Source organism: Acidiphilium rubrum (assembly GCF_900156265.1).
Taxonomy (GTDB): Bacteria; Pseudomonadota; Alphaproteobacteria; order Acetobacterales; family Acetobacteraceae; genus Acidiphilium; species Acidiphilium rubrum.
The window spans coordinates 1-57671 of sequence record NZ_FTNE01000015.1; the positions used below are offsets into that span (position 1 = coordinate 1).

General features: G+C 63.9%; 53 protein-coding genes (1 of these 53 running past the window's edge). 18 read left to right on the forward strand and 35 right to left on the reverse strand.

The features are described 5' to 3' along the window. Nucleotides 1–54: 54 nt before the first annotated feature. From BW994_RS11875 to BW994_RS11895, 5 genes are all read right to left on the reverse strand, one after another. Nucleotides 55–981 carry a transporter gene (locus BW994_RS11875; protein ID WP_076454604.1) on the reverse strand — a complete coding sequence of 309 codons (927 nt, stop codon included), beginning with the start codon at nucleotides 979–981 and terminating at the stop codon, nucleotides 55–57. A gap of 167 nt (nucleotides 982–1148) precedes the next feature. Beyond that, nucleotides 1149–2630: an ATP-binding cassette domain-containing protein gene (locus BW994_RS11880; RefSeq protein ID WP_029311623.1), complete on the reverse strand. Its 1482-nt coding sequence runs from the start codon at nucleotides 2628–2630 to the stop codon at nucleotides 1149–1151. A gap of 2 nt (nucleotides 2631–2632) precedes the next feature. Next, nucleotides 2633–3553, reverse strand: coding sequence for a branched-chain amino acid ABC transporter permease (locus tag BW994_RS11885; RefSeq protein ID WP_029311624.1), 921 nt, complete (start codon nucleotides 3551–3553; stop codon nucleotides 2633–2635). After that, nucleotides 3554–4429, reverse strand: a complete 876-nt coding sequence (locus BW994_RS11890; RefSeq protein ID WP_029311625.1) for a branched-chain amino acid ABC transporter permease — start codon at nucleotides 4427–4429, stop codon at nucleotides 3554–3556. 79 nt (nucleotides 4430–4508) lie between these two features. Further along, on the reverse strand, nucleotides 4509–5744 hold the full coding sequence (locus BW994_RS11895; RefSeq protein WP_029311626.1) for an ABC transporter substrate-binding protein: 1236 nt from the start codon (nucleotides 5742–5744) through the stop codon (nucleotides 4509–4511). Nucleotides 5745–6047: 303 nt separating this feature from the next. Here BW994_RS11895 and BW994_RS11900 point away from each other — a divergent pair, with 303 nt between their 5' ends. The 3 genes from BW994_RS11900 to BW994_RS11910 are packed head-to-tail and all read left to right on the forward strand — an operon-like array spanning nucleotide 6048 to nucleotide 8676. Next, the gene (locus tag BW994_RS11900) at nucleotides 6048–7454 is read left to right on the forward strand and encodes a type II and III secretion system protein family protein (protein ID WP_081849061.1); all 1407 of its coding nucleotides are present in this window, start codon (nucleotides 6048–6050) and stop codon (nucleotides 7452–7454) included. A 5-nt stretch (nucleotides 7455–7459) separates the two neighbouring features. Then, a complete protein-coding gene (locus tag BW994_RS11905; protein WP_051657308.1) occupies nucleotides 7460–7870 on the forward strand; it encodes a hypothetical protein in 411 nt (136 codons plus the stop codon). Beyond that, entirely contained in the window at nucleotides 7867–8676 is an 810-nt protein-coding gene (locus BW994_RS11910; RefSeq protein WP_076454606.1) for a tetratricopeptide repeat protein, read from the forward strand. Before BW994_RS11905 ends, BW994_RS11910 begins: the two co-directional genes overlap by 4 nt. Nucleotides 8677–8735: 59 nt before the next feature. On the opposite strand, the gene BW994_RS11915 is transcribed toward BW994_RS11910, so the two are convergent. From BW994_RS11915 to BW994_RS11945, 7 genes are read right to left on the reverse strand one after another with little or no spacing between them, the layout of a single operon-like run. After that, a complete protein-coding gene (locus BW994_RS11915) occupies nucleotides 8736–9695 on the reverse strand; it encodes a 2-hydroxyacid dehydrogenase (RefSeq protein ID WP_029311630.1) in 960 nt (319 codons plus the stop codon). After that, a complete protein-coding gene (locus BW994_RS11920) occupies nucleotides 9692–11311 on the reverse strand; it encodes an NTP transferase domain-containing protein (protein WP_029311631.1) in 1620 nt (539 codons plus the stop codon). The genes BW994_RS11915 and BW994_RS11920 overlap by 4 nt, the downstream gene beginning before the upstream one ends. Then, nucleotides 11308–11994 (reverse strand): XdhC family protein, encoded by a 687-nt coding sequence (locus tag BW994_RS11925; RefSeq protein ID WP_029311632.1) that lies wholly within the window; start codon nucleotides 11992–11994, stop codon nucleotides 11308–11310. The genes BW994_RS11920 and BW994_RS11925 overlap by 4 nt, the downstream gene beginning before the upstream one ends. Further along, nucleotides 11991–12314, reverse strand: a complete 324-nt coding sequence (locus BW994_RS11930; protein WP_029311633.1) for an XdhC family protein — start codon at nucleotides 12312–12314, stop codon at nucleotides 11991–11993. Before BW994_RS11930 ends, BW994_RS11925 begins: the two co-directional genes overlap by 4 nt. Then, nucleotides 12311–13525 (reverse strand): vWA domain-containing protein, encoded by a 1215-nt coding sequence (locus BW994_RS11935; RefSeq protein ID WP_029311634.1) that lies wholly within the window; start codon nucleotides 13523–13525, stop codon nucleotides 12311–12313. The genes BW994_RS11930 and BW994_RS11935 overlap by 4 nt, the downstream gene beginning before the upstream one ends. After that, complete coding sequence (locus tag BW994_RS11940; RefSeq protein WP_029311635.1) at nucleotides 13522–14424, reverse strand: AAA family ATPase; 903 nt, start codon at nucleotides 14422–14424, stop codon at nucleotides 13522–13524. Before BW994_RS11940 ends, BW994_RS11935 begins: the two co-directional genes overlap by 4 nt. After that, nucleotides 14421–15065, reverse strand: coding sequence for an SRPBCC family protein (locus BW994_RS11945; protein WP_029311636.1), 645 nt, complete (start codon nucleotides 15063–15065; stop codon nucleotides 14421–14423). The genes BW994_RS11940 and BW994_RS11945 overlap by 4 nt, the downstream gene beginning before the upstream one ends. A 92-nt stretch (nucleotides 15066–15157) precedes the next feature. Here BW994_RS11945 and BW994_RS11950 point away from each other — a divergent pair, with 92 nt between their 5' ends. Beyond that, nucleotides 15158–16447, forward strand: coding sequence for a sodium:proton antiporter (locus BW994_RS11950; RefSeq protein ID WP_245801567.1), 1290 nt, complete (start codon nucleotides 15158–15160; stop codon nucleotides 16445–16447). Here BW994_RS11950 and BW994_RS11955 read toward each other — a convergent pair. From BW994_RS11955 to BW994_RS12000, 10 genes are all read right to left on the reverse strand, one after another. Next, nucleotides 16440–16904, reverse strand: coding sequence for a DUF983 domain-containing protein (locus tag BW994_RS11955; protein ID WP_051657309.1), 465 nt, complete (start codon nucleotides 16902–16904; stop codon nucleotides 16440–16442). The two genes, BW994_RS11950 and BW994_RS11955, sit on opposite strands and share 8 nt — an antisense overlap. 19 nt (nucleotides 16905–16923) lie before the next feature. Continuing rightward, nucleotides 16924–18270 (reverse strand): sugar porter family MFS transporter, encoded by a 1347-nt coding sequence (locus tag BW994_RS11960; protein ID WP_029311639.1) that lies wholly within the window; start codon nucleotides 18268–18270, stop codon nucleotides 16924–16926. A gap of 58 nt (nucleotides 18271–18328) precedes the next feature. Beyond that, a complete protein-coding gene (eda, locus tag BW994_RS11965; RefSeq protein ID WP_029311640.1) occupies nucleotides 18329–18964 on the reverse strand; it encodes a bifunctional 4-hydroxy-2-oxoglutarate aldolase/2-dehydro-3-deoxy-phosphogluconate aldolase in 636 nt (211 codons plus the stop codon). Then, nucleotides 18961–20775 carry a phosphogluconate dehydratase gene (gene edd, locus BW994_RS11970; protein ID WP_029311641.1) on the reverse strand — a complete coding sequence of 605 codons (1815 nt, stop codon included), beginning with the start codon at nucleotides 20773–20775 and terminating at the stop codon, nucleotides 18961–18963. The genes eda and edd overlap by 4 nt, the downstream gene beginning before the upstream one ends. A gap of 27 nt (nucleotides 20776–20802) precedes the next feature. Beyond that, nucleotides 20803–22302: a glucose-6-phosphate dehydrogenase gene (zwf, locus tag BW994_RS11975; protein WP_029311642.1), complete on the reverse strand. Its 1500-nt coding sequence runs from the start codon at nucleotides 22300–22302 to the stop codon at nucleotides 20803–20805. 223 nt (nucleotides 22303–22525) lie between these two features. After that, nucleotides 22526–23299, reverse strand: a complete 774-nt coding sequence (locus tag BW994_RS11980) for an SDR family NAD(P)-dependent oxidoreductase (protein WP_029311643.1) — start codon at nucleotides 23297–23299, stop codon at nucleotides 22526–22528. A gap of 33 nt (nucleotides 23300–23332) precedes the next feature. After that, entirely contained in the window at nucleotides 23333–24430 is a 1098-nt protein-coding gene (locus tag BW994_RS11985; protein WP_029311644.1) for an ABC transporter ATP-binding protein, read from the reverse strand. Nucleotides 24431–24438: 8 nt separating this feature from the next. Beyond that, nucleotides 24439–25260, reverse strand: a complete 822-nt coding sequence (locus BW994_RS11990; RefSeq protein ID WP_029311645.1) for a carbohydrate ABC transporter permease — start codon at nucleotides 25258–25260, stop codon at nucleotides 24439–24441. Nucleotides 25261–25270: 10 nt separating this feature from the next. Further along, complete coding sequence (locus tag BW994_RS11995) at nucleotides 25271–26185, reverse strand: carbohydrate ABC transporter permease (RefSeq protein ID WP_051657316.1); 915 nt, start codon at nucleotides 26183–26185, stop codon at nucleotides 25271–25273. A gap of 63 nt (nucleotides 26186–26248) precedes the next feature. Next, nucleotides 26249–27562, reverse strand: a complete 1314-nt coding sequence (locus BW994_RS12000) for an ABC transporter substrate-binding protein (protein ID WP_029311647.1) — start codon at nucleotides 27560–27562, stop codon at nucleotides 26249–26251. 430 nt (nucleotides 27563–27992) lie between these two features. Between BW994_RS12000 and BW994_RS12005 the strand changes: the two genes are divergently transcribed. The 9 genes from BW994_RS12005 to BW994_RS12045 all read left to right on the forward strand — a co-directional run bounded on the left by BW994_RS12005 (nucleotide 27993) and on the right by BW994_RS12045 (nucleotide 37333). After that, the gene (locus tag BW994_RS12005; protein WP_081849066.1) at nucleotides 27993–28847 is read left to right on the forward strand and encodes a DeoR family transcriptional regulator; all 855 of its coding nucleotides are present in this window, start codon (nucleotides 27993–27995) and stop codon (nucleotides 28845–28847) included. A gap of 10 nt (nucleotides 28848–28857) precedes the next feature. Beyond that, nucleotides 28858–29805: a sugar kinase gene (locus BW994_RS12010; RefSeq protein ID WP_029311649.1), complete on the forward strand. Its 948-nt coding sequence runs from the start codon at nucleotides 28858–28860 to the stop codon at nucleotides 29803–29805. 22 nt (nucleotides 29806–29827) lie between these two features. After that, nucleotides 29828–31468 (forward strand): FGGY-family carbohydrate kinase, encoded by a 1641-nt coding sequence (locus BW994_RS12015; RefSeq protein ID WP_029311650.1) that lies wholly within the window; start codon nucleotides 29828–29830, stop codon nucleotides 31466–31468. Nucleotides 31469–31654: 186 nt separating this feature from the next. Then, on the forward strand, nucleotides 31655–32872 hold the full coding sequence (locus BW994_RS12020) for a phytanoyl-CoA dioxygenase family protein (RefSeq protein WP_139334099.1): 1218 nt from the start codon (nucleotides 31655–31657) through the stop codon (nucleotides 32870–32872). 7 nt (nucleotides 32873–32879) lie between these two features. Beyond that, entirely contained in the window at nucleotides 32880–33536 is a 657-nt protein-coding gene (locus BW994_RS12025; RefSeq protein WP_029311652.1) for a DUF1345 domain-containing protein, read from the forward strand. 5 nt (nucleotides 33537–33541) lie between these two features. Further along, nucleotides 33542–34099: a nucleotidyltransferase family protein gene (locus tag BW994_RS12030; RefSeq protein WP_029311653.1), complete on the forward strand. Its 558-nt coding sequence runs from the start codon at nucleotides 33542–33544 to the stop codon at nucleotides 34097–34099. A 59-nt stretch (nucleotides 34100–34158) separates the two neighbouring features. After that, nucleotides 34159–34809: a TadE/TadG family type IV pilus assembly protein gene (locus BW994_RS12035; protein WP_029311654.1), complete on the forward strand. Its 651-nt coding sequence runs from the start codon at nucleotides 34159–34161 to the stop codon at nucleotides 34807–34809. Further along, nucleotides 34803–35606 carry a TadE/TadG family type IV pilus assembly protein gene (locus BW994_RS12040; protein ID WP_029311655.1) on the forward strand — a complete coding sequence of 268 codons (804 nt, stop codon included), beginning with the start codon at nucleotides 34803–34805 and terminating at the stop codon, nucleotides 35604–35606. The genes BW994_RS12035 and BW994_RS12040 overlap by 7 nt, the downstream gene beginning before the upstream one ends. Next, nucleotides 35603–37333 carry a TadE/TadG family type IV pilus assembly protein gene (locus BW994_RS12045; protein ID WP_029311656.1) on the forward strand — a complete coding sequence of 577 codons (1731 nt, stop codon included), beginning with the start codon at nucleotides 35603–35605 and terminating at the stop codon, nucleotides 37331–37333. The genes BW994_RS12040 and BW994_RS12045 overlap by 4 nt, the downstream gene beginning before the upstream one ends. Here BW994_RS12045 and BW994_RS12050 read toward each other — a convergent pair whose 3' ends face one another. Next, on the reverse strand, nucleotides 37334–38062 hold the full coding sequence (locus tag BW994_RS12050) for an orotate phosphoribosyltransferase (RefSeq protein ID WP_029311657.1): 729 nt from the start codon (nucleotides 38060–38062) through the stop codon (nucleotides 37334–37336). A 138-nt stretch (nucleotides 38063–38200) separates the two neighbouring features. On the opposite strand from BW994_RS12050, the gene BW994_RS12055 reads away from it, so the two are divergent. The 3 genes from BW994_RS12055 (at nucleotide 38201) to BW994_RS12070 (ending at nucleotide 41050) form a co-directional block, all read left to right on the forward strand. After that, nucleotides 38201–39430, forward strand: a complete 1230-nt coding sequence (locus tag BW994_RS12055; protein ID WP_029311658.1) for an NADP-dependent isocitrate dehydrogenase — start codon at nucleotides 38201–38203, stop codon at nucleotides 39428–39430. A gap of 55 nt (nucleotides 39431–39485) precedes the next feature. After that, nucleotides 39486–40496, forward strand: coding sequence for an LLM class flavin-dependent oxidoreductase (locus BW994_RS12060; protein ID WP_076454608.1), 1011 nt, complete (start codon nucleotides 39486–39488; stop codon nucleotides 40494–40496). 458 nt (nucleotides 40497–40954) lie between these two features. Continuing rightward, complete coding sequence (locus BW994_RS12070) at nucleotides 40955–41050, forward strand: PEP-CTERM sorting domain-containing protein (RefSeq protein ID WP_245594098.1); 96 nt, start codon at nucleotides 40955–40957, stop codon at nucleotides 41048–41050. A gap of 54 nt (nucleotides 41051–41104) precedes the next feature. On the opposite strand, the gene BW994_RS12075 is transcribed toward BW994_RS12070, so the two are convergent. The 10 genes from BW994_RS12075 to panC all read right to left on the reverse strand — a co-directional run bounded on the left by BW994_RS12075 (nucleotide 41105) and on the right by panC (nucleotide 51659). Then, nucleotides 41105–42670 carry an efflux transporter outer membrane subunit gene (locus BW994_RS12075; RefSeq protein ID WP_029311661.1) on the reverse strand — a complete coding sequence of 522 codons (1566 nt, stop codon included), beginning with the start codon at nucleotides 42668–42670 and terminating at the stop codon, nucleotides 41105–41107. Then, nucleotides 42660–44225, reverse strand: a complete 1566-nt coding sequence (locus BW994_RS12080; RefSeq protein ID WP_029311662.1) for a DHA2 family efflux MFS transporter permease subunit — start codon at nucleotides 44223–44225, stop codon at nucleotides 42660–42662. Before BW994_RS12080 ends, BW994_RS12075 begins: the two co-directional genes overlap by 11 nt. Beyond that, the gene (locus tag BW994_RS12085) at nucleotides 44222–45268 is read right to left on the reverse strand and encodes an HlyD family secretion protein (RefSeq protein ID WP_029311663.1); all 1047 of its coding nucleotides are present in this window, start codon (nucleotides 45266–45268) and stop codon (nucleotides 44222–44224) included. The genes BW994_RS12080 and BW994_RS12085 overlap by 4 nt, the downstream gene beginning before the upstream one ends. Nucleotides 45269–45436: 168 nt before the next feature. Continuing rightward, nucleotides 45437–46000: a hypothetical protein gene (locus BW994_RS19685; protein ID WP_217696460.1), complete on the reverse strand. Its 564-nt coding sequence runs from the start codon at nucleotides 45998–46000 to the stop codon at nucleotides 45437–45439. A gap of 63 nt (nucleotides 46001–46063) precedes the next feature. Further along, nucleotides 46064–47014: a glycerophosphodiester phosphodiesterase family protein gene (locus BW994_RS12095; protein ID WP_076454614.1), complete on the reverse strand. Its 951-nt coding sequence runs from the start codon at nucleotides 47012–47014 to the stop codon at nucleotides 46064–46066. Continuing rightward, nucleotides 47011–48789, reverse strand: a complete 1779-nt coding sequence (locus BW994_RS12100) for an ABC transporter ATP-binding protein/permease (protein WP_029311666.1) — start codon at nucleotides 48787–48789, stop codon at nucleotides 47011–47013. Before BW994_RS12100 ends, BW994_RS12095 begins: the two co-directional genes overlap by 4 nt. Next, entirely contained in the window at nucleotides 48786–49277 is a 492-nt protein-coding gene (locus BW994_RS12105) for a DUF1499 domain-containing protein (RefSeq protein WP_245594099.1), read from the reverse strand. The genes BW994_RS12100 and BW994_RS12105 overlap by 4 nt, the downstream gene beginning before the upstream one ends. Then, complete coding sequence (locus BW994_RS12110; RefSeq protein WP_029311668.1) at nucleotides 49274–49567, reverse strand: DUF3253 domain-containing protein; 294 nt, start codon at nucleotides 49565–49567, stop codon at nucleotides 49274–49276. The genes BW994_RS12105 and BW994_RS12110 overlap by 4 nt, the downstream gene beginning before the upstream one ends. Before the next feature lie 200 nt (nucleotides 49568–49767). Beyond that, complete coding sequence (locus tag BW994_RS12115; protein ID WP_245594100.1) at nucleotides 49768–50688, reverse strand: EAL domain-containing protein; 921 nt, start codon at nucleotides 50686–50688, stop codon at nucleotides 49768–49770. A 134-nt stretch (nucleotides 50689–50822) separates the two neighbouring features. Beyond that, nucleotides 50823–51659 carry a pantoate--beta-alanine ligase gene (panC, locus tag BW994_RS12120; protein WP_029311670.1) on the reverse strand — a complete coding sequence of 279 codons (837 nt, stop codon included), beginning with the start codon at nucleotides 51657–51659 and terminating at the stop codon, nucleotides 50823–50825. A 256-nt stretch (nucleotides 51660–51915) separates the two neighbouring features. Here panC and cydD point away from each other — a divergent pair, with 256 nt between their 5' ends. Beyond that, the gene (gene cydD / locus BW994_RS12125) at nucleotides 51916–53601 is read left to right on the forward strand and encodes a thiol reductant ABC exporter subunit CydD (RefSeq protein ID WP_029311671.1); all 1686 of its coding nucleotides are present in this window, start codon (nucleotides 51916–51918) and stop codon (nucleotides 53599–53601) included. Further along, nucleotides 53601–55238: a thiol reductant ABC exporter subunit CydC gene (gene cydC / locus BW994_RS12130; protein ID WP_029311672.1), complete on the forward strand. Its 1638-nt coding sequence runs from the start codon at nucleotides 53601–53603 to the stop codon at nucleotides 55236–55238. Before cydD ends, cydC begins: the two co-directional genes overlap by 1 nt. A gap of 50 nt (nucleotides 55239–55288) precedes the next feature. Here the strand turns inward: cydC and BW994_RS12135 are convergent, their stop codons facing one another. Further along, a complete protein-coding gene (locus BW994_RS12135) occupies nucleotides 55289–56830 on the reverse strand; it encodes a S53 family peptidase (protein ID WP_051657310.1) in 1542 nt (513 codons plus the stop codon). A gap of 252 nt (nucleotides 56831–57082) precedes the next feature. After that, nucleotides 57083–57671, reverse strand: partial view of a S49 family peptidase gene (locus BW994_RS12140; RefSeq protein ID WP_245594101.1) — the 3' portion only. The gene runs 242 nt beyond the window's last position; the window shows 589 of its 831 coding nt (coding positions 243–831); its start codon lies beyond the right edge, outside the window; the stop codon is at nucleotides 57083–57085.

The window sequence follows — 57671 nt, forward strand, 5'->3', positions numbered from 1 at the left end:
GATCGCAATCAAACGGAATCCATGATCGCGATCCACCGGATTGCGTGATCGCGATCAAACGGAATCAGTGATCGCGATCCACCGGAACGCGCAGGTGAGCGAGACCTGTGCGGCGATGGTGGGGGCGAGGAAGGTGCCGGCATTGACGCCGATGGTGGTGACGTCGTTACGATTGCCGGTGTCGAAATTGCCGATCGGCGAGGAGAGATAGGCCTTGCCGCCGATTGTCTGTTCGAAGCTCAGACCGACGTAGCCGGCGGTCTGCGGATGGAAATAATAGGGCAGGTAGACGATGACCTGACCCGCCGCTTCGGTGTGGACGGTGGATTTGAACGGGCCGATCGGCGGACCATCGCTGTTGTTGCCGTAGAGATAGCCATCGAGCCAGACTTCGAAGTCGAGGCGTTTGCCCTTCGGTGCGCCGAACAGGCGGTGGCCGAAGCCGACTTCAAAATTGTTGACGACCGAATTGCTGCTGGCGTTCAACGAGACGTTGCGATTGTACGCACCGACGGCGGGGCTGAAGAAGTAGGTGAAATTCAGATAGGCATCCTGCGTCGGGTTGCTGTAGGGGTAGATGAAGGCCGATAGCTGCGGCTCGGCAAAGCCGCCGTTATTGGAGAGGCTTTGGCCGCCGACTTTGGTGTTACCGATGAAATTGACATCCGGCGCGATGATCTGCACGCCCCATTGGGCACCGAACACCTGCCCGAAGGAGTGGACGAAGCGCAGGATCGGCACGTCGGTGACGACGCTGGTGTTACCGACCTTGGTGCCGCCGGCGGTGTAGAAACTATTGCCGGTGGTGACCTCGTTATACATGATCGCGATATTGACGTTCGGCGGCGGCGTGATCAGGTCGTAGGGCAGCGGGCCGCCGGCTTGGGCCGGCATGACCGCTGCACTCAGCGCGAGCAGCGCGCCGGCGGCGCCGACTGTGCAGATGGCGCGGCTTGCCAGGTTTTTGCGGGTCGATGTCATTGGACGAAGTCTCCCTTGGTCTGGAAATTGTTACAGCTTTATTTTTTGCGATTGTGCGGCCAGAAACCCCATCAGATCAACATGCTGCGTCGTTGAACTGTAATTCTGCGTCTGTTTTATGTCGTGAAGTGTCGTTTCTGCCACATAGACCTGACGCTTTGAGTTCATCATAAATAACCGGCACCGGCTTCATCGGCGAAGCGGGTGGGACTGCCTTGCCAGACCATGCGGGCATGTTCGAGGACATACACGCGGTCGGCGTGCGGCAGGGCGAAGGTGACGTTCTGTTCGCCGAGCAGCACGGTGATGTCGGTGGTTTCGCGCAACCGTGTCAGTGCCTCCGATAACTGGCCGAGGATGACCGGCGCCAAGCCTAGTGTTGGTTCGTCAAGGATCAGTAAACGCGGCTTGAGCATCAGGGAGCGGGCGATTGCCAGCATTTGCTGTTCACCGCCCGACAGGGTGCGGGCGTGTTGTTCGCCGCGCGCCTTGAGGATGGGAAACAAATCGAACAGCCAGGCGAGGCGTTCGCTGCGTTCCTGGTCGGGCAGGCGCTGACCCGCGAGGGCGAGATTGTCGGCGACGCTCATGGCGCCGAACAATTCGCGGGTTTCCGGGCATTGCACGATGCCGCCGCGCGCGATGGCGGCGGGGGTTTCGCGGCCGCGCACGGCACCGTTCCAGGCGATCGCACCGCGAAACGGCACGAGGCCGGAAATGGCGTTGAACAGCGAGGTCTTGCCGGCACCGTTGAGCCCGACGACCGAGACGAATTCGCCTTCGTGGATGGTGAGCGAAACATCGTCGAGCGCCTGGGCCTTGCCATAGAACAGGCTGACGCCGCGCACATCGAGCAGCACCTTGCGCGCCGCGATGTCGGCCTCCGGGCGTTCGTGGGTTTCGATGCCGCCGCCGAGGTACACGCGGCGGACGGTTTCGTCGCGCATGACCGCGGCCGGGCCGCCTTCGGCGATTTTTTCGCCGAGATAGAGCGCGAGCACGCGATCGGCCAGGGCGGCGATGCTTTTCACATTATGGTCGACCAGCATGACCGCCCGGCCCTGGTCGCGGAACCGTGTGATCAGCGCCGCGAAATCATCGACCTCGCCGCGGGTGAGACCGGCGAAGGGTTCATCGATCAGCACCACCTGCGGGTCGCGCGCGATGGCTTTCGCAAGTTCCATCCGCCGCAGATCGGCGAACGGCAGCGTGGCGGGCATCCGATCGAGCACGGCCGCGAGCCCGCATTCGGCGGCGATGGCGCGGGCGCGATCGACCGCGCCGGAGGGCGGGCGGAGCCGGTCGATCCGGTCGGGCAGCAGGCCGAGCAGGATGTTTTCGAGCACGGTTTGCAGACGCAGCGGGCGGGAGTGCTGGAACACGATGCCGACGCCGGCGCGGGCGATCTCAAAAATGGGCTTGCCGGCGATATCCGTGCCATCAAGCAGGATCTTGCCGCTGGTGGGTTTCACCACGCCCATGATCATCTGCATGACGGTGGATTTGCCCGAGCCGTTCGGACCGATCAGGCCGAGAATCTCGCCGGGGTGGAGCGCGAAATCGAGCGATTTGACCGCGATCAACCCGCCGAAGCGCTTGTGGAGTTGGCTGACGACGAGGCGGGGCTCGGTGTTGCTGAGTTCGGACATGGTCAGGCCCCCCGGCGCGACGGCAGCAAGCCGAGCAGCCCGTCCGGCAGGATCACGATGACGATCAGGGCGATCAAAGCGACGACGAAGGTCGACAACTGGCCGATCGGGCGCAGCAACTCGCCGGCGACGATCAGGAAGATGGCGCCGATCGCGCCGCCGATGATGGTGCGCCGCCCGCCGAGCACGGCGGCGATGATGACGCGCACGCCGATCGAGACATCGACCACGGCACTGACCGAGGCGGTGCCGAGGTAAAACACCAGCAGCGCGCCGGCGAGGCCGGAGAACAGGGCGGAGATGGCAAAGGCCATGATCTTATGTTTGGTCGCGTTGAAGCCGAGCGCGGCGGCGGCAATTTTGTCCTGGCCGGCGGCTTGCAGGATCATGCCCAGCGAGGAGCGAGCGACGATGCTGAGCACCAGGCCGCTGATGATCATGAAAGCGAGCGCGTATTCATAATTGGGCCCGCTGTCGATCGAGAGCACGTCAGGCACCGAGAGGCCGATTTCACCGCCGGTGACGCCCGCGAAAATAACAATGGCCTGTTGCAGCAGCAGCACCGCGACCAGGGTGATCAGCCCGAGATAAGGGCCGCTGAGGCGGAGTGCCGGAATGGCAAGGGCGACGCCGCCGGCCACCGCGACGATCGCGCCGATCAGAATGGCGAGCGGCACCGGCGCGTGCAGCAGGGCGTTGGCCATGCCCGCCCCGTAGGCGCCGAGGCCGATCAGAAAGGTCGGCCCGAAATTGACCTCGCCGGCATAGCCGAACAGCAGATCCCACGACATCGCGAACACCGCGAAGTAAAAGGCCGTGGTCAGCACGCCGAGGATGTAGCCGTTGGCGCCAAGCGGCAGGGCGGCGAGGGCCAATAGTATGATGATGAGCGGCAGGGCGCGCCGCAGCGAGATTGTTCGCATCTAGCGCCGTCCCAGCAGCCCTTGCGGCCGCACGTAGAGAACGATGATCAGCAGGATCAGGGCCGGTACATCGCGCAATGACGGCGAGATGAGGTAGGCGGTGAGGGTTTCGATGTAGCCAACCACGTAGGCCGCCATCAGCGTGCCAGAGACCGAACCAAGGCCGCCGAGCACGACGATGGTGAAGGCGCTGCCGGTCAGATCGGGGATATAGTCCGACCCGGTGCCGAGGAAGCTGCCGAGCAACACGCCGGCGATGCCCGCGAGCACACCGTAGATCAGCCAAACGACAAGATAGATGGTACCGAGCTCGAAGCCGAGCAGGGTGAGCGCGCGCGGGTTGATGGAGGCGGCGAGTAGGCGTTTGCCGATTTTAGTGCGGTTGACCAGCAGCCAGAGGCACCCCATCACCGCCCAGGCGATGATCGCGATCAGGAGTTCGTTGATCGGGGTGCGCACGCCGAGGATATTGATGGTGCCGGCGATCAGCGGCTTGACGGTGACCGGGCTGTTGGTGAAGGCGTAGGCCAGCGCTTCCTGGATCATGACGCCCCAGAGCAGCGTGGCGGTGAGGACGAACAATTCACGCTCACGCGGCGGGATGGCGCGCGAACGCTCGATCGGGCGGACGACACCGCCATAGGTGAGCAGGGACGCGACGATGGCGGCGCCGAGCCCGGCGAGCGCGCCCCAATAGGCACCGTGGCCGAGCGAAGTGCCGACGTACCAGGCGATCATGGCGGCAACCACCAGCAGGCCGCCATGGGCGAGGTTGAGCACGCCGGAGACGCCGAAAATAAGGGTGAAGCCCAGCGCGCCCAGAGCATAGAGCGTGCTGATCGCGAAGCCATCGATCAGAATTTGCAGTGCAAGCACGTGGTCCGCCCCCGGTCAGTCATCATGGCGATCATGCAGTGCCGCCGGCCCTCTGACGGGCCGGCGAATGACGGGAGGATCAGGATTTGGCGGGTAGCTTCACAAAGGACGGAAACGCGGGCTTGGCATTGGCAAGGTTGAGCGGCCAGATGCATTTCTGCTCACCCTTCTGCCACTGAACCGCGACGCCGGTGACGTATTTCGGGCCGTATTTCAGCGCGTGGGTGAATTTGTCGGACGGGCCTTCGAACGCGATCTGGCCCTGGGTGCCGACCATGTCGGTCTTGGCCAGTTGGTCGACGATGGGCAGCGGCTTGGTCGATTTCGCCCGCTCGATCGCGTCTTTCAATGCATAGATCGCATCGAAGGTGGAATAGGCGGAATAGGCGGGCGAGATGCCGAATTTTTTCTGATAGGCATCGGTGAACGGCAGGGTTTTGGGCGTGATGGCCACCCCGGGCGCCGAGGTGTTGCCGGTAATGACGCCTTCGGTCGCGCCATTGGTGGCTTTCCAGAATACCGAGGAACCCGATTGCGCGTTGATGCCGGCCATCGCGATCGGCACTTTCTGCTCTGCCCATTGCACGGTGGGTTGCACGCCGACATGGGCCCAGCCATCGATGATGACGTTGGGGTGCAGGGCCTCGATTTTCTGATAGATCGGCGTGAAATCGGTCGTATTCGGGGCGAAGCGGATGTTGTCGAGCACTTTCAGGCCGGCGGTGGGCAGGCATTTGTCGTAGCCGGCGTCGAGCGGCTTGGTCCAGGCGGCGTCTTCGCTCATGACGACCGCGGTGGTCATGTGGAACTGATCGACCAGGGTCTGTTTCGAGGCGTCGCACACGGCGCGGGCAAGGTCGGCGGCGGGGAGATAGGCGTGGAAGATGTATTGCCGCGCTTTGTAGTCCGCGTGGACGTATTCGGACAATTCGTTGGCGGCGGCGCCGGTGATCATGTAGGGCTCGTGCAAGCGGGCGGCCCAGGGTTCGAGCGCGAGCGCCACTTCACTGACGAAGGTGCCGACGACCGCAACCGCGTGATCCTGCTTGACCATGCGCTGGAACGAGCGAATCGCATCGGTGGTGGAGAGATGATCGTCTTCGATGATCAGCTTGATCTGCCTGCCATCGACACCGCCGCTGGCGTTGATCTGATCGGCCGCGAGGGTGGCGCCATTGGCGATGGCCTTGCCCGGAATGGTGCCGAGTTCGGTGGTAATGCCGATGACGAGCGGTGTGGCCGCCTGCGCAACAGCGGTGGCGACCACCAATGATGCCGCGCTTGCCAGCAAGGCTGTGCATAGTTTTTTGGACATATTATGTCTCCCGTGTTCTTTTGGCGAGGATGGACGAAGCCCTCGTGCCCATTCATGCCATAGGTAGCGCAAACGGCAAGGGGGTATCGCGTGCTGTAACCCCGATCGCGTTCACGATGCTGCGGAATTTATCGGCGATCTCAATCAAATCTTAAGAACCGTCGGTTAAGGATGGTGATGCGGTGGATTGAGCAGGATCATTCCACGCCATGTTTAAGGGCAAAATGCTGTGGCAGTGATCGGGCAAAAATGGTCGGAGTCGCGCACGCGGGGCGAAATGGTCTTGGAGCCGGCGGCCGTGCGATGCTGAGGCGGTTGTTGCTGGCATCGGGCGCGGTTGCCGCGATGCTGGGCGGGGCGGCTCATGCCGAGCCGCAACATGAGCCCCCAATGGTTCGGACGGTGCGGACACCGGCGGCCGGGCAATTGGTGGTGACGCAGGGCAGCGGCCGGTTGGTCGGTCTGACCGGGGCGGCGAGCAACGTGTTCGTGGCCGACCCCAACGTGATCGCGGTGCGACCGGCGAGTGCGCGAAAGCTGTTCGTGTTCGGCAAGGCGCCGGGTTTCACCACGTTGACCGCGACGGACACCAGCGGCAAGACGATTGCACTGTATCATGTGGTCGTGACGCCCGATCGCTATCCGGCGGTGCGGGTGCGGGCGGAGGCGACGCAGGTTGCGCCGGGCGCCGCCGTGCGGGTGACCAGCGAGGCGAACGGGCTGGTGGTGCGGGGGACTGTGCCGACACCGGCGCAGGACTGGATGCTGATGAAGCGTGCCCAGCTTGCGGCCGGTACTGGGCAGACCGTGATCAACGAGACCGAGGTGCAGCAACCCCAACAGGTCGCACTCAAGGTGCGGATCGCGCAGATGTCGCGCACCGTTACCCAGCAGCTTGGCATCAACTGGCAGAGTGCAGCCGGTGGTGTGGCGATCGGTAAATTCCTGTTCGGGTTTTCGACGCTCGGGAGCCTGCTCGGTCCATCGAGTGCCGCGGCACCGGTCGGCGGGTCGTTCAATCTCCAATTTCCGCAGAACACCGTGCCGATCGATGGCGTGCTCGACGCGCTGAACACCGACAATCTGGCACACATACTGGCCGAGCCCACTCTTACCGCCCTGTCCGGCCAGACCGCCAGCTTCCTCGATGGCGGGTCGTTTCCGGTGCCGGTGCCAGGGCAGAACGGCACGGTCACCGTTGCCTATCAGAACTACGGCGTGCAGTTGAAGTTCAAACCGGTGGTGCTGAACAACGGCAGCATCATTCTCCATGTCGAGCCGACGGTCAGTTCGCCGACCACGCAGAGCTCGTTTCAAATTTCGGTCGCCGGCGAGGCGATCGTGGTGCCGTCGCTTTCGACCCAATCGGCTTCGACCACTGTGGTGATCGGCAGCGGTCAGACGCTGGCGATCGCCGGTCTGCTCGACAACAGCTCCAACCAGAGCGACAGCAGCCTGCCGGGCCTCGGCCAGGTCCCCGTGCTGGGGGCGGCATTCCGCAACGATAATTTCAACAAGCAGGAAGAAGAATTGGTCATCCTGGTCACACCCTATCTCGTCAAGCCGGTCGATGATGCAGCCAAATTCGAGACACCGGATAGTGGGTGGACCAGCCCCGATCAGGTTCAGCGCATCTTCCTGTTTCGCGACAACGGCACCGTCGCGCAGGAAACCCCCCTGCCCGGCGCCGCCGGCTTTGTGCTCCGGTGAGGCAAATGAACCCCATTCCCGCCATCACCGCTCTGATCGTTGCCGCGCTTGGCATGGGGCTGAGCGGCTGCAGCCAGTTCGAGCCGTTTCAACGCCAAGGCACCTGGCACGCAAATCGGGCGCCGATGCAGAACATCGCGATCGAACTCGCCAACCCGCGGGACCTGTATCGCGGCAGCAGCCGCCCGGTGTTGACCGGCAACATGGCTACCACCGCTATCGATTCCGTCACGAGCACAATTTCGAGCGCGTCATCGGGTGGCAGCACGGGCTCGACGACGTCGGGCAGCGGCAGCGCCGCAGGCGCGTCGAGCGGTGCTGCCGGGAGTTCCGGCGGTTCGGCCGGCATGGGCTCGGGCGGCATGGGTGGTGGCAGCACGGGCGGCGGCGGTATGTCGGGAGGAGCAATGCAATGATCGCGTCCATCAAAGCCCATCGTCGCAGAGTCGCGCTCAGACCCAGGTTGGCAGGTCGCATCGCCGCGGTTTCGCTGATCCTGGGCCCGCTGGCGGCCTGTTCGAGCGGCGCACCCCTGAGCGCGGCGCTGACCGGCAACCGAACGCTCAATATCGCCCGCACGGCGCTGGCCGGTGGTAATCCGCAGATGGCGCTGACGGTGACCAATGCCGTCCTGAAGTCCAATCCCGATGACAGCGAAGCACTGATCGATCGGGGTGACGCGTATTACCTCCTGAACGATTGCGTCAGCGCCACCGCCGATTTTCGCCACGCCCTGCGTATTTCGCCGCGGACCGCCACGGCCGAACTCGGCCTGGGGCGTTGCGCGCTGCCAACCGATCCGCGCACCGCCGCGACCGATTTTGGCAACGCCTCGCGCGATGCGCCGGGCGATGCGGTCGCGTTCAACGACCTGGGCATCGCGCGGGCCGACCAGAGTGAGTTCGGTGCGGCACAGGCGGCCTTTCGATCAGCGCTCGCGATCGACCCTTCGATGCAGGCGGCGTCGGTCAATCTTGGTATGAGCCTCGCGCTGGGCGGCAATCCCGCGCAGGCCGAGATCGTGCTCGGTCCGATCGCGCGCGGCGCCGGTGCCACGCCGCTGATCCGCGCGGACTATGCAACATCCCTCGCCCTTGCCGGCCATCCGAAGGCAGCGAACGGCATTCTCATGGCTGACATGCCGGCGGCCGAGGCCGAAGCGATGGTTGCGCAGATACTCAAGCTCCACGCGCTGCCGGCCGCGAAAGAGGCTGCAGGCTGAGCGGGCCGATGGGTTGGGCGAGGGTAGGTTCGCGCGAACCGCGCGATCGACACGCCGGATCAAACGACGCGATGCGCCGGCTCGTCGCCCACCAGTACGGCAGCGATACCATCGAGCGCCAACATCCCCATGGCCGCCCTTGTTTCATGCGTGGCGCTACCGAGGTGGGGCAGCAGGACCGCGTTTTCGAGGGTGAGATAGCCGGCGGGGACGGTGGGTTCGGCGGCGAAGACGTCGAGCCCGGCGGCGGCGACGTGCCGGGAGGTCAGGGCGGCGATCAAGGCATCGTCATCGATGGTCGAGCCGCGGCCGGTGTTGACCACGATGGCGCCGTGCTTGAGCTGGGCGATGCGGGCGGCGTTCAGCCAGTGCAGGGTTGCAGGGCCGCCGGGCAGGTGGATCGACAGCACATCGCACGCGCCCAGGAAGTCGACTTCGTCCGGATAATAGGTGGCACCTTGTTCCTGCGCGGCGGGCAGGTTGCGGCGGTTGTGGTAGATCACCCGCATCGAGAGGCCCTGCGCCATGCGCGCGAGGGCCTGACCGATGCGCCCCATGCCGAGAATGCCGATTGTACGGCCTTCCATGCTGGAGCCGAGCATGAAATCGGGGGTCCAGCCGCCCCAGGCGCGGGCGCGGATCAGACGTTCGCCTTCGCCGGCGCGGCGGGCGGCCATGAGCATCAGGGTCAGCGCGATCTCCGCAGTGGCGAAGGACAGCACGTCCGGCGTGTTCACCACGGCGAGGCCGCTGGCGCGTGCGGCTTGCAGGTCGATATGATCGGTGCCGACCGAGAAGGTGCCGATCACTCTCACGCCGACCGGGATCTGCGCGATCACGCTGGCGTCGATCCGGTCCGCCGGGGTGACGAGGACGGCATCGGCGTCGGGCAGGGCTGCCAGGAACGCCTCGGCATCGAACGGTCCGATCATGTCGAGATACTGGGCGTGGTATTCGGCGGTTGCCCGGCCGGCGACGGCCGGTGGCATTGTGCGGGTGATCACCAATCGTCGTTTCATGAGCCATCCTTCAGCGCTGCCAGCGCATCCTTGGTGTCGAAATCGCGCAATACCGCATCGTCGTCCATCGCTACTTCGGCGACGAGTTCGAGATTCTGCGCCAGGATCTGGCGGGCGCCGGCATCACCGTCGAGTGCGGCGATCGCTGCGAAGAAGCGCCGGTCCCAGAGCACCGGGTTGCCGCGCCGGCCGCGATGGGTCGGCACCACGATGGCGCGGCCTTCATCCGGATCGTATGCCGCGATCAGACGGTCGAGCGCCGTGGCATCGACCAGCGGCATGTCGCCCAGGCAGATCAGCGCCGCCGATACATCCTCGGTCAGGGCGGCGACGCCGGCTTTGAGGCTTTCCGCCATGCCCTCGGCGAAACGCGCGGCTTGGACGAAGCGGAGGGTGCGTCCCGCGAGGGCAGCTTGCACGAGATCGGCCTGGTGGCCGGTGATCACGATCACCTCATCGGCGCGGGAGGCCAAAGCGTGATCGACCGTCATGGCGAGCAGCGCGCGCCCGTCCGGCAGGGGGGCGAGCAATTTGTTGGCGGGGGCGGCGCGCGAGGAACGGCCGGCAGCGAGCACCACGACGGCGATGCGCGGCGCGGCAGATGGCGCGGGGCGTGCGGCGCGCGGCACCGGGCGTGGGGCGAATTCCTTGAGCAGGCCGCCGATGCCCATGCCGGCGATCGTCGCATGATCGATCGGGACGCCGGCGAACACGCGATCGAGCACAAAATCGATGCCGTTGAGTTTCGGGCTGCGGGCGCAGCCGGGCAGCACGATGGCGGGCATGGCGCCGATGCGACCGAAACAGAGCAGATTGCCCGGATCGACCGGCATGCCGAACCGCTCGATCACGCCGCCTGCGGCGACGATCGCGGCCGGGGCGACATCGGCGCGGTCGGTCACCGCCGAGGCGCCGGCGATCAGGATCAGATCGGCACCGGCGGCGCGCAACGCGGTGATGGCTTCGGTGATCGGCGCTGGTTCATGCGGCGTTTCGATCGGGTCGAGCAGGCGGCCGCTGCGGGCGAGCACGCGGCGGCGGGTCGCATCGATCGTGTTGCGGATGGCGGCATCCTTGAGTTGCGGCAGGCGGGACAGGATCAGGCCTGCGATCAGCGGCCGGAACGGCAGGATCGTGATGGCGGGCGTGTGTTCGAGCAGGACGGTGGCGCGGGCGAGCGTGGCGGCGGCGACGGCGAACGGGATGATCTTGAGGGTTGCCAGCATGTCGCCGGCGGCAACCGGCACGGCATCAGCCAGCGTGCCGAGGGTGATCGCTTCGTCGATGCCGTTCAGCGCATCGATCGTCGCGCGGTCGAGGCGCAGCAGCCCGGCGACGGCGGCGAAGGCATTCACCCGCCCGTGCACCGGCCCGGCGATCCGCAGCCCCGGGGCCTCGAGGCACGCGCCGAGCCGGGCGGCGGCAGCGGCTTCCGGCACATCGCCGGGATCGAGGCGCGCGACGATGATTTCATCATGCCCGGCCGCGCGCAGGGCGGCGATCAAGGCAGCGTCGAGAACCGCACCTTTGGCGATCAGGCGATCGCCGGTTTTGAGACTGTGCGCCAAAATGGCGCCGGTCAGCGCATCGCCCAGCGGTGCCGGTCCAAAAATCACGCTCTGGTCGGCTTGCCGCGCCGCGCCGCGACCATCTGGGCGATGACCGAGATGGCGATTTCGGGCGCGGTCACCGCGCCGATATCGAGCCCGACCGGGGCGCAGATGCGCGCTAGCGACGCCTCGGTTAGACCGGCTTCGCGTAGCCGGTCGAGCCGTGCGGCGTGGGTTTTCCGCGAGCCCAGCGAGCCGATGTAGAACGCATCGGTCGCGAGTGCGGCGATCAGGGCCGGATCGTCGAGTTTGGGGTCGTGCGTCAGGGTGATGATGGCGGTGCGCGCGTCCGGGCGCAGGGCTTGCAGGGCTTCGTCCGGCCAGTCCGTTCGGGTGACGACGCCGGGGAAGCGGTCGGCCGAGGCGAAAGCGCGGCGCGGATCGACCACGACGACATCGAACCCCATCGTGGCGGCGAGCGGCGCCAGGCTTTGCGCGATATGCACGGCGCCGACGATGATCGCGCGCGGGGCGGGGTTGCGGGATTCGATGAACCAATCCTCCGCGCCGATCGTGACCATGCCGGTCTTGTCGGCGGCGAGCATCGTGGCGGCTTCGAGTGCCAGCGCCTGCGGTGCGGCAGGGTCGGGCAGGATGAAGGCCGTACCATCGGGCAGGCGGGTTGCGAAAGCGACCGGGATGCGCTGGGTGGCGGCGGCCTGCAGGGCGTGGAGGTGCTCGGCTTTCACGCCAGTTTTTCCACGAACACCGAGACCTTGCCGCCACAGGCGAGGCCGACCTCCCAGGCGCGTTCGTCGGTGACGCCGAAATCGAGCACTTGGGGCGTGCCGGTCTCGATGCTGCGCTGCGCGGCCTCGGCCACCGCACCCTCGATGCAGCCACCGGAGACCGATCCGGCGATCCGGCCCGATTGCGTGACCGCCATCCGGCTGCCGGCGCGGCGGGGCGAACTCCCCCAGGTACTGGTGACGGTGGCGACCGCCACGGCCTCGCCCGCCGCCAGCCAGTCGGCGGCGATCGTCAGAATATCCTCGGAATCCATGGTCATGTCCGTCCTTCCCACAAAGCGGCCGCTTGCAGCCGGGGCGGTGCGGCGCTCGACAGCGCCGTGACCAGCCCCCGCAGGCTCGCGAGGTTATGCACCGGCCGAAACTCATCGACATAGGGCAGCATCGCCCGTGCGCCCTGCGATTTTGGCGCGAATCCATCGTAGCGCAACAGTGGGTTGAGCCAGATGACGCGGCGGGCCGAGCGATGCAGGCGCGCCATGTTCTCGGCCAAACCTACCGCGCCGTCACGGTCCAGCCCATCGGTGACCAGCAGCACGACAGCGCCTTGCGCCAGCACGCGGCGGGACCACAGGCAGTTGAATTCGCTCAGCGCCTCGCCGATCCGCGTGCCGCCCGACCAGTCCGGCACCAGGCTGGCGACCTGGGCGAAGGCGATTTCGGGGTCGCGGCGCGCGAGTTGACGGGTGATGTTGGTCAGGCGGGTGCCGAACAGGAACACCGTGACGCGGTCGCGATCGTTGGCGACGGCGTGCAGGAAATGCAGCAGGATCTGGGCGTAGCGCGCCATCGAGCCGGAAATGTCGCACAGCACGACCAGCGGCGGCGGTTTGGTGACCGGCACACGGCGGGTGATGTCAAAAATCTCGCCGGAGTGGCGCAACGCTTCGCGCATCGTGCGTTTCAGATCGACCCGGCTGCCGCGCGCGGCAACCCGGAAACGGCGGGTGCGCCGTTCATCGAGCGGCAGACTGAGCCGGCCGATCGCGGCCTTGGCTTCGGCAATTTCAGCCGCGCTCATCGCCTCGAAATCGAGGGTTTCCAACCGTTCCTGGCCGGAGGCGGTCAGGATGGCGTCGATCTGCCGGGGCTGGTCGGGTTCGGGCGGGCGGTCGCGCGGCTTGGCGGTGGCCATGGCTTCGGCGAGGCGGCGAGCACCGGGGGGTGCGCGTTCCTGCGAGGCGGCGCGCCCGTCCATTTGCGAGAGCAGCGCCTCGAACGTCGCGGCTTCGGGGTTGCGCCAGAACACCGAGAAGGCCTGGTCGAACAGGGCGGCGTGTTCGTGGCGGCGCAGCATGACGGCGCGCAGGGCCGCGTGCATCACGCGGCGGTCGGTGATGTCGACATGGGCGAGTGCCGTGGCGGCGGCGACCATTTCGCCGGGGCCGACCGGCAGGCCGGCGCGGCGCAGCAGGCGGGCGAAATGCATCACATTGGACGCCAGCACGCCGTTGGCGGCGGGGGCGTTCATGCGGCGCGGACTGCCTCCCCGGTCAGCCGGGCGGCGACCTCGCCGCGCACCTTGGCGATATCGTCCTGGTATTTCAGCAGGGCACCCAGCGTATCATCGACCGCGCCGGGGGCGAGTTCGGTTTCATCGAGGGCGGCGAGTGCCGAGGCCCAATCGATCGTTTCGGCCACACCGGGCAGTTTGAAGATGTCGGTGGTGCGGATGCTCTGCACGAAGGCGACCACCTGGGCCGAGAGCAGGGCGGGCACGCCGGGCGCGCGGGCGGCGAGGATGGCGCGTTCGCGCGCGGCATCGGGGTAGTCGACCCATTGGTAGAGGCAGCGGCGGCGGATCGCGTCGTGGACTTCGCGGGTGCGGTTGGAGGTGATGATCACGATGGGTTTGGTGGTCGCCGCGATGGTGCCGAGTTCGGGGATGGTGATCTGGAAATCGCCGAGGATTTCGAGCAGGAACGCCTCGAACGGTTCATCGGCGCGGTCGAGCTCGTCGATCAGCAGGACCGCCGGCGGCAAAGCGGGGTCGATCGCCGAGAGCAGCGGACGGCGGAGCAGGAAGTCCGGCGCATAGAGGTTCTGGCGCAGTGCCGTGCGGGACTCGCCCGACGTTTCGGCGAGGCGGATTTCCATCAGCTGGCGCGCGTGGTCCCATTCATAGGCGGCGGCGGCGAGATCGAGCCCCTCGTAGCATTGCAGGCGGACCAGGCGGCGACCGAGCTGGGCCGCGAGCACCTTGGCGATTTCGGTCTTGCCGGTGCCGGGTTCGCCTTCGAGGAACAGCGGTCGTTCCATTGCCAGCGCCAGATGCACGCTGGTCGCCAGCGCCCGGTCGGCGATGTAGTCGCCACGGGCGAGGAGAGCGGCGGTTTCGGCAACCGAGGTCGGCAAGGGGATTGCGGTCATCCGATGAATTTGGCGATGACGATGGCAACCACAACGATCGAAATGATCAGGGGTATCCAGATTCCGATCGGCAGGCCGGCGATGACCGGGTTGCTGCGGTCGTAGCCATCGGCGGCGGGGGCGTGGGCGTGGTCGTGATCGGCCATGGTATCCTCATGCGCAGGGTGGTGGGGCGCTGCCGCCGGCAGCGGGGCGGCGACGGCGGGGGCGACCAGTTCGGAGAACCGGGTGAAGAAGGTCTCGGCGTAGGATTTCGCGACCGAATCGATCAGGCGCGCGCCGAGTTGCGCCATTTTGCCGCCGATCTGGGCGTTGACCTGGTAGTGCAGCGCGGTGCCGCCGGGGGCATCGGAGAGTTGCACCTTTGCGCCGCCCTTGGCGAAACCGGCCACACCACCCTGCCCTTCGCCGGAAATCGTGTATGAGTTCGGCGGATCGAGGTCGGCCAGCGTGACCTTGCCGTTGAACCGCGAAGAGATCGGGCCGATCTTGGCACTGACCGTCGCGGTCATTTCAGTATCGGAGAGTTTATCGATGGTTTCGCAGCCCGGGATGCAGGCTTTCAGCACTGCCGGATCGTTCAACGCCTGCCACACCGTCTCGCGCGGTGCCGCGATCAGCCGTTCACCAGACATATCCATCAGAGGGACGCTCCTTCATCGAATTCGACTATCATCGCCGTGTGTAGTTTGACCGTCGCGGCGGCGCAAATCATCGGTGATATGCCCTGTGATTGCGTGAGCCGGCGGCCATGACCAGCCTGGCGGGTGCGATACCGTCGATGCTGCCGTTCATTGGCACGTTGCTCAGCTTTGCGCTGTTGCCGGGGCTGGCACCGCGGCTGTGGCACCGGCGGATGGTGTCGATCACCTTGTCGTGGGTGGTGCTCGGCCTGGTGCTGACAGCGGTGCGCGCGGGGCCGGTGGCGGCGCTGGGCGGGCTGTGGGTTGCGACGGTGGGTGATTTCCTGCCGTTCATTGCGATCCTGATGGCGCTGTACACGCTGGGCGGCGGCGTGCTGATCGCGGGCGGGCCATGGGGGCGGCCGGGCGGCAATGTGCTGCTACTGGCGATCGGCACCGTGCTCGCCGGGGTGATGGGGACGATCGGCGCGGCGCTGCTGCTGATCCACCCGCTGCTGGCCGCAAACGGCGCGCGGCGCGAGCGGCGGCATCTGGTACTCGCCTTCATTATTCTGGTGGCGAACGCGGGCGGGGCGCTCAGCCCGCTGGGCGACCCGCCGCTGTTGATCGGGTTTCTGCGCGGCGTGCCGTTTTTCTGGCCGACGCTGCATCTGGCGTGGCCGATGCTGGTGATCGCCGTACCGGTGCTAGCGCTGACCTATGGCATCGACCGGCGGCTGGCGGCGCGCGAACCGGTGGCCAAATCAGAGCGGTTGCACCTACGCGGCGGGTTGAACATTGCCCTGCTAATCCTGTTCGTGGGCGCGATCACGCTATCGGGGCTGGTGCCGGGGCCGATGCTGGCGGTCGGGCCGGCACGGTTGCCGGCGGCACAGGTGGCGCTGACGCTGCTCGCCGCGATCGTGACGCTGATTTCAGAACGCAGCACGGCGGCGAGCATTCGCGCGCGCAACCGCTTCGCCTGGGCGCCGATGGTAGAAATCGCGGTGCTGTTCTTTGCGATTTTCGCGACGATCCCGCCGGTGCTGCATCTGCTGCAAACGGCACCGCTCGGGCGAAATCCGGCGCTGTGGTTCTGGCTGGCGGGGCTGTGTTCGGCGTTTCTGGACAGCGCGCCGACGTATTTGATGTTTTTCCAGGCGGCGGGTGGCGATGCGGCGCGGCTGATTATCCCCCCTGCCCGGCTGCTGACGGCGATTTCGGCGGGATCGGTGTTTTTCGGTGCGGTGACTTATCTGGGCAATGCGCCGAATTTGATGATCCGGGCGATCGCGGCGCGGCGCGGGGTGCGGATGCCGGGGTTTTTCGGCTATTGCGCGGCGGCGGGGTTGGTGCTGGCGCCGCTGCTGATCGTGCAGACCATCCTGTTCTTTATCTGACCGCGGGGTTCGGGTCGTCCGGCCCGATTCCCGAGCGGATCAGGTCGAGCTTCATCATCATGGCGAGCACGATGCCCTTGATCGGGCGTTGCAAGGAGAGTTGCAGCACGATCGCCAGCGGGATGAACACGATCAGCGAGGTGGTGTAGCGCAGGCCGCCGTCGCGGTCCGCGATCAGCAGGCCGGCGCCGATGATCGCAAGGCCGATCACGATGGTGAGGTAGGGCGGCAGCGTGTCGCACGGCACCAGGCCGAGCGGGGCATCGCAATGCGGGCAGCGGGCGCGGATGACGAACCAGTTGGCGAAGGCCGAGGCCTGGCCGCAGGCGGGGCAGCGCATGGCGGCACCGCGCGCGAGCGCCCTGCCCCACCCGGGCATGGTGAAGGTCGGCACGCGGGACGGCGGACGGCGCGACCAGCGTTGCGCCGGCAGGGTGAGTTTCGGGGGGGCGGTCATGCGGTCTCTCCGATCGGGGTCAGGCCGTCAGGGCGGCTTCGCCATCCAGCGCCGCCTCGATATCCTCGAGGCTGCGGCCCTTGGTTTCGGGCACCAGGAACCAGGTGAAGATCAGGGTCGCCAGCGTCATGGCCGCGTAGATCAGGAAGGTCGGGCCACGGCCGAAACCGTGCACGAGGTCGAGAAAGGTGATCGAAACCAGCATGTTGAAGCTCCAGTTGGCGATCGTGGCGAGCGACATGCCGCGGCCGCGCACCGCCAATGGGAAAATTTCGGCGATCAGCAGCCAGAATACCGGACCGAGGCCGATTGCAAAAAAGGCGACATAGGCGGCGACCGAGGCGACCGTGACCCAGGCGAGGCCGCCGTGCAGCCCGGCCATGAAGCCGCCCGCGAGCACGATCAGCGTAACCAGCATGCCGGTCAGCCCGGTGAGCAGGAGGCGGCGGCGGCCGACCACATCGAGCAGGCGCATGGCGATCAGCGTCATGATGACATTGACCAGCCCGACGCCGGCGGTGGCCAGGATGGCGGCGGAGGCAGAGGGCAGGCCGGCTTTCTGGAAGATGGTGGGGGCGAAATAGATGACGGTGTTGATGCCGGTCACCTGCTGGAAAATGGCAAGGCCGATTCCGATGATCAGCGGGCGGCGGGCCTTGCTGGCGAACAAAGTGGCCCAGGGGGTGGTGTGCTGGCGGTGCGTGGCGGCATCGCGCTTGAGTTCGGCGACAGCGGCGGTGACATCGGTGCCGGCGCGGAGATAGCGCAGCGCCTTGGTTGCGTCATCATCGCGCCCCTTGCCGGCGAGCCAGGGCGGGCTTTCCGGCAGGGTCAGCATGCCGATGAACAGGACGATGCCGGGCAGCGCGCCGAGGCCCAGCATCCAGCGCCAGCCTTCGGTGCCATGCGAGAGCAGATAGCCGACGCCATACGAAAGCACGATGCCGAGGGTGATGTAGAACTGGTTGATGGTGACGACCGCGCCGCGTTTGTCGGGCGGAGCGATTTCGGACAGATACAGCGGCGTGACCATCGACGCGACACCGATGGCGCCACCGACCAGGACGCGGCCGGTCAACAGGATCGGCACGCTCCAGGCGACTGCCGAAACCAGCGCGCCGGCGACGAAAATGAGGGCGGTGACCAGCAGGACGATGCGCCGGCCGAACCGATCCGACAGCACGCCGGCAAAGGCCGCACCGACCGCGGCGGCGGCGAGGGCGATGGCGACGACGACGCCCTGCATGGTCGCATCGAGATGAAACACGTGGCGGATGAACAGCAGCGCACCGGAAATCACACCGGTGTCGTAGCCGAACAACAGGCCGCCGAGGCCGGCCACGACGGCAATCAGGGTAAACCGCATCGCTTCTCTCCCTTTGACCGTCCTTGCGCGACGATCAGGGGGAAATGGCCAGTAGCACTTACCGTTTCAATGCCGCCGCTTCGGCCGCGAGAGCTGTGATGCGCCGCCAGTCGCCATCGCGCATCGCATCCGCCGGGGTGAGCCAGGAGCCGCCGACGCAGACGACGTTGGCGAGCGCCAGGTAATCGCGCGCGTTACCGAGGGTGATGCCGCCGGTCGGGCAGAAGCGGACATCGGTGATCGGCGCGCCGATGGCTTTGAGCATGGGGATGCCACCGGCCGGTTCGGCGGGGAAGAATTTTTGCAGGAGGTAGCCGCCTTCGAGCAGATGGAGAACCTCGGTCGGGGTGGCGGCACCGGGCAAGAACGGCACTTTGCTGCGGGCGGCGGCTTCGAGCACCAGCGGGCTGGACCCCGGCGAGACGACGAACTGGGCGCCGATTTCATCGACCGCGCGGTATTGCGCGGCGGTGAGCACCGTGCCGGCACCGACCACCATGCCCGGCACTTCGGCCACCATCGCCGCCATGGCCGGCAGGCCCGCGCGGGTGCGCAGGGTGACTTCGACCACGCCGATGCCGCCTTCGAGCAGCGCGCGGGCGAGCGGGACGGCGTGGGCGACATCCTCGATGGTCAGGACCGGGATGACCGGCGAGATGGCGAGCAGTTCGGCGAGGCGTCCCTGATCGATCATGCGAACACACTCGCGCCGACATCGGCACCGCCCACGGCGGCGCGGAAGGCGCCGAACAATTCGCGGCCGATGCCGTGATGGTTAACCGCCAGATCGACCTCCGGCAGGGGGCGCGCGGCGAATTCGGCCTCATCGACCAGCACGCGCAGGACACCGGCGGTGCAATCGAGCCGGATCATGTCGCCGTCGCGGAGTTTGGCAAGCGGGCCGCCGCGCGCGCATTCCGGCGTCACATGGATGGCGGCGGGGATCTTGCCGGAGGCGCCGGACATCCGGCCGTCGGTGACCAGCCCGACCTTGAAGCCGAGATCCTGCAACACGCCGAGCGGCGGGGTGAGTTTGTGCAGCTCCGGCATGCCGTTCGCCATCGGGCCCTGGTGGGTGACGACGGCGATGAAATCGCGGTGCAGGTCACCGGCCTTGAAGGCGGCTTGCAGCTCCTCCTGGCTGCGGAACACCAGGGCGGGCGCTTCGACAATGCGATGCTCGGGCTTGACCGCCGAGATTTTGGCGACTGCCTCGCCGAGATTGCCGTGCATGATCTTCAGCCCGCCGTCGGCGCTGAACGGCGCTGTGGCATCGCGCAGGATGGCGGTGTCGGCACTGGCGGCGGGGGCGGGTTTCCAGCGCAGGACACCATCCTCGAGGCTGGGCTGGTCGCGATAGGCCGCCATGCCGTCACGGCTCCAGACCGTGCCGGCATCGCCGTGGAGCAGGCCGTGGTCGAGCAGTGAGCCGATCAGGACGGGCATGCCGCCGGCGGCCTGGAACTGGTTCACATCGGCCGGGCCGTTGGGGTAGATGCGCGTGAGCGAGGGCACCACGTCCGACAGATCGGAGAAATCATGCCAGTTGATGTGGATGCCCGCGGCGCGCGCCATGGCGACCAGGTGGATGGTGTGGTTGGTGGAGCCGCCGGTCGCGAGCAGGCCGACCATGCCATTGACCACGGCGCGTTCATCGATCATTTCGCCGGCCGGGGTGAATTCGTTGCCGCGCGCCGTGATTTCGAGAATACGCCGCGACGCCGCTTCGGTCAGCGCGTCGCGCAGCCTGGTGTTGGGGTTGACGAAGGAGGCGCCGGGCAGGTGCAGGCCCATGATTTCCATCAGCATCTGATTGGAATTGGCGGTGCCGTAGAAAGTGCAGGTGCCGGGGCTGTGGTAGGAGGCGGCTTCGGCTTCGAGCAGTTCGGCGCGGCCGATTTTGCCTTCGGCGGCCAACTGGCGGATGCGGGATTTTTCGGTGTTGGAAATGCCCGAGGGCATCGGGCCGGCGGGGACAAAAATCGACGGCAGATGGCCGAAGGTGAGCGCTGCGATGACCAGGCCGGGGACGATCTTGTCGCACACGCCGAGCAGCAGGGCGCCATCGAACACATCATGCGAGAGGGCGATAGCGGTCGCCATGGCGATGACATCGCGCGAGAACAGTGAGAGTTCCATGCCCTCGCGCCCCTGGGTGACGCCGTCGCACATCGCGGGCACGCCGCCGGCGACCTGGGCGATGCCGCCGGCCGCGCGCACGGCGGTTTTAATGATGTCGGGGAAGCGCTCGAACGGTTGATGGGCCGAGAGCATGTCGTTGAAGGAGGTGACGATGCCGATATTGGGTTTGTCGTCGCGCTTCAGATCGGCCTGATCGGCGGGCGAGCAACCGGCGACGGCGTGGGCGAGGTTGGCGCAGCCGACAGCGCTGCGGTGGACGCCGCGCTTGGCCGCAGCTTCGATACGCGCGAGATAGGCGGATCGGCCGGGGTGGCTACGCTCGCGGATGCGGTCGGTCACGCGGGCAATTTTATCATTCAGCATGGCTGAGGCTCGCTTTCTAACATCATGTCAGTCGCCGGGAAAATCGCCGGCCTGTTCGTCGAACCATGTGCGATTGTCGCGCACGATCATGGCGATCGCCTCGGAAGGACCCCAGGTGCCGGCGGTGTAAAGTTTTGGCCGTTCGCCGGAGTTTTTCCAGGCATCGAGAATGCTTTCGGTCCATTCCCAGGCAGCTTCGACCTCGTCGCGGCGCATGAACAGGGTGGCGTTGCCGCGCACCACATCCATCAGCAGACGCTCATAGGCATCGGGCAGATGGCCTTTGAAGGTTTCGGCGAAGCTGAGGTTGAGCGGGGCGTTGCGCAGGCGCAGGCCGCCAGGGCCGGGTTCCTTGGTCCAGAGATGCAGGCGGATGTGTTCGTTCGGCTGCACGCGGATGACGAGGCGGTTGGGCTGGGCGTGATCGGAGCCGGTCGGGAAAATCCAGTACGGCACGGGTTTGAACTGGATGACGATTTCCGAGACTTTTTCCGGCAGGCGCTTGCCGCTGCGCAGATAGAACGGCACGCCGGCCCAGCGCCAGTTTTTCACCTCGACCTTGAGGGCGGCGAAGGTTTCGGTGGTCGAGCCGGGGACGATGTCTTTTTCATCGGCATAGGCTTTGACCGGTCCGCCGTTGATGGCGCCGGCGCGATACTGGCCGCGCACGGTCTTGGTCGAGATTTCATTTTGTGTGATGGGGGCGAGGGATTTCAGGACCTTGATCTTTTCATCGCGCACCGCCTCGCGATCGAGCGTGGAGGGCGGCTCGATCGCGACAAGGCAGAGCAGCTGCATCAGATGATTCTGGATCATGTCGCGCATGGCACCGGTGTGGTCGTAGTAACCGCCGCGCTCTTCGACGCCGACGGTTTCGGACACCGTGATCTGCACGTGGTCGATACCGTTGTGGTTCCAGACCGGCTCGAACAGCGAATTGGCAAAGCGCAGGACCAGCAGGTTCTGCACGGTCTCCTTGCCGAGATAATGATCGATCCGGAAAATATTGCGCTCTTCGAACACCGCACCGACCCGGTCGTTGATTTCGCGGGCGGAGGCGAGATCGTGCCCGATCGGCTTTTCGAGCACGATGCGGGTTTCCGGCGTTTGCAGCTTGTGGGCGTGGATGTTGTCGGCGATGGTGCCGTAGAGTTCCGGCGATGTCGCGAGGTAGAAAACACGGATGGCGCGCGGTTCGTGGTTGAGCAATTTGGCGAGATCGGGCCAGCCGCGGGCGGCCGTGGCATCGCACGAGATGAAATAGAGCCGGTCGAGAAAGCGCTTCAGGACTGTCTTGTCGAGCGCATCCGGCCCGACGAATTCCTCGAGGCTTTTTTGGACCAGTGTCTGGAACGCCTTGCGCGTCATTTCCGCGCGGGCGGAGCCGATGATGCGAGAGGTTTCCGGCAACTGCCCGTCAAGATCGCGGTGGTAGAGGGCGGGGAGCAACTTCCGTTTTGCGAGATCGCCGGTGCCGCCGAAGACGATGTAGTCGAACGGCTCGATGATCGGCTGGGAGAAATTCATGGATCAAACCTATCCGAAACTGTGACCATGATTATAGGGCGGCGGAAGGGGTAACTCAACTCGGGCGGGCAAAGGAGGCAGGAAGGTCTTCTTTTTTTTGAACAAAAAAGAAGCAAAAAAAACTTTGCTAATCTGGGCCGGTGCCCGTGAAACCGCCCGTGCCCCAGGGTCGGAAAGTTTTTTGCTTCTTTTTCTCAAAAAAGAAGTCCTTCCTCGCTATCCTTCACCAGACGCAATAACCGCCATCAGCCAGCACGATCGACCCCGTCATCAGGCTCGACGCCTCCGAGGCGAGGAACAGCACGACCGAGGCGATTTCATGGGTCTGACCGACCCGGTGCATCGGCGTCATATCGAGCCAGATGCGGTTGAGGTCTTCGTCTTCCATGCCGAAGCGGGTCAGCGGCGTGTCGATATAGGTGGGCGCGACGGCATTGACGCGCACGCCGCGGTCGGCCCACTCGCCGGCCAGCGAGCGGGTGAGGTGATGCACGGCGGCTTTTGAGGCGTTGTAGAAACTCTGCTTCTGCGGCTTGTTGGAAATGAAGCCCGACATCGAGCCGATGTTGACGACAACCCCGCTTTTGCGCGCGAGCATGGCTTTGCCAAACGCGCGTGCGCAGTAGAACGTGCCGTTCAGATTGACGTTGATCACGTCGAGCCAATGCTCGTCGGTGGTGTCTTCGGCGGCGGTGCCGGAGCGGGCGATGCCGGCGTTGTTGACCAGGATATCGATCGATCCAAGCTTTTCGTTGAGCGATGCCGCAGCCTCGTTCACGGCGGCGCTGTCGGTGACATCGAGCACGATGCTTTCGGCGGAGTAACCGAGTTTCGCGAGCGAGGCCTTGCCTTCTTCACAGACCGTCCCATCCCGATCCGCGATCACGACATGGGCGCCGGCCTCGGCAAGGGCGGTGGAGCACGCGAGACCGATCGCACGGCCGCCGCCGGTGACGACCGCATTACGGCCCTTGAGATTGAATTTTTCGAGATACATCATCGCTCCTCTGGTTATCAAACTCGTCTGCGTTCAGTGCAGATGAAACTCACGTCGCAGCAACGCCTTGCCGTCCGGCCCGAACAGCACGGAGCGATCGCCTTTCGGCGCCATGGTCACGGCATCGCCCATGCGGACGCCTGCCAGATCATCGGCCTTCACGATCATCTGCTGTCCGTCCGGGCGTTTGACGTAGACCAGCGTTTCGTTGCCGAGATGCTCGACGAAATCGGCAACGCCGCCGATCGGGCCATCCGACACCAGCGCCGTATGTTCGGGGCGCATGCCGACGGTGACCCGCGTGCCAGGGGCAACCGCGATACGATCCCCCATGACAATGACGTTGCCCGCATCGTCGAGTTTGACCTCGACGTGCTGGTCATCGCGTGCGGTAACGACGCCTTCGAGCAGGTTCATCTTGGGTGACCCGATGAAGCCCGCGACGAACAAATTCGCCGGGTTGTTGTAAAGCTCAAGCGGGCTGCCGACCTGCTCGACGATACCGGCGTGCAGCACCACGATGCGATCGGCCATCGTCATCGCCTCGATCTGATCATGCGTCACATAGATCATGGTGGTCTGGAGTTGCTTGTTCAGCTTGACCAGTTCGGTGCGCATCTGCACGCGCAGCGCGGCATCGAGATTCGAAAGCGGCTCGTCGAACAGAAATCCTTTTGGATTACGAACAATGGCACGGCCGATCGCAACGCGCTGGCGCTGCCCGCCGGACAGGGCTTTCGGGCGGCGATCGAGCACCTTATCGAGTTGCAGCATTGCGGCGGCGTGGGCGACCTTGGCCTTGATCTCATCACGCGGCACTTTCGCCATTTTCAGGGCGAAGCCCATGTTTTCGGCGACCGTCATGTGCGGATAAAGGGCATAGGTCTGAAACACCATGGCGAGGCCGCGTTTGTCGGGCGGGATGTCGTTGGCGCGGACACCATCGATGCTGAAATCGCCGCCGGTGATGTCTTCGAGGCCCGCGATCATGCGCAGCAGCGTTGTCTTGCCGCAGCCCGAGGGGCCGACAAAGACGACAAATTCACGGTCGTCGATCGAGAGGTCAATGCCTTTGATCGCGTGGAAGGTTTCGTAGCGTTTTTCGACGTTCTGCAGGATGAGCTTTGCCATGATTGCCTCTATTTCACGGCGCCGAACGTCAGGCCGCGCACCAGGCGCCGCTGCGTCAGACTGCCGAATACGAGTATGGGAGCAACCGCCAGGACCGATGCGGCCGAGAGTTTTGCCCAAAACAGGCCTTCGGGTGCGGAAAACCGCGCGATGTAGGCGGCGAGCGTGCCGGCGTGGGAGGCGGTGACGTTGATGCTCCAGAACGCCTCGTTCCAGGACAGGATCACCGAGAGCAGCGCCGTGGAGGCGATGCCGGGACCAGAGAGCGGCAGCAGCAGATGCCACATCTGCTGGCGTGGCCCGATGCCATCGACGCGGGCGGCTTCGAGAATTTCCCCTGGGATTTCCTTGAAGAACGAATACAGCATCCAGACCACGATCGGCAGGTTCATCAACGTGTCGAGCCCGACCAGACCAATCCTGGTATCCTGCAACCCGATCGTTTTCATGCCGAGGTAGATGGGCATCAGGACGCCGACGGCGGGGAGCATCTTGGTCGAAAGCATCCACATGAGCGTGAATTCGGTGCGTTGGGTTGGAAAGAACGCGAGCGCATAGGCCGCCGGAAAGGCGATCGCGATGGCGAGCACGGTGGAGCCGACGCTGACGATGACGCTGTTCATGGCGAACAGCAGATAGCCCGCATTGGCCGTGGCATCGAGAAAGCTCTGGATGGTCGGCGTAAACAGTATCAGCGGCGGAATGGCGATGGCCTGGCCTTCGGTTTTGAAGGCTGTCACGATCATCCACAGGATTGGGAAGAACATGACCAGCGCTGCGATCCATGCCAGGATGCCAAAGATGATCTGGCTCAATGCCGATTGTTTCATGGCTGCGCCCTCAAGCCTGGAGATTGCGCGAAACGGCGCGGATGAGGAACATTGCCAGCACATTGGCCAGCACGATGGCGAACACGCCGGCGGCAGAGGCGCTGCCGATCGAGAAATCGTTCAGGGCCTTGATAAAGATCAGATAGGTCAATGTGGTGGTTGCATCACCAGGTCCGCCGTTGGTGGTGGTGTAGATCACCGCGAAGGCCGAGAGCAGGAAGATCGATTCCAGCATGATGACGATAGAGATCGGCCGCAGCAGGTGGGGCAGTACGATGTAGCGCAGGCGAGCGAGGCCTTTGGCGCCGTCCATCCGCGCGGCTTCGAGTTGATCGGTATCGAGCGATTGCAGCGCGGTGAGCAGGATGAGCGTGGCGAACGGAATCCAGCGCCAGGAATAGATGATCACGACCGAGAGCATCGGCGCCGTGCTGAACCAGGCGATCGGGTGCAGGCCCAGCAGCGTCATGAACCAGCCGAACAGACCGCTGACCGGATCGAGCAGCAGGTTTTTCCAGATCAGTGCCGCGACCGGCGACATCACGAAAAATGGTGCGATCGCGAGCAAGCGCGCGATGTTGCGGCCTGGAAAATCGTTATTCAACAGCAACGCTATCAGCGTGCCGAACACGATCGAGGCGGCCAGCACGCCGAGCACCAGGACGACGCTGTTTTTGATGGCGACCCAGGTCGAGATGTCGGTGAACAGGTAGCGATAATTCAGGCCACCGTTAAAGACGGCAGGCGGCGTCATCAGATTATAGTTTTCGAACGAGTAGAAGATGGTGCGCAGCAAGGGCAGGATGGACCATAGGAGCAACAGGATGACGGCCGGCAGCAGGAGCGGCAGCGTGTTGACCTGTCGCGCGCCGCGTCCGGACCGCACTTCGGTACTGATATTGGTGACCGCAACGCCCTGGTCCATCATCCCACCCTTTTCAAAGCATTGGCAGCGCCGCACCGGGGCGGCGCTGCTGCGGTTGCCTGATTACTTGTAGCCAGCTTCCTTCATGGTCCGGCCGGTAGCCGCCTGGGCTTGGGTCAGAGCGGCATCGACCGATTTCTGGCCTGAGAGGGCTGCGGCAAGTTGCTGTCCCACTTCGGTGCCAATTCCCTCGAACTGCGGGATCGCGACGAACTGAACGCCGGTGTACGGCACTTTCTTGAGTGTCGGATCGGTGGGATCGGCGCTCAGGATCGCCTTCTTGACCATGCCTGCAAAAGGCGCGGCCTTGATGTAGTTGGGGTTCGAGTAGGTCGAGATCCGGGTTCCCGGCGGGGTCTGCACCCAGCCGAAGGTTTTGCCGGCGAGCGCGATATAATTTTTTGATGTCGCCCACTGCAGAAACTTCATCGCATCGGCCTTATGGCGGGTGGTCTTGGGAATGGCGAGCGACCACGCCCAGAGCCAGTGAGCGCCCTTCGGGGTTACAGCGATCGGAGCATCGACCATGCCGACATCGGCGGCCACTTTCGAGGTTTTCGGGTCCCACAGCGAACCGGCCGCGACCGTGCTGTCGATCCACATGCCGCACTTGCCTTGGCTGAACAGAGCCAGGGTTTCAGTGAAGCCGTTCGACGTCACGTTGGGGGGGCCGTATTTCTTTTCGATGTTCACATAGTAATTGGCGGCATTTTTCCAGGCCGCGCTATCCAGCCGCGGCTGCCACTTCATGTTGAACCAGCGGCCACCGAAGGTGTTCACCAGCGTGTCGAAATACGCCATGTTTTCGCCCCAGCCCGGCAGGCCACGCAGACACATGCCGTAGATGCCCTTGGCAGGGTCGTTCACTTTCGCAGCGTACTGCTCGATTTCCTTGTACGTCGGATGCGCCGGCATCGTGATGCCGGCGGCCTTGAACAGATCCTTGCGGTAATACGTGACCGAGCTTTCGGCGTAGAATGGCAGAGCGTAGAGCGAGCCTTTGTATGACAGGCCTTTGCGGACTGAGGGGAAGATGTCAGCGACATCGTAGCTGGCAGGCAGGCCCTTGATCGGCGTCAGCCAGCCGCTTTTGCCCCAGATCGGCACTTCATAGGAACCGACGGTGACGATGTCGAAATTGCCGGAATTCGTTGCGATATCGGTGGTGACGCGCTGACGTAGCGTGTTTTCGGGCAGGACGACGAAATCGAGCTTGATGCCGGTTTCCTTGGTGAACTGCGGCGATAATTTCTGCATCTGCAGCATATCGGGATTGTTCACGGTCGCGATTGTCAGCGTCTCGGCGGAGGCACTGGCCATCAGGCCGAATAACCCGGCCGCGATTCCGCCGAACGCGTAAGCAATATGTTTTTTCATCAAGCGTATCTCCCTCATTGAACGAGCCTGGTTCATTTCATTTGTCTCGGCTTCACGCCGATGCGGATCACGCACGCCGACGGCGCAGATCGAACCTGCGCAAGGGGGACCCAGAGGGTCAGTTCGAACGGGAATGGAAGCAAACGAGCAGCGTCCCCATCGGGTCGGTGCGGTTCAGTCGTTTCCTCGCGTTCGTCGTGCGCAGCTTGACCACGTCTTGTGAAACGCAGGTAGCGGACTTTCATTTGGAAAGTCAATGGAATTTTTATATGCGATTTTGACGATAAATCGCCTGTTATTCAGGCAACCTACCGCAATCCGGATCGCGGCAGCGACTCTGCCTGATCCATCGGGCTTTCATTTCGAAACCTATAGACTTCAGGCTAAATCGCTGGCATCGATGCGGCATGGTTCGTCCGGAACGACAACGATGACAATCGGTGCGAAGAGCGCCGTGCTGCAGCGCCGGCTACAGATTGCAGACTGGATCCGTCAGCACGGCCAGATGCGGGTCGATGAACTCAGTACGGCGCTGATGGTGTCTGAAGTGACCATCAGGAGCGACCTGACGTATCTCGAAGAACAAGGCTTGATCGTGCGGAGCTTCGGCAAGGCGATCGCCGCGAAATCGAATGCGCCGCGTGACCGGCCGGCCGGAATGACGCTGACCAAATCGCTGATCATCCCGATGCTGCGGCGTGCCCAAGGGTTGATCGGCGCGGACCAGACCGTGCTGATCGGCCCCGGCCCCTTGGCCGTGCAGATCATTCCCTGGCTTGCCGATATACCGGGCATTGCTGTTCTGCTGACAAATATTGAAGCAATTGCGCTGGCGCGTACATGCCTTGATGCGCGGATATACTGTCTGGGCGGCGAGATTGGTGCGGAGAGCGGCAGTTTCGAGGGCAGCAATGCTGTGCGCAGCCTCGATCACTACCCGCTCGGCTGGGCCGTACTCGATGCTGATGCGCTCTCCGCCGATGCAGCGCTGCTTCTGACCTCGAAGGCGGCGGAGCGCCTGAGCGATGCGGCGACCCGGCGCGCCGAACGCAGCATTGTACTGGTCGGCAATCCCGCGCTCTCGCTGGAACGGCGGGCCGCGCAACTGCCGCTGAGCATTGCGACAGACATCATTCTGCCCGGACCGCCCAGCAATCGCGCGCGCGACATTCTGCTCGATGCCGGGTTTCACCCGATCGAATCCGATGCCGGTGGGGAAGCGTATTTTTCCAATTTTGTCCGCACGGGAGCGCGGCGTATGCAGAGTACCGGAGCGATGCCGTGATTGCGTTGCCATGACCGGCATGATCGTAACGATGGGCGAAATCCTGGTCGATATTCTTGCCGAGGATCGGGGTCAGGGGTTTCGCGAACCAGGGCGCCTGCTTGGCCCGTTTCCGGGCGGCGCGCCGGCGACCTTCACGGCCCAAGCCGCCCGGCTGGGTGCTGATGCGGGGATTATTTCCTGCGTCGGCGATGATGATTTCGGCTGGTTGTGCGTCGACCGGTTGAAGCACGATGGAGTCGATGTCAGCGCGGTCCGCATCGATCCCGACCAGGTCACCGCAAGCGCCTTCGTGCGCTATCGCGAGGATGGCGATCGTGATTTTCTATTCAACCTCAAGCGCAGTGCCGCCGGGCGCATCTGCATCGATGCCGCGGCGCGCGGCATGCTGGCGCAATGCGCGCATTTTCACATCATGGGCACGTCGCTGTTTTCGTTTCATATTATTGATGAAATGAAAAAGGCGATCGAGCTTGCCAAGGCAAATGGCGCGGTCATCTCGTTCGATCCAAATATCCGCAAGGAAATGCTGACGATTCCGGAAATGCGTGCGGGGCTGGAATTCATGCTCGGCTATACCGATATCTTTATGCCGTCCGGGCCGGAAATCCTGCTGCCGACCGAAGCCCGCTCGGAACGCGCGGCGATCGAGGAGCTGCTCGGCATGGGCATCCGGATGGTGGTGCACAAGCGCAACCGCAAGGGTGTCAGTTTCCGCAGCCGGACCGAAAGTTTCGATCTGCCAGCCTTCGCGATCGAGGAGGCCGACCCGACCGGTGCGGGTGATTGTTTCGATGCCGCGTTCGTCACCTGCCTGCTGACCGGCATGACCACCGAGCGCGCGCTGACCTACGCCAATGCCGCCGGCGCGCTGGCGGCCTCGAAAAAAGGCGGCATGGAAGGGATCGAGGATTTCGCCACGCTCGATCGGTTTATCGCGACGGCGGCAACCATCTGATCACGGCCGGAGACAGGCAGCGATGAATTCTCTCGACAAGGACTGCGTCATCGGCATCGACGTCGGGACCGGCAGTGCGCGGGCCGGCGTGTTCAGCCTGGGCGGCGCGATGCGCGGCAGCGCGGTCCGCCCGATCCGCACGTGGCGGCCGCGCGCGGATTTTATCCAGCAGTCGAGCGCCGATATCTGGGCGGCCGTGTGCGATGCGGTGCGCGCCGCGGTGGCGGCGGCGGGGCATGATATCACGGTGCGCGGCATTGGGTTCGATGCGACCTGTTCGCTGGTGGTGCTCGATGCGAAGGCAGCACCACTCAGCGTCGATCCCGATGGCACACCCGAGCAGGATATCATTTTATGGGCGGATCATCGGGCGCTGGCGCAGGCCGATGCGATCAATGCCGGCGAGCACGACGTGCTGCGCTATGTCGGAGGCCGTATCTCGCTGGAAATGCAGATGCCGAAACTGCTCTGGCTGCGCGAGCACGCGCCGGAAACCTGGCGGCGCGCGGCGCATTTTTTCGACCTGCCGGATTACCTGACGTTTCGTGCCACCGGCGATGCATCCCGCTCGCTGTGTTCGACCGTGTGCAAATGGACCTATCGCGGCCATGAAAACCAGTGGGACGAGGCATTCATCCGCGCGATCGGGCTTGGCGACCTCGCCGATGAAGGGTTTGCCAGAATCGGCACCACAATCCTGCCGATCGGCACGCCGCTCGGGCGCGGGTTGAGCAGGGATGCGGCCGCGGCGTTCGGGCTGCCAGCAGGAATCGCGGTCGGCACATCGGCGATCGATGCCCATGCCGGTGGAATCGGGGTGATCGGCGCGGCGTTCGACGGGGTCTCGCCCGACGATGCGGCGCTGCGCACGCGCCTTGCGCTGATCGGCGGCACGTCGTCCTGTCACATGGCGGTGACGCGGGACGCCGCCTTCGTGCCGGGTGTGTGGGGGCCATATTTTTCCGCGATGATCCCCGGGTTCTGGCTGAACGAGGGCGGGCAATCGGCGACCGGCGCGCTGATCGATCATGTGATCGGCACGCACGCGGCCTATCCGGCGCTCGCAGAACAGGCAGGCGCTCGGGGGCAGACGGTTTATCGAGTGCTGAACGATATCCTGGAGGGTCTGGCCGGGGGGGCGGCGTTGGCACCGCTCACGGCGGATCTGCACGTGCTGGCGGATTTCAACGGCAATCGCTCACCGCGCGCCGATGCGACTCTGCGCGGCATGATCAGCGGCCTGGCGCTGTCCGCCACGCCGGAGGATTGCGCGCGTCTCTATCTCGCGACGATCCAGGCGGTTGCCTACGGCACCCGCCACATCATCGAGACGATGAACGATAGCGGATATGCGATCGATACGATTTTCGCGACCGGTGGTGGCACCAAGAATCCGGTGTTTCTGCGCGAGCATGCCGATGCCACGGGCTGCCGCATCGTTCTGCCGGCGGAACAAGAGGCGGTTCTGCTCGGGGCGGCGATTCTGGGTGCGGTTGCGGGTGGCGCGTATCCGGATGTGCGGAGCGCGATGGGCGCGATGAGCCGCAGTGGCGAGGCGATCGCGCCGGATGCGGCGCTGCGGTCGTATCATGACCGGAAGTATCGGGTGTTTCGGAAGCTTCATGACGATCAGATGTCGTATCGGGCGCTGATGGACCGTTAGCTCTTCGATGCACTTGATCGTTGCGTCCGGCGCGTTCGTCCGATAGCGTCGGCGGCAGCATCCAGATACCGTACCGAAGCGGATTATTTTGAGTTTTTAGCGGAGACAAGGGCCGTGGGTCAGGGTGTTGCGGATGAGGTTGTTTTCGCTGTGGTGGAGAGCGTGACACAGGATAATGGCGCTGGATTGAAACAGTCAGACGAGCGGTACGACGAAGACTATTATCTGATGGTCAATCCCGACGTGGTCAACGGTATCGCGGCGGGATATTTCGAGAACGGATATCACCACTACCGGCTGCACGGCCGCGACGAAGGGCGCATCGGCGCGCCGGTGTTTGACGCCGCCTGGTATTGCCGGATCTACCCGATGGCTACGACCGACATCGAAAGCGGCCGCGCGCGGGATGCCTGGGATCATTGGCAGCGGATCGGCCGTTATCGCGGCTACCTGCCGAACCCCGGCGCACCGCGGCCGGAAAACCCGTCCCGCTTGGCGGCGCGGTTCGGCGGACTATGGACCGATGCGCCGGACGCCGACGACACGATCGCCGGCCGGCATGCGATCGGGGTGCTGAGCGATGCCGATGCTGAGTTGCTGCGCAACTGGATCTCCAATGGCTACGTGATTTTGCCTGGTGCGATTCCGGCCCATCTACTTGATGCCGCCTGCACCGATCTCGATCGCGCCTATCAGGGCGGCATGCCGTCGCTGCTGTTTCAATGCCTGAGCCTGAGCCCGAACGATATGCCGTGGCGCCCCGAGATCAACGCGCGGCCGGCGAAGGCGCTGGATCTGCACTGGCACTCGCAAGCGACGCGCGACCTGATGTTTGCCCCCGCCATTCTGCGCTTCCTGCACCTGATCTTCGAGCGGCCGCCACTCGCCTCGCAAAGCCTCGGCTTCCTGCGCGGTTCCGGTCGGCCGGCGCATCAGGACACCGCCTATGTCGTGTATTCGCAGGCACGCCGGTTCGCCGCATCGTGGATCGCACTGGAAGACGTGACGGAAGGTGCCGGAGAGCTTGCGTATTTCCCCGGCAGCCAGCGGGCGCCTGATTTTGTCTATGCCGACCGCTACAAGAGCCTGCACGAGGCGATGCGGATGAACATAGCCGGCGGTAATTCGCTGCGCGAGGCCGAGGAAGAGCACGGCCGCACTATCATCCGTCATGCCGAGGAACACGGCCTGCGCGAGGAACGCCTGCTTGCCAAAGCCGGCGATGTCCTGATCTGGCATGCCGACCTCGCGCATGGCGGCAGGCCGATCTCCAACAATGCGACGCGACGCAGCGTGGTCACGCATTATTGCCCGGCCGATGTCGCACCGCTCTCGTTCGAGGCTGGCCGTTGCGACCTGCGCCGGCATGGGACATCTGGCTATTACAGCACGGTCGTCTATTAACGGAGGCATGTCCCAGCCGATTCTGCCGCTCCGCATCATCCGTGGTCGTCCCCGTTTGTTCTCCGGTCTGGTCTGCGGGCTGATCGCGTTTCCGTTTCTGCCGCAGGCTTTGCCGCTGACCACGCGCGGCGTGCTCGCCTGGGATATTTTCGTCGCCGCCTTCCTGGTTCTGGCGGCGATTCATTTTACCAGCGCGGATCATAAAAGGATTGCGGCCGACGCCGCCCGGCAGGAAGAGGGTGAATGGACCCTGTTTGCACTGACGCTGATCGGTACGATCATGAGTTTCACGGCGATCGTGATTTTTTCGGGACTCGCGAAGCTCAAGGGCCATCACGGCGAATATGTCGCGCTGGTCGGCCTGACGTTGATTGCGTCCTGGCTGATGACCCAAGTGACCTTTGCCTACCGCTATGCGCATGAATATTACGCCGATACCGATGCGGGACCCGAGGGCGGGCTGAACTTTCCCGGCGAGGATGCGCCGGATTATCTTGATTTCATTTATTTTTCCTTCGTGCTCGGCATGACCTTCCAGGTGTCGGATGTGAACATCACCGGGCGCAAGATGCGCCGGCTCGCGACGTTGCAGGGGTTGATCGGGTATATGTTCAACACCGTGGTCCTGGCGCTGACCATCAACATCGCGGCTGGTATTTTCTGACGACGATGGACGCGGCGGCATTTGCTGACATCATCCGGCAAAACCGGGCCAATCGCGCGTTGCTGGAGCGGCTGCCCGCCATCGGCCTTGGTGATGTGTGGCTCGCGGCGGGTTGCCTGTTTCAGACGGTCTGGAATCATCAGATGGGGCGGCCGCCGGATGAGCAGATCAGTGACTACGATTTATTCTATCACGATCCCACCGATGTTTCATGGGATGCGGAAGACCGCGTGATCCGCCGCGTGGCCCATGCCTGTGCCGACCTTGGCGTGACCATCGAGGTGAAAAATCAGGCGCGGGTGCATTTATGGTATCGTGACCGCTTCGGCACCGATTATCCGGCGCTGCGGTCGAGCGAGGATGGCATCGGGCGGTTTCTGGTGCGCGGCACCTGCGTCGGGGTCAGGGCGGGATGCGGGCGCGTGTTCGCACCGTTCGGGCTCGACGATATCGCATTGGGCGTGTTGCGGCCGAACCCGGATGTCGCGCTGACGGCGCGGTTTGCCGAGAAATGCCGGAGCTATCAGCGCCGATGGCCGCACCTGCGGATCGAAGCGGGCTGAGGGACGCAAACGCCAACGCAGTAACGATCGGTTAAGTATTTTTTGGTAGCGATGCGGTCATGGATGAACGCAGCCCGACCGATCGCGTCCGTTTAGCGCGTTGCCGCACGCCGTTGAGCGCAGACCGGCGGGGCGCCTTTGCGCTCGAATTCGCCATGGTCGGGCCGATTTTTCTGCTGGCGCTGCTGTTCGTCTTCAATGTCGCCTACGATCTGTTCACCAATGAGGTGCTGAACAACGCGGTACAGACCACCGCGCGGCAGATGCAGACCGGCACGGCCCCGGTTGCGACCAGCCAGAGCCAGTTCGTCAGCACCGTGGTCTGCCCCAACACCTATGGGCTGATCGACTGCAACAATATTTTTGTCCGCGTCGAACAGATCGATACCAACACATGCAGCGATTTCTACGATGCCACGACGGGTACCCTGCCGGTCGTTGGAGGCAGTCTGCAACTCGGCGATTACGGTGGTGCGGGGTCGGACACCGGGCCGAGTCAGTGTGCGACGGGTAATGCGGCAACCGGATTTTGCAACGCGGGCCCGAACGAGGCGATTCTGATCAGCATAATCTATACCGCACCGAGCTTCATCGGGCAGTTGCTGGGCACCGTGGTGACCTATAACGGTGCCTCGGTAACACCGCTGTTGGCCACCGCCGGTTTCGAGACCGAGGGGTTTGCGCCGCTTGGAGCGTCGAACCCATGCTGAGGCGGCCGATGATCCCGCATGACCGGCGGGGCGTCGCGGCGCTCGAGTTCGCTCTGGTCTTACCGCTGATGCTCGCCCTGCTGTTCGGTGTGTACGAACTCTCTGAACCGATGATGATCAATCAGCAAGTGTATGCCGCAGCCCATAGTATCGCCGCTTCGGCGAGCAGCCTCGCGGTACAGGCGGATGGATCGACCTCGCTCACCTACGCACAGGTGCAGTTCGAAGCCTCGACCATTTTCGCCGAAATTCCGGCGCTGCGCGCGCATCAGCAGGGCTACGGCGCCGGCAATACCGGTGTCACGATTTCCGCCGTGGTGTTTGAGCCGACCACTGCGGGATGCGTTCCAAGCCCCGGAATAACCTGTAATTACACCGCAAATGTCGCCTGGAGCGTAGCCTATACCGGCGGCGACAGCGGGCTGGTTCCGTATGAAGCGCTGCTGGGTCAAAGCGATTGTCAGACGCTCGTACAGACGCCTCCCGGTGGCGGCCCGCTCGGCACGGTGCCGACTCAGGATGTCACGACCAACGCGACATCCTGGCCGGACCCGATCCTGGTGGTCGATGCGTTCGTGAAATACCAGCCTCTTCTGCTCACTTATACAAAGACGCCGTTCTACCTTCTGGCGATCGGTTTCTGGCCGGTGCGCAGCGTGAAAGCCGCATCGGTTGATGCCACCGGCAACGCGACCCCGTTATTGCCGGACCAGCAGTACACGACACTTACGGGGCTCCAGAACGCGCCGAGTGGATCGTATTGCGTCAACCCGAATTATGCGGAGCCAGGCGCATGATCGCGGCGATCCGCCAGTTCGTGCGAGACAGGCGCGGCGCGATCGCGATCATCTTCGGCGTCTCGCTCGTGCCGATGGCGATGCTGGTCGCGTTGTCGATAGATTTCTCCTTCTATGTGCAAGCGCGCGCACAGATCAGCCTCGCGGCTGACGCCGCAGCCACACATGCCATCCGGGCTGCGACCGAAACCTATACCGCCGAAATCAACCAAAACCCCCCGCTCTCGGCCGCTACCGCCATTGCCGATGCCGATGCCGCCGGCGAAACCGCTGGTGCCGCGTGGTTCTGGGCCCAGCTCGGCACGCTGCCGACCGCCAGCGTCACCGGATCGAACAATCCGAACGTCACAGTGCAATCCAACACCAATCTCTCGCCGACAAACCCGGCCGGTTTTACCGCAACGGTCGCATATACCGGTACCTACCCCCCATTTTTCGACCCACTTTTCGCCAGCACCGCCCATTGGAAGATTACCGGAACTGCGGGTGCGCTATCGACCTACTCCTATGTCGAGATTCTGATGCTGTTGGATAATTCATCCTCGATGCTGATCGGGGCCACGCCGCAGGCCATTACGACGCTTGAACAAAATACAGTCTGCATCCCGAGTGGTTGGTCACATACGGGTGCAAACGGTACAGGCGCTTATGACAATAATAGTCCGCTCGACGTTAACATGATAACAGTACAAAACTACAATGCGGGTAACTCGGCATCCAACCTCAACGGTTCTTGTGCCAACGGTTACAGCGGCCCCTACGCACCTTGTGGATTCGCGTGCCATTCAGACCCAAACGACCAAGATTACTACGGAATAGCTCGGTCCCTCGGCGTCGAACTTCGACTTGATGTTGTGCTCAGTGCCGCCGAAAACGTCATTGCCTCGATGAAAGCCAACGAACAGGCGCCTGACCAATTTTCGGTCGGCGTCTATCAATTCAACAACGATATCGAACCGCTTTTTCCTAACTCGCAGGCAAGCGGCACAAATACTATGCAGGAAGCGTCAACCGACTTGTCGGGCGCGCTCGGTGCGGTCGACGCGATCGACTGGAACAAAAACAAAAGTGAGTCTGTTGAACCTCCGCTCCAAGCAAATGCGGGTATTGGCAACACGGACTTGGTACAGTCAGTTCACGATCTTCTGAGAGGTACCTACGCGAACGGTGGCTCATTTGGCCCGGCAATCTCAAAAGCCGGCACCGGCAACACCGCCGGCAGCCCCCAAAAAGATATCTTTATCGTCAGCGACGGCATGGAAGACAATTCGGATTCACACCCTCGGGTTCTGGGTGAAATGACCGGTGTCGCCGCCGAAAACGATACCATCACGCCTAGCCCGGGTGTATGCAAACAATTCAAGAAACTCGGCTTTACAGTCTATGTTCTCTATGTTGAATATAACCCAATTCCCAATACTTGGTACGAAGGCAGAGAGCCCTATGAAGTTGTACCGAAGCCGACGCCGTACTTTACCGAAGACTTTTCCAATGTTGCCCAAACCAACACATCGCCGGCGCCGATCGACTTCGCTCAAGCGACCGCTGTCACTAATAACCGCAACACGCCCGCCGCCAACGCCATGTCACCCGACGAAGCGGCACTCCAAGCCTGTGCCTCATCACCCACCGATTTCTACATCGCCAATGATGCCGCCGCGATCAGCACGGCGATGAACGCCATGCTGAAATCCGCGCTCAGCAGCACCATCCGCCTGACGCAATAATCACTTCGCCGCCTTATGGGCGGCCGCTTCTTCGGCGCTACTGACACCGCCATGCGCGGCCGACCAGGCGACCGGGTTTTCCAGAAATTTGCGCACGCCGGTCAATGTCGCCTCGGGGAAGTAATCGCCGCCGCGGCAGGCCTCCAGCACATCCCACCAAGTGCAGAGGTGATGCAGCGAAATACCCATTTCTGCCAGCTTGTTCAGACTGCCGGGAAACACGCCGTAGAAAAATACGACGAACACATGATCACAGATCGCCCCTGCGTCGCGCAGCGCGTTGGCGAACTGGATTTTCGACCCGCCGTCCGTGGTCAAGTCTTCCACAAGCAGCGTATTCTTCCCCTCCGGCACATCACCCTCGATCAGCGCATTCCGGCCGAACCCCTTTGGCTTCTTGCGGACATAGGCCATCGGTAATGCCATCCGGTCGGCAATCCAGGCCGCGTAGGGAATCCCCGCCGTCTCGCCGCCGGCAACTGCCTCGATCGTTTCGAATCCGATCTGCCGCGTCAGTTTTTCAACCGCCAGTTCGCAGATTTTTGCCCGCGCGCGTGGAAAATAGATGATCTTGCGGCAATCGATATAGACCGGCGCCTTCCAGCCGGAGGTGAACGTGTAAGCCTCCTCTGGCCGAAAATTCACCGCCTTGATCTCCAGCAATATCCGTGCGGCAGTCAATGCCGCATCCCGATCCCAGTCGCTCGCGTGACCCATGCTCGCAGCCATATCCAACCCTCCAAATCTGCGTCGTTGGTAAAACACCCCTGATCTGCCGTCCACTGGCTTGCCCGCCCCTCAATCGGTGATAGAGAACGCCCATCGAATGATCCCATCGGCAGCCCAGGGCCGGGCAAGGAGCGAGACATGGCAAAGATCAAGGTAAAGAACCCGATCGTCGAGATGGACGGTGATGAAATGACCCGGATCATCTGGGGGTTCATCAAGGAAAAACTGATCCTCCCGTATCTCGATATCGATCTGAAATATTACGATCTCGGCATCGAGCATCGCGACGCGACGGATGACAAGGTGACGGTCGAGTCCGCCCATGCGACCAAGGAATTCGGCGTCGCGGTCAAATGCGCCACCATCACGCCTGATGAAGCGCGCGTGGCGGAATTCGGCCTGAAGCAGATGTGGCGCAGCCCGAACGGCACGATCCGCAACATTCTCGACGGCACGATTTTCCGCGAGCCGATCATCTGCCGCAACGTCCCCCGCCTGGTGCCGCACTGGTCCGAGCCGATCGTGATCGGCCGTCACGCCTACGGCGACATCTACCGCGCGGTCGAAACCAAGATCCCCGGGCCCGGCAAGGTACAGTTGTCGTATATCCCCGCCGATGGCGGCAAGCCGATGATCCTCGACGTGCATGATTTCAAGGGCCCCGGCGTCGCCATGGGCATGCACAATACCAAGGCCTCGATCGAAGGGTTCGCCCGCGCCAGCTTCAATTATGGCCTGCTGCGCAACTACCCGGTCTACCTCTCGACCAAAAACACGATTCTGAAAGCCTATGACGGCATGTTCAAGGACGTGTTCCAGGAGATCTTCGATGCCGAATTCAAGGCTGAGTTCGACAAGCATGGCCTGACCTATGAACACCGCCTGATCGACGACATGGTCGCCTCCGCGCTGAAATGGAACGGTGGCTATCTATGGGCCTGCAAGAACTATGATGGCGACGTGCAGAGCGACATCGTCGCACAGGGGTTCGGCAGCCTTGGCCTGATGACATCGGTGCTGATGAGCCCGGATGGCAAGACGATCGAAAGCGAGGCCGCCCATGGCACCGTAACCCGGCACTATCGCGAGCACCAGAAAGGCCGGCCGACCAGCACCAATCCGATCGCCAGCATTTTCGCCTGGACGCGCGGACTCGCCTATCGCGGCAAGTTCGACGAGACACCGGATGTGACGGAATTTGCTGAAACGCTGGAGCGGGTTTGCGTTGAAACCGTGGAAGCCGGCTTCATGACGAAGGATCTGGCGAGCCTGATCAGCAAGGATCAGCCTTGGATGACCACTCAGGATTTCCTCGCAAAACTCGATGAAAACCTGCAAACGGCCATGGTTCATCGCAAAGCGGCATGAGGCTTATACATTTTTATGCCTGACAGCGGGACGGACTCCGGCCTATGTGTAAGATATGAGTCCGATCCCGTTTTCCGTCCTCGACCTCGCCCCGGTCCCTGAAGGGTCAACCGCGGGCGATGCCCTGCGCAACAGCGCAGACCTCGCCGGTCACGCCGAGCGGCTGGGTTTTAACCGCTATTGGCTGGCCGAGCACCACAACATGCCGGGTATCGCCAGTGCGGCCACCGCGGTGGTCATCGCGCATGTTGCCGCGGCCACCAGCACCATCCGCGTCGGCTCGGGCGGCGTCATGTTGCCGAACCATGCACCGCTGGTGATTGCCGAGCAGTTCGGCACGCTGGCCGCCCTGCATCCCGGCCGAATCGATTTAGGCCTCGGGCGCGCGCCCGGAACCGACCAGCGCACGGCGCGCGCCCTGCGGCGCGACCTCGCTGGCAGCGAAACCAGGTTCGCCGATGACGTAATCGAGCTGCAAAGCTATTTCCGCCCTGCCCCGCCCGACCAAGCCGTGCGCGCGGTGCCGGGCGCCGGGCTCGATGTGCCGATTTGGCTGCTCGGATCATCGACCTACAGTGCTGAACTCGCGGCGGCACTCGGCTTGCCGTTTGCGTTCGCCTCGCATTTCGCGCCCGATTTGCTGCGCCAGGCGCTGCAGATTTATCGCACGCGCTTTCAGCCCTCTGCCCAGTTGGCGCGGCCTTACGCGATGCTGGGCCTGAATGTGATCGCCGCTGAAACCGATGCACGGGCAGCCCATCTCTTCACATCGTTGCAACAGGCTTTCATCAACCTGCGTCGCGGCCGTCCTGGAAAGTTGCCCGCCCCCGCCATGATGCAGGACATCTGGTCCCCGATGGAGAAAGCCCAACTCGACCACGCGCTGGTTCACTCCATCGTCGGTGCGCCGGACACGATCAGCACGGGTCTCGACCGGTTTATCGCCGAATTCCGTCCCGATGAATTGATGATCACTGCGCAGATCCACGATCATGGCGCACGACGTCGCAGTTATGAAATCGTTAGCGAAGTAGCCATTACACGTAAACAGTGCATTGCTGCCTGAAGTTTACAATTGTCAATTGAATGAAGACGATTTCCTATCGGAGTCTTTTACATATCACTAGTTGAGATGCCACAAATACTTGAAATTCTCGATTGTTTTATATGGCACGTTTTGTGCAGCGACTTTCATGCGCTCCGGGCTGAGTGCGCGGTGATTTCATAGGCGACGCATCTTTCTCATTGTGTGCGGGAATTGACATGACTAGATCTCGAAACCTGCTTTTGGCCGGTGCGGTCGTTGCCGTTGGGATCACGGCAGTCGCCCAGGCAGGCATTTATTCGTTTTCTGTTACCGAGGGCCTGACAAATGGTGGTATCGCGGTTTACGAGAATGGCTCCGCTATCGGCACGACGACCACAGGACCAACGAGTGCCGTCATCGAGTCAGTTGTCGTCCCGACGACGGGCGATATCACGCTTTAATACACCCGGCAAAACGGCTCGCCGTCGATCCTCGACGTGAACGTGCCCGAGTCAGGCTCGCTCGCCCTGCTCGGTACTGGTCTGCTGGGCCTCGGCCTGATCGCGCGTCGCCGGCACAACAAATCGGTCTGATCCAAGCGATCGAACCGATAGGGAACGGCCCCGCTCAGGCAGGGCCGTTTTTTGTCAGCCCGGCGCCGCCGGATAGGTTGTCTCCCACCCGCCACCCAACGCCTGATACAGCTTGACCAGATCGGTCGAAACCTGAGCCAGGCTCTCGGCCTCGGATTGGCTCGCCGCCAATTCGCTCTGCTGCGCCGTCAACACCTGCAGGTAATCGGCCAGGCCCTCCCGGTAGCGCTCCTGCGCCAAGCCAAGCGCGCGCTGGCTCTCCGCCACATCGGTCTTCAACGCCGCGAAGGTGTTCTGTTCCTGATCATACGCAGTCAGCGCATTATCGACCTGATGGAACGCCGTGAGCACGGTCTTGGCGTAATCGATCGCGGCAGCCTTCTGCTCGGCGGTGCGCAGATGCAACTGGCCGTTCAGCTTGCCACCCTCGAACAGCGGCAGGGTAATCTGCGGCCCGATCGCATAGGTCACCGCCGCCAATTGGTTGAGGTTGGAGAATTGCAGCGCCTGCAGCGAAACCGAGCCGGAGAGCGAGACATCCGGAAAGAAATCCGCCTTGGCGACGCCGATTTCCGCGGTCGCCTCATGCAGCTTGGCCGAAGCCTCGCGCACGTCCGGCCGGCGCTGCAACAACGCGGAGGGCAGGCCGATCGGCACCACCGGCGGCACCGCAGGCACCGGTGCCGCGGTGATCAATTCCGCGCGCAACGCCTCCGGGCCGCGCCCAAGCAGCAGGCTCAACTGGTTGATATCCGCATCGATCGCGGTTTCGAGCGCGGGCAGTTTCGACCGGATCGAGGCCGCCTGCGCCCGGGCATCCGCAACATCGAGCGCATTGGCAAGCCCGGCCTGCGCGCGCTGACCGGTCAGGCCCGCGATATGGTCAGCACTCTTCAAATTGTCTTTCGTGATTTGCAGCACGGTCTGTTCGGCACGCAGATTGACATAGGTCTGCGCAACCTCGGCCTCGGTATTCAGCAGCACGGCGCGGCGCGCATCGCGGGAGGCCTGCACGGCGGCGAGCGAGGCTTCAACTGCGCGGCGGTTCTTGCCCCACAGGTCGAAATCGAAAACCGAGGAAAACCCGTACTGAAACAGGTTGAACGGCTGGATCGCCGAACCCGGAATGCCGCCGCCGCCGATCGAACTTGCAGATCCGCCAGCGGTCGAGCCGGCATTGGTGCTCGTGCTGGTGTTGGAACCCGAACCGCTGAGGGCGGTAAACACGCCCTTCTTGCTCGGCCCCTCACGCGTCAGTGAACCGGCAAAATTCAGGTTGGGATAGAGCGTCGCCCCTTCGATCTGCGCCTGCGCCTGCGCCTCGGCCAGCCGCTGGGTTGCAATCCGCACGTCCAGATTCTGTTGGATTGCCTGGGTCTCCAGGCTGGTCAGCGCGGGATCGCCGAAGCTCTGCCACCATGCGAGATCGACCTTCCCTTGGCTGACACCGTTGGGCGCGGTAATCGCCGGCCGATTGTCGAGAAACGATGCGGCGGTGTGCGGATGGGGATTATGGAAATTCGGCCCCAACTCACAGCCACCGAGCGTCGATGCGGCGAGCAGCCCCGCCCCCAGGGCCGTTCCCCATCGCAACCGGTGACGGAAAGATTCAAACCTCATACGACACTCCTTTCGCAGGCCCCTTGCCACGGCCGGCCTTGGCGGGCGCGCCGAGCAACAGAATGATCGGCCAGATCAGCAACGCGACCAGGCCGAGACTATGGAACAAATCGAGATAGCTCATAAATGCTGCCTCATGTTGCACGGCAGCAGTGACCTGGGGAAGTGTCTGGCCGTGCAGGCTGACATACGGTGTGATCGCATCGGCGATCCTGGCATGATGAAACTGGGTGCGGATCGCGAGCATCGTCGTGACGTAGGAAATGCCGATGCTGCCGCCGATGTTGCGGACCTGGTTGATGATCGCCGAGGCATCGCCATTGCGCGCCGGCGGCACGCCGACATAGGACAGCGCCGAGATCGGAATGAACAGGAACGGCAGCGCGATCACCTGCAGCACGCGGTCGAGCGAAATAGTGTAAAAGGAAACATCGGGTGCCAGATGCGATTGCAGCATGAGCGCGATGCCGGTTTCCACCAATCCGCCGATCAGCAACACCTTGGCCGAAATGAACCGCCCGGTCACGATGCCGGCCACCGGCATCAACCCGATCGTCGCCAAACCGCCGAGCGCCAGCGCAAAACCTGACGTTTGGGATGAGTAGCCCAGCAATGTCTGCGTCAGTTGTGGCAGCAATTGCGTGGTGCTGAGCAAGATGAATCCGATCACGAACATGATGATGCAGGAGATCGAGAAATTGCGGTATTTGAACATCCGCACGTTTACCACCGGCTCGGGGTGCCCCCATTCCCACACGCCGAGCGTGACCAGCGAGACGGTCCAGACCACGAATAATTCGCAGATGAAGGTGGAACCGAAACCATCATCGAGCGAGAATTTGTCGAGAAATATCTGCAACGCGCCGAAGCCGGTGGCGACCAGAATGAGCCCGAACCAGTCGAACCGCAGCTTCGCCGCCAGTCGCGCCGCGCGCTCGCGCACCAGCACGGCGGGTTCGTTGACGAAAATAGCGATCAAGGTGAATGCGATCAGCCCGACCGGCAGGTTGATCAAAAACACCCAGTGCCATGACAGATGATCGGTCAGCCAACCACCGAGAATCGGACCCGTCGCGGGGGCGACAATGATAACCACGCCATAGACCGCAAACACCTGCGCGCGTTTTTCGATCGGGAAGGTGTCGGCAAACATCGACTGCGTGATCGGTTGTAACCCACCGCCGCCCAGCCCCTGCAACACGCGCGCCACGATCAGCATGGTCAGCGAGGTTGAAAACGCGCAAAGCACCGAGCTTGCCGTGAACAGCGCAATACAGATCAAAAACAAGCGCTTGCGCCCGAGCACCGCGGCGAGCCAGCCGGTGATCGGCAGGATCATGCTGTTCGACACCAGATAGGAGGTGAGCACCCAGGTGCTTTCCTCTGGACTGACCGCGAGCGAGCCGGCGATATGGGTCAGGGCGACGTTGGCGATGGTGGTATCCAGCACCTCCATGAAGGGTGCCAGCGCGATCATCGCAACGATCAGCCACGGGTTGTAAACACCGGCCGCCGAGCGCGGCAGAGCCGGCCGGCTGGCATAGAGAAAACTCATTTGGGACGAATACGGATATACGGTTCGGCCGACATGCCAGGCGCAATCGCGTAATGCGCCAACCGCTTGTCATCGAAACTGATCCGTACCGGCACGCGCTGGACGATCTTGACGTAATTGCCCGTCGCGTTCTCCGCCGGCAGCAGCGAGAACACGCTGCCTGTGCCGCGCTGGATGCTGGTGACCACAGCATGAAACCCGATGCCCGGCACTGCGTCGAGATAGACCCGGACATGCTGGCCCGGCCTGATCCGGCCCAGTTCGGTCTCCTTGTAGTTCGCGGTCACCCAGAAGCGGTCACCCACCAGCGCCATCAGACCGTTTCCGGGCGAAACCACATTACCGGTCCGCACCGTGCGTTCGGCAATGAACCCGGCGGCGGGCGCGCGAATAATGGTGTAGCCTATCTGCAATTTGGCGTTCTCGACCCCGACATCCGCCGCCCGCAGCGCGGCCTGGGCGGCGACCAGCCCCGCCTTGGCGCCGGTGACCTGTTGTTGCGCCGCGTCGACCTTGGCTTGCGCGGCCTGGAGTGCGGCATTGGCGGCATCCAGATTGGTTCTGGTGATCGCCTGCGGGTCGACCCGGCGGTAGCGCGCGGCATCCTGGCGCGCCTTGAGCAGATTGGCCTGAGCGACCTCGACATTCGCGGCCGCCTGCGCGACATCCGCCCGCCTGGTGCCGACATCGGCTTCAGCCTGAGCGCGCTTGGCTAGCGCGCGGTCGACCGCGACGCGTTCGGTCCCGGAATCGAGCACGACAAGGACCTGCCCCTTTTCAACATGTTCGTTCTGATGGACCGGCACGGACTCGACTTGCCCCGAGATCCGCGCGGCGATTCGATGAATCGGCCCATCGACCTGGGCATCATCGGTCGTTGCGAAATTGCGCGCGTGCAACCAATAGATCACGCCGGCACCGACCAGCACGAGCAGCACCAGCGCCAGGATCAGGAAGGGCCGGCGACTGCGCCCGCGTTGCGGTGCATCAGCCGGCGTTGCGGTCTCTCGCGCAGCCGCCGGCTGCTCACTGATGCCATCCATTGGAGTTCGACCTCGTCCCTACCTGCTCCAGGCAATTAGGTCATGAAGTCGCGCGATAACGCAAGGGAGGCACGTTTCCGTGACGCATCAAGCTTATCTGAACGATTGTTCATAAATTTGAGCGCACGATGCGGATTCGCCTTGCCAAGTGAAACCGTTTACAGAATACTACCTAAGGTAGCACAACCACCTTGGCTCGATTAGAAATGGATCAAAATAATGGGTTTTCAGACACTCGACGGCTTCGTACGCGAACGCATCCGGGCCTGGCCGCAAACCCCCCCTGGCCTCGAGGCCGCCGACGCAAGGGGTCATGGCGTCTGGCTGAAAGCCCGACCGGGACCGGCTTCGGAAAATGATGCACCTTCCCTGAAAATTCCCGGTGCTGCGCGCATGCGCACCTTTCCGGACGGGCTGTGGCTCTGGTTCGGCGGCACGGCGGCTGACCCGTTCGTCGATATTTTCGCAATCGAAGTGTGTGGCAGCCTGCAGAATCTGCTCGACAAACGATCCCGCTACACGCCGAGCCTTCATTCGCTGCTGATTTCCTGCCCGGCGGTTTGGCTGAAACGCGCGGTTGCGGAGCAGGACGATATCCCGCGCTGGCGCACCATCGGCCTGTTCGAGCGCGAACCGGAAACCACGGTCGCTCTGCCGGTGCGCGACATGCGGGTGCTCTACGCGCTGAAACCGCGCCAATTCGACGAGTTCGCCGCGCATAACATTGCCCATGCGCATGAATTATTTGCGCCGATCGATGTTCTGATCGATGAAGCCGGCTGGCAAGCGCCCGCGCTACGGCAGTTTCTGTTCCACGCCGCCCGGCGCGCCAATTTCTGGGATAAGGCGGCCTACACCTGCAATGAACCCTGGCGCGGCAACCCGGCACCCGGCGTGCTCGACGGCAAGCCGAGCCCGGTCCGGCCAATCGGAGATTATCCCATCAACACCAAACCCGATCATACGATCAAGCGCCTCGGGCGCATTGACCGTCCACGGCAGAACAAGGAGGCCGAGCGACTGGGCCTCACGGACATCGGCCTCCTCGAGGGTCGCATGAAACGGCGCCCAGCACGCAGCCCCCGTCGCGGCGACGGCCTGGATTATCTTGCCGTCGAATGCGCCTAGATCGGCCCCATCGAGCCATAATCCGCCCTGAGCGACGGTATCGGGTTCGGTGAGGCAGCAGCGCCGAAGCGTCGGCTCGATCGCCGACGCTTCGCGGAGCACCCGCCAGTCGAACGCGAACAGCACGGCGTGCTCGATCGCATCCGCCGCGCGGAGCACATCGATCACAGCGGTCGCCATGGCGGCAGGTGTCGCGGTATCGGCTGGACGATCCGGCGCTGTCTTGACCTCGATCAACAGATCAAGCTCCCGCAGCGCGGCGAGGACCGCAGTGAGGCTCGGAATTGCCGCACCATCGCAGGGGACCTGATCGGGATAGCGCGCAGCATACTCCGATCCGGCGCGCAAACGGCCGACATCATAGCCCGCGAGTTGGGCAAAGCCGAGGCCGCGCAGCAACGGCGCATCCGCCCCGACATAATGACCCGCCGCATCCCGCGCGATCGCGGCGTTCAGTCTTGGATCGTGATGCACCACGGCGAAGTTGTCCGCGGTCAGGCCGACATCGAACTCAACTCCGGTCACGCCGCAGGCACGCGCCACGGCAAATCCGCCGATCGTGTTTTCCGGTGCCAGGCCACGCGCGCCACGATGGCCGAAAACCGCAATGGTCCTCATTCGCCGACGAGCTTTTCGGCGTCGGTGATCAGTTCCATCGCACCGTCAGCGCCCCGCGTCAGCCGGGCGCGCCGCGCATGCAGGCTGATCACGCTGTCCTGATGCGCGATCGAAATAATCTGCGTCTCCGGTAGCCGGGCCCGCAGCAGTGCGAACAGATCACCGATCGCCGCCTCATCGATCGCTGACAATGCCTCGTCCATAAACAGCCAATCAGGTTTCACGATCAAGGCACGCGCCAGCGCGAGGCGCTGCTGTTCACCCCCCGAAAGCCGAAGTGTCCAGTTATCGACCTGCTCCAGCCGCGCCGCGAGCGATCCCAGGCCAACATCCTCCAACGCCGCCCGCACATCCTGATCCGCCACGTCGTACTCCTGGCACGGATAGGCGACCGCCCGCTTGAGCGAGCCGAGCGGGAAATACGGGCGTTGCGGCAGAAACATCGAGCGCCCGACCGGTCGCGATACCCGCCCCTTGCCGAACGGCCAGATGCCCGCGAACATCCGAAACAACGTCGATTTGCCCGACCCCGATGCACCGGTAATCGCCATCGGCTCACCGCGCGCGATCGCGAGATGCGACTGGGCGAACAGCTTGCGGCCATCCGGCAGGTCGATCGCCAGATCATCGGCGCGCAACATAGTGCCTGGCTCGCCGCCAGGGGCGGCATTCTGCTGCACATGCGCCGCGACCACCGCCCGCTCGAACCCGTCGAGTCGTTGCACCGTCGCGCGCCATCCGACGATCTGCGGATAGGCGCCGACGAACCACGAGAACGAGCCCTGCACATTACCGAAGATGTTATTGATCTGAAGCAACAACCCAAGCGTGAAAAGACCGGTGAAATAGCCCGGCGCGGCAATAAGGATAGGAAAGATGATTGCCACCTGGCTGAAGCCGATGGTGAAAAAATTCAGCGCCTTGGTGCGCTTCATGATCATCCACCAGTTCAGATAGATCGCATGAAACCGCTGCTTCAGCCCAATGGTTTCCTCGGCTTCGCCGCCGTATAGCGCGATCTGCTCGGTATTTTCGCGCACGCGGATCAGATTGAAGCGGAAATCGGCGTCGACCTGCTGCTGCTGAAAGCTCAGCGGGATGAGTTTCCAGCCGATCACATGCGTCAGATAGGTGCCGATCAGCGAATAGACGATCGCCGTCCAGACGAGATAGCCGGGGATCACGGCGCCAAAAATATGCAGCGGCGGCACCAGGAACCACAGGACGAAGATGAAACTGAGCAGATTGACGATATTGGCGATGAAACTGATGCCGAGCGACAGGTTGTTCGACACGAAACTGCGTAGATCATCGGCGATTCGCTGGTCGGGGTTGTCGAGCGGGCTGCCCGCCTCGGCCATCAGGCTGATCTGGTAATGCGCGCGCCCCGTCAGCCAGTCCTTCACGAAATTGTCGGTGATCCAGCGCCGCCAGCGGATCTCGAGCATCTGCTGCAAATAGAACGCGTAAACCCCGACCAGGATGTTGAACACCGCAATCTCGGCAAACCCCGGGACGAACCAAGGATAGCCCTTGATAAACCGGTAAGTGAAGATCGAGCCCCAGAACGCCGGTTCGTCCTTCGCCTGCAATGCGTTGTAAAAAATTTTGTACCAGTAGGAATACAGGACGTTCAGATAGACCGAGACCAGATTGAGCGCGATGATGGCGGCCAGCAGCCCCCAGGCGACAAATTTTTCTTCGGATTTGAAATAGGGCTTGGTGAGACGCCAGGCATCCGCCATCGCACGGCCGATGTTGCGGAGAAATTTCATGGTTGGGCGCCGGCCACCTTCGCCGCGATGGCGCCGAGCCAGGATTTCACCCGCGCTTCGTTCACGCCGAAATCGGACTGGCCATAAATCGAGTGGGAATACAGGATCAAAGCACTTCCGCCTGCGGGATCGGGCTGCACCGCCACCTCGATCACATCCGGAAAATTTGCGCGGGCCGAGCGGGCGACCCAGGCCGCCTGCAGATGTGCGGGATGGCTGTCGAGCGCGAACACCCGTGGCTCCGCCGCTGCAACCTGCCCGACCATGGCGAACAACGCAGTCGGCGACACTTTATAATGCGGCGTCACGATGTTCGGACCCGGGGTGAACCCGACCGGCGCCGCCAGCGCTTTGTTTGGCGTCTTCGGCAGGGTCAGATGAGCGAAATCGACCACGCCCGGTGGCGCGACACCCTGCGCCCCCATTTTGCCGCAGGCGGGAAACACCAAGCTCAACAGCAGCGGCAACAGCCCAACACCCATCGTCATTCCTCCTGATTGGTCGTGAGCCGGAACCGCACGACGCCATGCATCGCCTCCGGCGCGATTCTCTTACCCTTGCGCAAAATGTCGATCTGGCCGGATTGCGCAAGATGCACTGCAGCCGCGCGCACCTGCGGCAGAAACCGCCGCCACGCCTCGGGGTCAGTCGATCGATCCGGGACCGAGTCGGCCAGAGCGCGGGCGGCATCGGTCGGGCAGATCGATTTAAGGGGACCGCGCGCGGTCACGAGGTCGAGGATCGCGGCGATCGCTGCGGCGTCGGGTGGGATCATCATCGATGGTCGTCTGGCGCGGATCGGCTGATGGGGCAAGGAAGGGGAGCACTTCTTTTTTGTAAAAAAGAAGCAAAAAACTTTCTCACCCTGGGGCACGGGCGTTTGAAGCGGCACGGGCCCAAATCAACAAAGTTTTTTTTGCTTCTTTTTTGTTCACAAAAAAAGAAGACCTACCCTGCCTTACCGACCTGCCGCCAGGCTCATAAACCTGAAACGCGCGCCCGTGCCCGAATGGCTTCCGCCGGCATCGCGGGACCAATCCACGGTCCCTGCACCAGATCGACCCCGAGCCCACGGATCCGCTCGGTTTCCGCCGCGGTCTCAACGCCGTCAATCGTGACGAGCACGCCCTGACGATGCGCAATTTCGACCGCGGCGCGGATCAGGATGGTTTCATCGACCGCATCGCCCGGCATGGTCGCATGGGCCAATCGCCGATCGAGCTTGAGCCCGGTCAGCGGCAGGCGCGGCAACAAGGCAAGGCTGCCGAAAATCGCCCCAAAGCCTTCGAGGCTGACGCCGATCCCATGCTCGCGCAGCGCGCCGATCGCATGATGCAGCGCCATGCCCCCCTCGACCAGTTCTGATTCATCAATCTGCAAATCGATCCGCTCGGCGCCGACCCCGGCCTGCGCCAGCGCAGCCAGCACAATATCGCACACACCACCATCCACCAGAATCCGGCTGGGCACCGGTACCGCAATGCGCCAATGGGTCGGCCAGATTGCGACCTCCGCCGCCGCGGCATCCAGCGTGAAGCGCAGCATGTCCTCGCGCAACACCGGCCGGTCCAGATCGCGCAGCAGCGGCGTGACCGAAACCAGCCCGCGCCTGCGGTTGGGCAGGCCGAGCCATAATTCGGCCCCCTCGATCCGGTCGAACTCAGCAGGCCCGGCATCGGCGGTCGCGGCCCCCGCCCGTGCGAGGCGTTGACGCGGCAGGAACCGCAGGCAGAACGCATCGTCACGCAGCGCTTCAGTCAGCCGCATCGCGCGTTTGCGTTGCTCCCCCGCAACCAGACGCCGCAACGAGGCGCGAGTTCGCCGATCCGTCGTCGTACTGGACGTCTCCGCCACAACTGCGTCGGACTCCTGATAACCACCTGAATCGATTACGCTCACGCACATTGCTCCATCTGGGTCTGGCCGTACCTGGACCATCGTGAGCATGATGATGCCGCAAGGAAGTAAAAATCGCGTTAGCGCCGGCTCAAAAATCTCAACAAAATCACGACTACCGCGACAAACGCTGATTTTCAGACCGCGATATTGTCGAGCAGTCGGGTCGCACCCAACCGCGCCGCGGCGATCAGCCGCGCTGCACCCGCGGGTTCGTGCAGCGGTGCAAGGGTCACCGCATCGACCAGGGCAAGGTAATCCACCGTGAAACCAGCGGCGACCAGCGACGCCTCAGCCGCCGCGATGCTCTGCCCGACCGGCGCCCCAGCGCATATCGCATCGCGCACACCGGTCAGCACCGCAAACAAAGTCGGTGCCGCCGCGCGCTCGCGCGCCCCCAGATACCGGTTGCGCGACGACATCGCGAGACCGCTCGGCTCGCGCCAAGTCGGTGCCGCAATGATATCGACGGGTAGCCCCAGATCTTCGACCATCCGACGGATCACCTGCACCTGCTGCCAGTCCTTTTCGCCGAAACACGCGGCGTCCGGCCGAACCTGGCCGAACAATTTGGCCACCACGGTCGCGACCCCCCGAAAATGCCCCGGTCGCGCTGCACCTTCCCACAGCAGCGCCGGGCCGGCGACCTCGATCATCGTGGCATCGCCCGGCGGATACATCGTGGCGACATCCGGCAACCAGACGAGATCGCACCCCGCCGCCGCCAGCATCGCGCAGTCGGCGGCCTCATCGCGCGGGTAGCGGGCAAAATCCTCGTGGGGCGCGAATTGAGTGGGATTGACGAAAATCGAGGCGGCGACCGCGTCACCATGCGCGCGCGCAGCGCGGATCAGCGACAAATGGCCCTCGTGCAACGCCCCCATGGTCGGCACCAGCGCAAGGCCCGGCCGACCGTCGGCGGCAAGCGCTGCGCGCGCGGCGCGCAACTGCACCAAGGTGCGGGCGATCTGCATGGGTCCTCCGTTGAGGCTGTGTGACTGGTTCGTGACGTTCGATCGAGCGCGTTCTGAGCCAATCCGCCGCCGCCGTCCATCACAGTCATGTGTTTTTCTGGTTTGTTCCCGGAAAACATGAACTTTTTGACTATCTTCTCTTCATGTTCCTGTTAGATTCATGACCTGATCACGGATTATTGTAAGGCCGTCACGATATCCGGCATCGCTGGCTGCCCCTGTTGGAGTTTCACGATAATCTTTATATGTGTTGCCTATGGTAGGCAGCGCTTCACCCGCGAAACTCTGGATCCAGCGCGAAATCAAAGACGGCCGACGACGAGCCATGCCGATCATCGCGCTCGGGGTGCTGGGCGTTCTACTCGCCATTTTGCAGACCCTGTGCGCCGCCAGCCTGCTCGACGCCGCCATCACCCACGCCACCGCCGGTGCCATTGTTCTGCCGGCCGCCGGCTTCGCGCTCGCCGCACTCATCCGAACCCTGCTGATCGTCGTGCAGGAACATCAGGCCAGCCGGCTCGGCATCACGGCGCGCCGCCGCCTGCGCAGCGCCACGCTCGACACGCTCATGACACTCGGCCCCGCCGCCCTGCGCAACCGCCATTCCGGCGAGCTTGCCGGCATCGTGATCGACCGGATCGAGGCACTTGACGGGCTCTATAGGAGCTGGATTCCCGCCACCAGCCTCGCCAGCCTTGGCCCGGGCCTGATCATCCTCGCTGCCCTGATCGCCGACTGGCGCAGCGGCTTGATCCTGCTGGTCACCGCGTTGCTCGTGCCGGTCGCCATGGCGGTCACCGGCCGCAGCACCGGCATCGCGGCGCGCAAACAATTCAGCGCGATGACCCGGTTGCAGACCCGGTTTCTGGATCGTATCCGCGGCATCGCCACCATTGTGCTCGCCGGCCGTGCCGAAGCGGAAGCCGAAGCACTCGGTGTCGCCGCCGATGATCTGCGCCACCGCACCATGCGCATCCTGCGGGTCGCCTTCCTCAACTCCACCATGATCGACCTGCTCGCCGCCGCGGCGCTCGTGCTCATCGCCGTCCGCTTCGCCGCGCCGCTGCTCGCCGGCGACATCGCGCTGGCCCCCACCGCGCTGTTCTGCATTCTGCTGGTGCCCGAGTTCTTCGCGCCGATCCGCGCTTTCTCGGCGGTCTACCAGGACCGCATGACCGCACAGACCGCCGCCGAAGACATCGTGGCCCTGCCGCAGCCACAACCCAGCCTGCCGGCACCCGCCGCCATCCGCACGGTACCGGCACAGGGCGTCAGCATCGCCTTCGAAGACGTCTCCTTCACCTGGGACGAGGCGCGCGGCCCGGTGCTGCACGGGCTGAGCTTCCGCCTGCCGGCCAATGAGACCATGATGCTGGTCGGCCCCTCCGGCTCGGGCAAATCAACCATTCTGGAATTGCTGCTCGGCTTCGCGCGCCCCCAATCCGGCCGCATCACCATCAACGGCGCGCCGATCGAAAGCCTGGTGCCCGCCGCCCTCGCGCGCATGACCGCGATCATCGGCCAGAAACCCTTCCTGTTCGCCGGATCGATCGAGGACAACATCAGGCTCGGCCGCCCCGAAGCGAGCGATGCCGACCTGCGCGAAGCCATCCGCCTCGCCCGCGTCGCCGAATTTTCGGACATGCTGCCGATGGGGCTCGCCACCCGCATCGGCGATGGTGGCTACGGTCTTTCCGGCGGCCAAGCCCAGCGCATCGCGATCGCGCGGGCCTTTCTGAAGGACGCCAAACTCCTGCTGCTGGACGAACCAACTGCCCAACTCGACCCCGCCACCGAACGCGACGTGCTCGACAGTCTGAAGCGCCTCGCGATCGGCCGCACCGTCATCCTCGCCAGCCACGCCGCCTTCGCCCATGAATTTGCCGGCCGCAAACTCGACCTCGGCGCCACCCGCAGCAACCGGCTCGAGGGCGTCGCCTGATGACCGATATCGCGCCGATCCTGCGCATCATTACCCTCTGGCGCGCCCAGCGGCCGGTGCTCATTATCGGCACGATCGCTGCCCTCGCCTCGCTCGCTGCCGGAATCGCGCTGATGGCCGGCGCCGGCGACCTGATCGGGGCGGACGCGATCGGGCTCGCGCTGGCGGTTCCCGCATCGCTCGCGGTCATCGGCGTCGCGCGCGTCGTGCTGCGCTACCTGGAACGGCTGATCACGCATGACGCTACGTTCCGCGCGCTCGCGGCACTCCGCATCTGGTTCTTCGGCAACCTCGCCCGCAGCGCGGGCGGCGGGCTCGGCTTTCGCAACGCCGGCGATGTCCTGGCGCGGCTGGTCAACGACGTCGAAGCACTCGACGGTATTTTCCTGCGTATCCTGATCCCCGCGCTGAGCGCCCTGCTGATCGTGCCGATCCTGCTGGTCGCGATCGGGCGCGAAGATATCGCCGCCGCCATCATCGTGCTCGCCCTGTTCCTGATCGCCGCCGTCGCCCTGCCGATCCGCGCGATGGGGCAGGCACGGGCATCCGCCGCAGCCGAAGCCGAAGCCGGCGGCGCCCTGCGCACCGCGACGCTCGATGCGCTGGCCGGGCTCCGCGAAATCAAGGTGTTCGGCGCCGAAGGGCGGATGCTGGCGCATGTCCAGTCCCAGGAATCGCGCCTGTTCACCGCCGAACGCAGCCTCGCCGCCCAAACCGGCGCCATGCAGGCCGCCGCGTTTTTCGCCACCCAGGCCGCCCTGCTCACCGTGCTGCTGATCCACGGCGCCCACCCGGTCGCCATCGTGATCGCCGCCTTCGTCGTGATCGCGGCGTTCGAAACCGTGGGCTTCATGCCGCGCGCCGGCGTCATCGCCGGCCGCGCCGCCGCCGCCGCCACGCGCGTGATCGCCGCCGCCGAAACCCCACCCCGCGTCGCCGACCCCGCAACCGCGGCAGCGCTGCCCACCGCCACCAGCCTCACCTTCGATCACATCCGGTTTCGCTGGACCACCGACGGCCACACCGTGTTCGACGATCTTTCGCTGCAAATCCCGGCCGGCGCGCGCATCGCGGTGCTCGGCCCATCGGGCGCCGGTAAATCGACCCTTGCCGCGCTGGCGCTGAAACTCGCCGCCCCCGAGGCCGGTGAAATCCGCCTCGGCGGCACCGATATCGCGCGCCTGCGCGCCCAGGATGTCCACACCCGCATCACCTGGCTCTCGCAGGCGACCCATTTGTTCGCCGATACCATCCGCAACAATCTGCTGCTGGCCCGCCCCGACGCCGACGAGCCGATGCTCTGGTCGGCACTCGATGCCGCGTGGATCGGCGACACGGTGCGCGCCCAACCCGACCAACTCGATGCCTGGGTCGGCGAATCCGGCGGTCGGTTCTCAGGCGGCCAGGGCAGGCGGCTCGCGCTGGCCCGCGCCATATTGAGCCCCGCCCCGATCCTGATCCTCGATGAACCTTGCGCCGGTCTCGACCTCGAGACCGAACAGGCGTTCATGAGCACGATCAACGAAACCCTCGCCGGCCGTACCCTGCTGCTGATCACCCACCGCCTGACCGGCGTGGAAAAACTCGACCGCGTTTTCCGCCTTCAGAACGGCAAACTCACCGCGGCGACGCGCTGAGGCGAACCGGGCTGGGGTGGCGCGCGCACCGCGCACCACCCCAGCCGGTCTCAGACGACGGGCGACGTTGCGGCTGATTTGAGTGCCGTGAACAAGGCGGCGCCGCGCATGACGCCGAGGCCGGTGCAGGCGTTCCAGCCGGGTCCCGCGTCATATCCCAGCGACGTGCCGCTGGGGATGTTGTTGCCGTTGGTGATTTCGCGGAAATCCGCCGCATGGGCGTAGAGGGCCGGGTTGACGAAGCCCAGGCGGCTGCCGCGGGCCTGGTTGATCAGCGCGAAATAGCCGGCCCAGAGCGGTGCCACGGCGCTGGTGCCGCCGACCGCGAAGGTCTGACCATCGACCGTCACCTGATAGCCGGTGGCGGGATCGGCGTCACCCGCGACGTCCGGCACACCGCGCCCGGTGCCACCGGTGCTCACATTGGCCGGCAGGGTGACGCCGGATTGGAACGAGGGGATCGGAAACACGGTGGAAATACCGCCACCACCGCCGCTGGTGCCGCTGTTCCAGACCGATTCGGCGACAATGGCACCACCCGACACGGTGATGCTGGTACCGCCGCAGCCGACGACATAGGGGCTCGATGCCGGAAAATCGACATGCACGGCGCCGTCGGTCTGGCCATCGGTCGCGAGATTGTCACCCGAGGCGACGGTGACGGTGACGCCCGCGCTCGCGGCATCGCGCAGGGCCGAATTCAGCGTATTCAAGCCCTGGGTCGAATAGCCCGATTCCGGCCCGCCCCAGCTGATCGACATGACCGATGGTGTATTGGTGGTATCGGTGGCGGCCGCCGTCACCGCATCGGCAAAGCCGGCGTCGGTGTTGGGCGTGAAATACACGGCGAGTTTCGCGCCGGGCGCGATGGCGCCGGCGACCTGGATGTCGAGCCCGACCTCGCCATCCGCCGAGTTCGCGGTGGTGGGTGCATTGCTTGCGCCATCGACGCTCACGGCCACCACGGTCGGCGGGGTCAGCCCCATGGCGCCGAACGACGCTGTGATGTCGCTCTCATGGTAGCCGCCGCCGAGTTCGATGATGGCGATGCACTGACCCGCACCGGTTTCATGGGTGGGAATGCCATAAAGCGCACCGATTTGATTGGGCAGATAGGCGGTGGCCGCCGCCTGCGCGGATTTGATCAGGCGCGGCTGCGCCACCGGCCTGGTATCGAGCCCGAGCACGGATTCCACGATGCCGGCGATATCCGAACGCAACTGCAGGGCGCCGGTATAGCCGCGAAACCGCGCGCCCTCCGCGCCGTACCAGTTCAGTTCGACCTTGAAGGCCTCGCCCATCGCTTTCGCGGTGCCGGCCAGCCGCACCAGGCGGCGCCGGGCATCGGCCTCGATCACCGTGAGCCCATGATCGGCCGCGAATTGCCGGATGATCGCGATGTCCGGATCGTGGCGCTTTGCCCGATCGGCCAGGACGGCTTCATGCGAGGTGAACACGGTCGCGACCGGATGTGGCTTGACGTAGACGCTCGCTTCCACCCGCTCGTCATCGGCCAGTTTTTCATGGCGATGGGCGTGTTTCGGCGCGTTATGATGACTTTCGGGGAAGGCGTGGTAGTGCAGGTCGGCCATGGGTCACTCCTGATTGATGCCCCGACCATGCCGCAGACCACGGTGGGTGGGCAAGCGCAAACCGTTAGTTGAATCAGAGTTAATGTTTCTATAAATAACGACGCATTAGCCGACGCTGGGTGTCCACGAATCCCATCGCAGCGTAAAGTCGATAGGCGCGGTCGTTATGTTTCTCGACTTCCAGCATCATCACCCGCACGCCGCGCGCGCGGCCTCCAGTCTGGTGGCAGCCCCGCTCATCGGCTACGGCGCTTATTGCAGGCGGGCACCCAGGGTCTCCGCCTCGATCGCGTTGAGCAGCGCAGCGCCGGCGTCGCGCCCGAGCAGGCGCATCAGGCTGAACTTCTTTTTCGGGCCGATGAACTCCGGCTTCGCGCTCTCGCCGGCGCGCTCGTTGATCACGCTGCGCACATCGCCGAACCCATCGATCAGGCCGCGCGATCTCGCCACCTCGCCGAGCATGTAGGAGCCATCGAAAATATCCGCCTCATGCCCCTCGATCGCGCTGCCGCGCCGGCTGCGGACCCAGGATTTGAACGCGTTGTGGATATCATCGACCAGACCGCGATTGAACACCGCATCTTCCTCGCGCTCCGGCGAAAACGGGTCGTTGCGCAGCTTGTTCGCCCCCGCGGTGATCACCCGCCGCTCGATGCCGTAGCGCCGGATCAATTGATGCACGCCGAAGCCACCGCCGATCACCCCGATCGAGCCGACGATGCTCATTTTATTGGCGAGAATCTCATCGGCCGCGCAGGCGATCCAGTAGCCGCCGGAAGCGCCGACATCCCCGATGATCGCCACCACCCGCACGCCGGTTTCGGCGGCCTTGCGGCGAATG

Coding starts and splice junctions, on each gene's coding strand:
- BW994_RS12000 (WP_029311647.1), bottom strand. CDS start 27,562: ATGAAAAAACATATTGCTTACGCGTTCGGCGGAATCGCGGCCGGGTTA.
- BW994_RS11940 (WP_029311635.1), bottom strand. CDS start 14,424: ATGACCGCAATCCCCTTGCCGACCTCGGTTGCCGAAACCGCCGCTCTC.
- eda (WP_029311640.1), bottom strand. CDS start 18,964: ATGATCGATCAGGGACGCCTCGCCGAACTGCTCGCCATCTCGCCGGTC.
- BW994_RS19685 (WP_217696460.1), bottom strand. CDS start 46,000: ATGGGCAATGTTATGCGCGGCGAACTCGTCGAATTGGCGCGGTTTCAG.
- BW994_RS12015 (WP_029311650.1), top strand. CDS start 29,828: ATGAATTCTCTCGACAAGGACTGCGTCATCGGCATCGACGTCGGGACC.
- zwf (WP_029311642.1), bottom strand. CDS start 22,302: ATGAATTTCTCCCAGCCGATCATCGAGCCGTTCGACTACATCGTCTTC.
- BW994_RS12095 (WP_076454614.1), bottom strand. CDS start 47,014: ATGAGGACCATTGCGGTTTTCGGCCATCGTGGCGCGCGTGGCCTGGCA.
- BW994_RS12010 (WP_029311649.1), top strand. CDS start 28,858: ATGACCGGCATGATCGTAACGATGGGCGAAATCCTGGTCGATATTCTT.
- BW994_RS11990 (WP_029311645.1), bottom strand. CDS start 25,260: ATGAAACAATCGGCATTGAGCCAGATCATCTTTGGCATCCTGGCATGG.
- BW994_RS12030 (WP_029311653.1), top strand. CDS start 33,542: ATGGACGCGGCGGCATTTGCTGACATCATCCGGCAAAACCGGGCCAAT.
- BW994_RS12075 (WP_029311661.1), bottom strand. CDS start 42,670: ATGAGGTTTGAATCTTTCCGTCACCGGTTGCGATGGGGAACGGCCCTG.
- BW994_RS11880 (WP_029311623.1), bottom strand. CDS start 2,630: ATGTCCGAACTCAGCAACACCGAGCCCCGCCTCGTCGTCAGCCAACTC.
- BW994_RS12080 (WP_029311662.1), bottom strand. CDS start 44,225: ATGAGTTTTCTCTATGCCAGCCGGCCGGCTCTGCCGCGCTCGGCGGCC.
- BW994_RS12100 (WP_029311666.1), bottom strand. CDS start 48,789: ATGAAATTTCTCCGCAACATCGGCCGTGCGATGGCGGATGCCTGGCGT.
- BW994_RS11935 (WP_029311634.1), bottom strand. CDS start 13,525: ATGAACGCCCCCGCCGCCAACGGCGTGCTGGCGTCCAATGTGATGCAT.
- cydC (WP_029311672.1), top strand. CDS start 53,601: ATGACCGATATCGCGCCGATCCTGCGCATCATTACCCTCTGGCGCGCC.
- BW994_RS12025 (WP_029311652.1), top strand. CDS start 32,880: ATGTCCCAGCCGATTCTGCCGCTCCGCATCATCCGTGGTCGTCCCCGT.
- BW994_RS12060 (WP_076454608.1), top strand. CDS start 39,486: ATGAGTCCGATCCCGTTTTCCGTCCTCGACCTCGCCCCGGTCCCTGAA.
- cydD (WP_029311671.1), top strand. CDS start 51,916: ATGGTAGGCAGCGCTTCACCCGCGAAACTCTGGATCCAGCGCGAAATC.
- BW994_RS12045 (WP_029311656.1), top strand. CDS start 35,603: ATGATCGCGGCGATCCGCCAGTTCGTGCGAGACAGGCGCGGCGCGATC.
- BW994_RS11960 (WP_029311639.1), bottom strand. CDS start 18,270: ATGCGGTTTACCCTGATTGCCGTCGTGGCCGGCCTCGGCGGCCTGTTG.
- BW994_RS11945 (WP_029311636.1), bottom strand. CDS start 15,065: ATGGATATGTCTGGTGAACGGCTGATCGCGGCACCGCGCGAGACGGTG.
- BW994_RS11995 (WP_051657316.1), bottom strand. CDS start 26,185: ATGGACCAGGGCGTTGCGGTCACCAATATCAGTACCGAAGTGCGGTCC.
- BW994_RS11910 (WP_076454606.1), top strand. CDS start 7,867: ATGATCGCGTCCATCAAAGCCCATCGTCGCAGAGTCGCGCTCAGACCC.
- panC (WP_029311670.1), bottom strand. CDS start 51,659: ATGCAGATCGCCCGCACCTTGGTGCAGTTGCGCGCCGCGCGCGCAGCG.
- BW994_RS12110 (WP_029311668.1), bottom strand. CDS start 49,567: ATGATGATCCCACCCGACGCCGCAGCGATCGCCGCGATCCTCGACCTC.
- BW994_RS12085 (WP_029311663.1), bottom strand. CDS start 45,268: ATGGATGGCATCAGTGAGCAGCCGGCGGCTGCGCGAGAGACCGCAACG.
- BW994_RS11900 (WP_081849061.1), top strand. CDS start 6,048: ATGCTGAGGCGGTTGTTGCTGGCATCGGGCGCGGTTGCCGCGATGCTG.
- BW994_RS12005 (WP_081849066.1), top strand. CDS start 27,993: ATGACAATCGGTGCGAAGAGCGCCGTGCTGCAGCGCCGGCTACAGATT.
- BW994_RS11895 (WP_029311626.1), bottom strand. CDS start 5,744: ATGTCCAAAAAACTATGCACAGCCTTGCTGGCAAGCGCGGCATCATTG.
- BW994_RS12055 (WP_029311658.1), top strand. CDS start 38,201: ATGGCAAAGATCAAGGTAAAGAACCCGATCGTCGAGATGGACGGTGAT.
- BW994_RS12040 (WP_029311655.1), top strand. CDS start 34,803: ATGCTGAGGCGGCCGATGATCCCGCATGACCGGCGGGGCGTCGCGGCG.
- BW994_RS11985 (WP_029311644.1), bottom strand. CDS start 24,430: ATGGCAAAGCTCATCCTGCAGAACGTCGAAAAACGCTACGAAACCTTC.
- BW994_RS11885 (WP_029311624.1), bottom strand. CDS start 3,553: ATGCGAACAATCTCGCTGCGGCGCGCCCTGCCGCTCATCATCATACTA.
- BW994_RS12105 (WP_245594099.1), bottom strand. CDS start 49,277: ATGACGATGGGTGTTGGGCTGTTGCCGCTGCTGTTGAGCTTGGTGTTT.
- edd (WP_029311641.1), bottom strand. CDS start 20,775: ATGCTGAATGATAAAATTGCCCGCGTGACCGACCGCATCCGCGAGCGT.
- BW994_RS11980 (WP_029311643.1), bottom strand. CDS start 23,299: ATGTATCTCGAAAAATTCAATCTCAAGGGCCGTAATGCGGTCGTCACC.
- BW994_RS11930 (WP_029311633.1), bottom strand. CDS start 12,314: ATGACCATGGATTCCGAGGATATTCTGACGATCGCCGCCGACTGGCTG.
- BW994_RS11955 (WP_051657309.1), bottom strand. CDS start 16,904: ATGACCGCCCCCCCGAAACTCACCCTGCCGGCGCAACGCTGGTCGCGC.
- BW994_RS12035 (WP_029311654.1), top strand. CDS start 34,159: ATGGATGAACGCAGCCCGACCGATCGCGTCCGTTTAGCGCGTTGCCGC.
- BW994_RS11875 (WP_076454604.1), bottom strand. CDS start 981: ATGACATCGACCCGCAAAAACCTGGCAAGCCGCGCCATCTGCACAGTC.
- BW994_RS12050 (WP_029311657.1), bottom strand. CDS start 38,062: ATGGCTGCGAGCATGGGTCACGCGAGCGACTGGGATCGGGATGCGGCA.
- BW994_RS11915 (WP_029311630.1), bottom strand. CDS start 9,695: ATGAAACGACGATTGGTGATCACCCGCACAATGCCACCGGCCGTCGCC.
- BW994_RS12135 (WP_051657310.1), bottom strand. CDS start 56,830: ATGGCCGACCTGCACTACCACGCCTTCCCCGAAAGTCATCATAACGCG.
- BW994_RS11905 (WP_051657308.1), top strand. CDS start 7,460: ATGAACCCCATTCCCGCCATCACCGCTCTGATCGTTGCCGCGCTTGGC.